Genomic DNA, 48,923 nt, shown 5'->3' with positions numbered 1-48,923 from the left:
TTCTAATGTCATATCACGCTATGGCAAACACTTCTCTAATCATAACGTACTCTGATCCTTTCCTTCAGGGCACTACCCAATTCTTATCATTTAGTCCAAAAGCCGATCGACAAAATCCACAACACACCCAACTTGCAAGTGCTGTGTCAGACAGTGGTTGAAGAGGTGCGGAGGATGATTGGGTTCGATCGCGCGATCGTCTATCAATTTGATGCCACCGGTGCCGGGGAAGTCATCGCCGAAGACAAAGTAGAAAATTTGGCTCCTTTATTGGGAATGCACTATCCGGCTGCCGATATTCCCCCGCAGGCAAGAAAGCAGTTCAGTATGAATTTAATTCGGTTTATTCCCGATATTCACTATCAGCCTGTAGAACTAATTCCTGACTGCAATCCGCTGACTGGTCGCCCCCTGAATCTGGGATTCTCCTTGTTGAGAACAGTTTCGCCTTGCCACGTTCAATATCTCAAAAATATGAACATTGGCGCTAGCATGACCGTGACATTAATCAAAGATCGAAAAGTCTGGGGATTGCTCGCCTGTCACCACCCAACAGCAAAGTATGTCAACTACGAAACCAGAACGGCTTGCGAACTGATAGCAAAGTTTGTGAATCTAGAACTCAGCTACAAACAAGATAGCGAAGACCGGGACTATGCAATTTATCTCAAAGAAATTTGCCATAAATTTATCGCGGAAATTTCTCAAGAAAACTCCTTTGTAGAAGGTTTACTTAAATCCCCAGATGAATTGCTGGCATTAATGGGCGCTACCGGTGCAGTTGTGTGTGCCAATGAAAATATAATCACCATCGGCAAAACCCCGGAATTGGGAGAAATCAAAAAATTACTTACTTGGATCAAAACTCAAATAAATAATGATGTTTTTTATACAGATTGTCTCTCACAACTGTATCCGCCATCCGATAACTTTAAAAAAGTTGCTAGCGGTTTGCTGGTGCTCGCCATATCCGAGATGAAAAATTATTACATTTTGTGGTTCCGTCCCGAAGCAATTCAAACTATCAACTGGGCTGGCAAACCAGATTGGCCAATTGATCTTAAACCAGATGGCACCCCATTGATGTCTCCTCGTACTTCTTTTGAGTTGTGGCAAGAAACTGTGAGGTTAAAATCTTTGCCTTGGCAGCCATGCGAAATTGAAATCGCCGGAGAACTTCGAGTTGCTATTACTAGCATTGAGTTGCGGAAAATGAATCAGCAGCTCAGCTTAGCTTTGTCGGCTACCAAAATTGGATTTTGGGACTGGGACGTGCAGAAAAATCTCATTGTTTGGTCGAGGGAACACGAAGAGTTGTTTGGGTTGGCCCCGGGAACTTTTGCCGGAACTTATCAAAGTTTTGCAGCTCGCGTTCACCCAGAAGATTTAAAAAGTATTGAGAATGCTATAAATCAGACCTTGACCCAGCCAGTAGATTACTTTCAGGAATACCGCGTGATTTGGTCGGACGGCAGCATTCACTGGATTGAGGGGAAAGGTAAGTTTTTTTACAGCGAAGCAGGCGATGCAGTGCGGATGGTGGGGACAGTTACAGAAATTACCGATCGCAAAGCTAAAGAATTACAGTTGCGGCTGTTGGAATCAGCAATCACTACGACTAACGACGCCGTGTTAATTACGGAAGCTGAACCGATTAACGCATCGGGCCCGCGAATTCTGTATGCCAACCCAGCTTTCACACGGATGAGTGGCTATACGCTAGAAGAAGTTTTGGGCAAAACGCTGCGCATCTTGCAAGGAGAAAAAACAGATCGGGCAAGTCTCGATCGCATTCGGAGAGCTTTGAAAAATTGGCAGCCGGTGCGGGCTGACTTGATCAATTACCGCAAAGATGGGACGGAATTTTGGGTAGAATTGAGCATTGTGCCGATCGCAGACGAAAGCGGTTGGTTTACCCATTGGGTGGCGGTGCAGCGCGATATTAGCGATCGCAAAGAAGCTGAAGCAGCCCTCCAACAGCTCAACGAACTGTTAGAAATGCGAGTTTTGCAGCGAACCAGAGAACTAGAAACCTCTCAAGCAGAACTCCGGGAAAGCGAAGCTTTATTTCGCTCTCTGAGCGAGAGTTCCCCCGTCGGCATTTTCCAAATCGATGCTGAGGGGAAATGTATCTATACAAATCCCCGCTGTCAAGTAATTGGCTGCTTCACAGCGACAGAAGCTTTAGGAAACGGCTGGATGCGGTTTGTTCACCCCGAAGACATTAAACTAATTCGGTCTAAGTGGTCGGAATCGCGATCGTTAGATGGGGAATTTCTCTGCGAATTCCGCCACATCCAGCCCTCCGGAACAATCCGGTTTTGTCTGGTTAAAACAGCTCCGATTTTTACCGACGGAGGTCAACTAATCGGTCACGTCGGCACAGTCACAGATATCACAGAAAGTCGGGCAATTGAAAAAATAAAAAATGAGTTTATTTCCATTGTCAGCCACGAACTGCGAACCCCACTTGCCTCAATTCACGGTTCTTTAGGTTTGCTGGCGGCTGGGGTGCTGAACGATCGACCGGAAACTGCCAAAAAGATGTTACAAATTGCGTCTAACCAGACCCAACGCTTAGTGCGTTTGGTCAACGATATGCTTGATTTAGAGCGGCTCGATTCGAGCGAATTTACTATTGTTAAGGAGTTGTGCGATGCGCAGGTTTTGATGCAGAAGTCTGCGGAAGCTGTGATGTCTGTGGCTGCTGAGAATAAGATTAATTTGTCGATTTTGCCCTCGTTGGCAAAAATTTGGGCTGACCCGGACAGGATTGTGCAACTGCTGGTAAATTTGTTGAGCAATGCGATTAAATTTTCGGCTCCGGGGAGTACAGTAACTGTCAGGGTTGATGATTTGGGCGATTCCCTACGGGATGGCTACGCTTCACGGGTTTTATTTGAAGTCAAAGATCGAGGGCGGGGAATTCCTGCTGATAAACTAGAAACTATCTTTGGCAGATTTCAACAGGTAGATGCTTCTGACTCTCGCCAAAAAGGAGGTACGGGTTTGGGTTTGGCTATCTGTCGCAGCATTGTGCAGCAGCACGGTGGCAGAATTTGGGCCGAAAGTGTTGTCTCTGAAGGCACGAGTTTCTATTTCACAGTACCTGCACCGCTGGAAGGGGAAGGTTCATTCAGTTGACAGTTGACAGTTGACAGTTGACAGTTAACAGTTGACAGTTGACAGTTGACAGTTGACAGCTTGAACTGCCGAAAAGATAAAACTCGGCGATTGAAATCGCGTCTACAAAAACGAAGTCTGCGTGCGCCGACTGAAGAAAAAATTCGGCGATTTCAATCGCGTCAATACAAACAAAGTCGGGCTGCGCCGACTGAAGAATTAAGGGGAATTTAAAGTCGGATGACGATCGCCAATCCGGTTTCTAGCTATTTGTCTCTTGCAAAAATCTCGAAATTATGTTACTAAGGCGGGTTTGTGCGTGCCGGAAAGTTCTGGTTTTGGTGGCTGTTTTCAGAATTTCCTCATTTTTTTGATTTAGCTTTGAGATCGATCGGTGATTGGTTACTTCCAACCCTGATTCTCTAGAAATTCCAGAGACAACTTCAGGGAGTCGGGGTTTTTTGTTGATCGTAAAGCCGATCGCCCGCCGCCGTATTTACATAGACACAAGATGTTCTATAAGTTACACACAAGTCCCTGAATAAACCAAGTTGTTTAACCAATACTCCGTAATGCAGCAAAGTTTTTTGGTAAAAAACCCAATTTCTGCCTAAGTGTTACAATCCATGCTTCGCTCAAAGTATATTAATTTAAAACAATCATTTTCTTCATAATTTCCTCATATTTTTTAGATAATGTTTATAGAAGGTTCTTGAGTTGAAAGTACCAATCTCAGCAGCATCCGGCTGCCAAAGAACGAACCTGTTGTCAGAAGAGTTCGGTTCAGTGACGATACTTTCAATTTTAAGGAGTGCGATCGCACAACCAACCTGAATCAGTCAGGAATTAGGCACTGCATACCAAACAAACCGATTTTTTTCACCTGGAAGGGTTTCTGTGCAAGTCTTCTAAGTGTTGGCAGGAAAAATCAATCAAAAATAAATTAATAACGGTTGATGTGATTAACACTGTCGAATAACGCCCCGAAAATAAGTCTGTCATTCTGTCAATAGCAAAACTGGCAATTGCCACCAATAGGCAAAGCGAAGTCTGAGTAAGTTTTTTAGAGAGTGTGGAGATTTCTCAAATGTCATATCAGCTATCTTCTCAAGGTAACAGCAAAATTTTGTGCTATTACGCAAATATTACCAACCAAATTCAGGTGGTGCGGATTGGTAACATTCCTAATTGGTGCTTTGAAAGAGTGATGTTTCCTGGACAGCGACTGATGTTTGAAGCTGCGGTTGAAGCAGTATTAGAAATTCACACTGGCGCGGTAGCAAGTGCTATTTTATCGGACAAGATTCCGTGCTACGTGCTGCGGGTTATAGAAGAGGTAAGTTATGAGTTCGATCGGGTTATTTCCGAAGAAAAATATGCGGTATTAACACGCTAAAATTCAGGAGAAATAAGACGAACTGGATATCGGAAACAAAGATATTAGTTAAGTAGTGTTTGGGGAAAGAAAAAATGCAGAAACATCTTGTCAATATCACCTTGGGCGTAGTCACAAAAGAAGTAGAAACTATCTTGGAGTCTTATCCCCACTATCCGTACCAACAGGCTTTTTCACACTCTGGGTGGCGGCAGGATTTAATTGCTTATGTGCTGAGCCGAGTTCCTAATAAGTATACTGCGATCGACTTCGGCGAGTCTGTGGCGAACCACACAAGTCAGGTTCGCTGTTCTTCAGAACAGTTGCTACAGATAGAAAATTTGATTCATACTGGCATTTGCGACTTGCTGCACACCTATCAGAAGGTCGATTACCGCCTTCCTGAAGAAGTTAAATTCGATGCGAGAGTTGCTAGTTGGTTTAGATAGTCTGTGGTAATTGAGCCCAAATGCCGATCGCCTCGGCACTCTTAGTTGGTCGATCGAGCTAGAATTGTCTGTGCGATCGATCGCGATATAGATTTTAAGGTTTTGCGGACTGTGCTTGGAGTGCGTTTGATCGTTCGGATTTCAGTCCTCTAATTTTGATAATGACTGAAATCAGAACTGCGAACTAAATCTGATCTTATGCAATCAAAATCCCCAAAAATATGTTATTCCTTCGATGATTCCCCCAGCGCAAGCAGAGCCAGCTAAATAATGATTTTCAGTGCCGCATTCGCGATGCCATGCTAAGAGCTCTGACATAGCGTTAGCAACGATTACTCCCCGAACATCTTGTTCAAACATACTGATATCATTGCCAGAATCGCCGCAAACTAATGTTGCCTCAGATGGAATTTGCAGGCGCTTTTGTAAATAAGTTAGGGCATTACCTTTGTTGCTAGTTTGTGGTAAGATATCTACGTCGCGATTGCTGCTAAAAATAATTTGAGCTGCCAGTCCCGATCCGGTTAACTTTTGCTGCAATTCCTGGATAATTGAGCTGTTTTCTGCTGCTGGTTCTAGACAATAACTGATTTTCCAAGGATTTTGTTCTTTGAGGGATTGGGGTTGAAGCTGGGGAAACTGCTGAGCTAACGAGGCGATCGCCATTTTATCCCAGTCTTGAGAAAGATGTTCCGCCCAATCTAAATCCAGGGTTGCGTCTTGGTAAATTTCGCTACCTACACCTGCGATCGTAGAGTCTGGTGCTAGCAGTTGTTTTTGGGCAATTAATTCGCAAGTTGAAGCATGAGAACGCCCGGTAGCGTAAACCAAACAAATTTGCGATCGCATAGATTGCAAGCGCTGGTTGAAAACTTGAGTGGCTTCGTCATCTCCCACTAGCGTATTGTCTAAATCTGTAACTAATAAAAACTTCATTTTTGGCATTAGTCAATAGTCAGCAGTCATCAGTGATTAATGATATCATGTCCGATCGATTGACTGCGATCGATCTGGTTCGTAGTGCGGACGCCAGGACGCTCTCGCTGCGGACGCCAGGACGCTCTCGCTGCGGACGCCAGGACGCACTACAAACCGTTTTTGTTTTGGTAATCAAACGGAGACGATCTGATATCTCGCCTGCGTCCGAATATCAGCGAATTGGAAGTTCGATGATAAATTCAGTGCCTTTACCAGGTTCCGAGAGGCACTGCAATTTGCCGTTGTGTTTTTCCACGACAATTTGATGCGAAATTGACAAACCCAAACCAGTGCCTTTACCTACGGGCTTTGTGGTAAAAAATGGGTCAAATAAACGCACGATATTATCTTGGGGAATTCCCAGACCGTTGTCTTTGATCCGAATGCAAATGCTCTTGTCATCAATCGTTTCAGTTTTAATGGTAATTGTTAGACCACTTGAATTGGGGGTGTTTTTGGCTTGGCTGCTGCTTTCTTCCAAGGCATCGATCGCATTTGCCAATATATTCATAAATACCTGATTTAGCTGTCCGGGATGACATGGTATTTTCGGCAGTTCTCCGTATTCTTTGATTACTTTAATACCCTCCCATTTTGCCTTGGCTTTCAGCCTACTGTTCAACATTAACAAGGTACTTTCTAAACCTTCATGAATGTCGGCAGGCTTAAATTTCGCTTCGTCCGCCCGCGAAAAATTACGCAGAGTTTGAATAATTTCTACGATTCGATCGCATCCTGTGTGCATCGAGTTGAGCAATTTCGGCAGGTCTTCTGCGAGAAATTCTAAGTCTATATCTTCGGCTTTTTTCTGAATTTTGGCTGGGGGATTTGGACATTCTTCTCGATACATCTGCACGATTTCTAACAAATCGAGGACGTAGCCGCGGACGTGGCAGACGTTGCCGGCGACAAAGCCAACTGGGTTGTTAATTTCGTGGGCAATTCCTGCTAGGACTTGTCCGAGGGAAGACATTTTTTCGGTTTGGACTAACTGCATTTGAGTTTGTTGCAATTCGTGCAAAGCTGTTTGCAATTCCTGGGATTTTTGCCGATCGCGCGCAACAGAAGCGGCCCGTTCTTCCTCAACTCCGATCGCCCCAGCAATAATTCCGATCAGCTTGCAGTCGGCTTCTGTGGCCGCGATCGGTTCGGTGTAGATAACGCACACCGAACCGACGTAATCGTCGCCGCGCCGCACTGCTTGTCCCAGATAGCTTTTGAGTTCGTAGCGGATGACAGCGGGATCGCTTTGGCCGTAGATCGTGTTCTGCAAGTCAGGAATTGCCACAGCCCGATCGCTGGCTTGGTGGCAGACATCGGTGCAGATGTGTCCTTCGGCGCGATCGACCTCCGGGTAGTCAGGCGGCGTTTGCCAAGTTGCGATCGCCCGCAGCAGCCCGCCACCGACGTGGCTGTAGACGGCGCAGCTTCCGCCCAAAAGCTCGCCGGCTAAGGTTGTCAGGCGTTGGATATTGTCAGCAGCATCGGTGGTGAATCCCAAAAAACACTCGTTGATTTTGCTGAGGCGGTATTCTGCTTGCCTGCGCGCCGTCATGTCGCGGGAGTTGAGCACAATTCCCCTCACAGCGGGGTCTGCTAGCAGGTTAATGCCGACTCCTTCGAGAAAACACCAAGAACCGTCAACGCGCCGGAACCGACCTTCTACGGCGATGGGATCGCCGGGATTTGCGATCAATTGTTGGAGATAGGAAATCACCGAGGGAAGGTCGTCAGGGTGAATGAAATCGAGAACCATTCGACCAATCAGTTCCTCTGGTTCGTAGTCCAAGACTGTTTCTACAGAAGGGCTTTCGTAAACAATGCCACCGCCCTCGTCGAGAATAGTAATGATGTCGGAACTGTTGAGAATCAGCGATCGCCACTTAGCCTCATTTTGCGATAAAGCTGACTCGGCTTGTTTGCGATCGGTAATATCCTCCACCATTTTCAGAATAAACTGTGGCATTCCCTGGCTGTTGTCGATGACAGAGGCGGTGAGGCGTCCCCACCTGATGCTACCGTCAGGGCGGAGATAGCGCTTCTCGATTTGGTAAGCTTGGCGATCGCCCTGGGCCAACTGCCGGCGCAACTGGCGCGAAGCTTGTGCGTCTTCCGGGTGCACGCAGGAGTCGATATCCACCCCCCGCAGTTCGGCTTCCGATCGCCCCAGCATAGCTTGAAATGCCGGATTAGTGGCGATCGCCATACCTTCGAGAGTAGCGACTGCCATGCCGATCGCACCGCGTTCAAAAATTGCCCGAAACCGCTGTTCGCTTTCGCGCAAAGCTGCTTCAGCTTCCACTTGCTGGGTGATGTCCCGCCCCGCCACTGCCATGCCTTTGCGGGAACCGTCGGGGTTGTACAGCGGCACTTTCCGCACTTCAAACAAATTGCTGCCGCCTGTGGGTAAGGGGACAATTTGGCTGCTGGAGGTAAGAGTGCCTGCTTCCCAGGTAGTTTCGTCGGTTTCCTGCCAACTTAGGAGGATGTCTCTGACTCTGGGATCGGCTGCTGCTGCGAGTTCGGCAGTTGTTTTGCCTTGGTAATCTGCGGTTTCCCAGCCCAAAAGTTTGAGGGCGCAGTCGTTAGCAATCAGCCAGCGCCCCTCGCCGTCTGTGAGGTTGATGGCATCGGGCACGGCATCGATCGCGGTTTTCAGCCAGTATTCTCGATCGCGCAGGGCTGCTTCGGCTGCTTTGCGATCGGCGATTTCGGCAACAGTTCCTTCGTAGTAAAGGAGTTCGCCTGCTTTGTCGCGGACTTCGCGCACGTTTTCCGAGATCCAGGTAGTGCTGCCGTCAGCGCGGCCGACGCAGGACTCAAACTCTTTCAGGGAGGCGACGCGGGTGATTTCGGCGATGAATTCAGCGCGGCGGGTGCGATCGGCGTAAAGGTTTTTTGCCGAACATTTTGCGATCAGTTCTGACGGGGAATCGTAGCCGTACATTCGGGCGAGTGCGGGGTTGGCGCTGAGGTAGCGCCCGTCTGGGGCGGTTTGAAATATGCCTTCGGTGGCGTTTTCAAAGATGCTGCGGTATTTTTCTTCGGCTTGTTGCAGCGCTTCTTCTGCTTGCTTGCGATCGCTGATATCCGATTGGACGCCGATGAAGTGGGTGACAGTCCCGCTGCTGTCGCGCACCGGCGAGATGGTGAGTTCGTTCCAGAAGGGGGTTCCGTCTTTACGGTAGTTTTTGAGAACGACTTTGCAATCGTGTTGTTCTTGAAGGGCTACGCGGATTTGAGCGACTGCTGCGCGATCGGTATCCGGGCCTTGCAGGAAGCGGCAGTTGTGCCCGATGATTTCGCTGCGATCGTAGCCTGTAATCCGCTCGAAAGCCGGGTTGCAGTAGACTATTGGTTTGTCGGGCTGTCGGGCGTCCGCGATCGCGATGCCGTTGCTAGTAGCTGCCAGGGCGCGATCGTACAGCCTCCATACTTCTTCTATTAAATTCGGTGGATTCCCACCAGTGCGAGTCGGCGATAGCGTTTCAGAAGGAATACTTATATTATCGATCTGCATGAGTTTTTTATAGATTGAGTTTCTTGTCGGTTCTGACTGACTGCACCCCAAAGTTCAACAGAATTGCCCTGTTTTCCGCAGCCACAAGTTAGAAGGCGATTATGCATAATTTGGGCCATAAATCATACCTAGAAAAACTCTAGTCTCCCTCGTTTTTCTTTTCTTCTGCTTTGAGCCTTCTGCTTTGTGCCTTCAAACGACTCCTACCTGCTAATTTATAATAGTTGTTGCTAGGATATCTCTATCTCTGGTATGGTTTACTTGGCAGGCTTCGCGCCGCTTACCGGTTCGCGCCGCTAATTGTTTCTAATGAACCCAAAAAACTCCGGCTATCTTTAAATATTTTTTTTATTCAGAACTTGCAATTTTAAACGGTTTTTATCTAAAAAACTAAAACTTTTTAGAGGAAATCTGTTTAAACCAGATTTTTGAGATTACCTGGTAAGTGCTGTAATTATTTTATTTAACAAAATAATTGAACTTCTTCTGAAACAAACCGACTCAAGATTAATTTTGAATTATCGCAGCAAGTTCCGAAATTTTGTCGATCGCAAAAGTCGGTTCTAAAGCGAGACACTCAGCGCGATCGCCATATCCGTAAACCGCCCAACAAACATCTATCCCAGCATTTTTCGCAAACAACAAATCAACCGCCGAATCGCCAACCATTAAAACTTGACTGTTATCCAAATCCGGGAACAGCGGTTTAATAATCGAGTGAAAAACACTCGGATTTGGTTTTTGAATAATTTGTCCGTCATCACCTAAAATTAAATCAAAATAACCGTGAATTCTCAACTTTTCCAAAAATAAGTTAACAAAATTAACGTGCTTGTTGCTAAAAACACCCATACTCAATCCCGACTTGCTCGCCAACTGCAAAACTTGCTTAGTTCCCGGAAATAAATCGAGCTGCTTTTCACCTTCTGTCCGATAAAAAGAGCGGTAAGTTTCCACCCATTGGGGAATTGCGCTTTCCTCGATCGTCGGATGCAGGATTTTGAAACTATTTGATAAATTTATCCCGATCGTCGCTTGAATTGTCTCAGCAGCAGGCGGATCAATATTGAAAATTTCAAAAGTTTTGGTAAAGCAATATACAATAGCTTTGTGAGTAATTGCCAAGGTACCGTCGAAATCGAAAATAATTAACTTATACTGACTCATCTTCCTGAAAATCTCCCATATAGCAACACCCGGTTTTCTCTGATACAATAGCATTATCCATATCTAATCCACCAATTATATAGCAAGCGCGATATCGGTTATGACATAAATAACCTCATAAATAGAGACGATACCCGTCAAAGCATAAATGGTTGAATTCCCGTACTGTGCAACTGTCAACTGTCCAATGTCCACTGCTATAAGTATAATCTTTCAACATTCAAGAGGTCAAGATGAATGTCACCAAAAAACCAGATTTTCTAGCAACAGACTTTCCAGACCACACTCAATTACCAGACTCCGACGGTACTTTTGTGAAAAATTTTCAAGAACACCCTCAAAGCATCCTATTAACAACATCAATTAGACCGATTTTAGACCAAGTTCATCCCGACGGACAATACTGCATCGGTCAAGATTCCGGTATTTACTGGCGAGTAGCCCAACCCCCGGAACCGCCAGAAAAAGGAGCCGAAGCACCCGATTGGTTTTACGTGCCCGACGTGCCGCCAACACTTGACGGAAATCTCCGCCGTTCCTATGTGATGTGGCGGGAATTAATGCCACCTCTGATTGTACTAGAATTTGTGTCCGGCGATGGCAGCGAAGAAAGAGATACGACTCCTCGCAAAGGCAAATTCTGGATTTACGAGCGGATAATTCGCCCTGCTTTTTACGGGATTTATGAAGTTAAAAAAGCCCAAGTTGAAGTCTATCATTTAGTCGAAGACCGCTTCGAGTTAGCCGCACCAAATAATCGCGGACATTACCCGATCGCCCAAATAGGAGTAGAATTAGGTATTTGGCAAGGAGTGTATCAGGGCGTAGAACTGCCTTGGCTGCGCTGGTGGGAGACATCCGGGAATTTGATCCCAGCGGCGGAGGAACGGGCCGATCAAGCCGAATTGGCCGCAGAACGAGAACGACAAAGGCGCATAGAAGCTGAGTTGCGAATTCAAGCTTTAGAAGCGCGTTTGCGAGAGTTAGAAGGCAGCTAATAGGTGGCCAGAAACCGGATTTTTTCGCCAAAATATGCGCCAAAAATCTTCAATCTCCCAAAAACCCGGTTTCTTTGGACTGACGCATCGGTGACGAGAAACCGGGTTTTTGGGCCAAGGTATTCGATTCAAACCCTCAATCTCGCAAAAAACCCGGTTTCTTGATTGGGAGCTACCACCCTCAAAAACAAGATCGACATCGGTTATAATCCAGAATTTGCGTATATTAACTGGTAAGTATTGCATCACTTTTGTATAAATCCTATGGCACTAATTGTTCAGAAATATGGCGGAACCTCGGTTGGTACAGTCGATCGCATTCTAGAAGTAGCCCAACGAGTAGTCAAAACAGTAAAGCTGGGAAACTCCCTCGTCGTGGTACTTTCAGCAATGGGGAAAACCACCGACGGTTTAGTGAAACTCGCCAAAGAAATTTCCCCAAATCCCAACAAACGGGAAATGGATATGTTGCTCTCCACTGGGGAACAAGTGTCGATCGCACTTTTGAGCATGGCATTACAGGAAATGGGACAGCCCGCAATTTCCCTCACCGGAGCCCAAGTCGGCATTGTCACCGAAGCCGCCCACACCCGCGCCCGGATTTTGCGAATCGATCCGGCGCGGCTTGAAAGCCAGTTAAACAGCGGTAAAGTCGTCGTCGTTGCCGGTTTCCAAGGTATCGCCGATGCCGGAGAATTAGAAATTACTACCTTGGGGCGTGGCGGTTCCGACACAACAGCAGTCGCCATCGCCGCAGCCTTGCGCGCCGACAGATGCGAAATTTATACCGACGTTCCCGGAATTCTGACTACAGATCCGCGCTTGGTAGCCGACGCGCAACTGATGGACGAGATCACCTGCGACGAAATGCTGGAATTGGCGAGTTTGGGCGCAAAAGTCCTGCATCCGCGGGCGGTAGAAATTGCCAAGAATTACGGCGTGCCGCTGGTGGTGCTTTCTAGCTGGAGTGACGCCCCAGGCACGCGAGTAGTGTCCCCACCCCCACAGCCTCGGCCTTTGGAGGGCTTGGAGCTCGCAAAAGCGGTCGATGCGGTGGAGTTTGACTTGGATCAGGCGGGGGTGTCGTTGTTGCGTTTGCCCGATCGTCCTGGAGTAGCTGCGCGGTTGTTTGGGGCGATCGCACAGCAAAACCTCGATGTAGACTTAATTATTCAGTCAATTCACGAGGGAAATACTAACGATATCGCCTTTACGGTGAGGCGAAATTCTCTGAATCAAGCTGTCGCGGTTGCAGATGCGATCGTGCCCGCCCTCGGCAAGAATTCTCGCCCAGAATTTGGGGAACCGGAAGTGAGGGCAGAAGAAAGACCCATAGCTAAAGTTAGCATTGCGGGTGCGGGAATGATCGGCCGTCCGAGGGTAGCGGCCCAGATGTTTAATACTTTGGCGGATGCGGGGATTAACATTCAGATGATTTCGACTTCCGAGGTGAAGGTTAGTTGTACGATCGATGCTGCGGAGTGCGATCGGGCAGTTGCCGAACTTTGCAAAGCCTTTGATGTCGCCAATTCGCCGATCGGGCTGCGTTGTGCGTCACAAAAACCGCCAGCAGTGCGCGCCGTGGCGTTGGATATCAATCAAGCGCGTCTGGCAATTCGCCAATTGCCCGATCGACCAGGAGTAGCAGCAAAAATGTTCGGACTTTTAGCCGAAGAAAATATTAGCGTAGACACGATCATTCAATCGCAGCGGTGTCACAATATCGACGGCATATTAACACGCGACATTGCATTTACCGTAGCACAAATTGACGCAGAAGCAGCTAAAGAAGTCCTGGAAAAATCAGCAGTTGAATTTGGCTGGGGCGAAGTAGCAGTCGATACAGAAATCGCCAAAGTTAGCGTTGTCGGTTCCGGGATGGTAGCGCATCCGGGAGTTGCGGCTAAGATGTTTGAAGCGCTTTCGCAGCACAAAATCAACATTCAAATGATTGCGACTTCTGAGATTAAAATTAGCTGCGTTGTGGATGAAGCACAGGGTGTCACAGCTTTGAAGGCAATTCACGCGGCCTTTGAGCTTTCGGGAAGTGAAAAAGTCCAAGTTCCAGCTTAATCAAATATAGAGTACACGGCAGTGCCGTGTCCCTACTGGCGGTTTTCGGTAGGGACACGGCAGTACCGTATCCCTACCGAATATAGAGGAGACGGCAGTGCCGTTTCCCTACAAATATCGCTCGTCGCGCGATCGCCAATGATATCAGTTTTGACGGCAAATATCGCAGTAAAAGCCTGTGTTAAGATGAAATTGGCGATCGGCATTAAGGAATTTATATATTATGACTGTAGCTAACGAACAGATTACTGATAGCAGTAGCACGAAGGGATTATCAAACTTCCGCGTGACAGTTGAACGTCTTCTGGAACTTTTAGATTTAGAAGACGACGACGAATATGGAATTTTAAGACCAACTGAGTATGCTTTTAAGACAGCGATGAAATTGATTGTAGAAGCCTATGATGTTTTGGGCAATGATTTCCCTAAAGCATCAACAAGTACAGACGATGCAGGTAGTATCAGACTTGCTTGGCAAAATAAAAATGCTGATTGTAGAGTCAGGTTATTCTGCCCATCTAATGCCGACGATCGAGCTTACGTTTATCATCAAAAGAGTGAGGAGTATAGCTCGGAAGATATCATTTCCTCATCAACGTTAGTTCATTGGCTAGAATGGTTTAACCCTTTGTTGGCAAGGCCGTCTATAATTGTATGTCAACATTCCCAAACGTAACTGAGAAAATTGTAAGATATGGTATTTTATAGGAGGTGAAGTGGATCGCACCCATCTATTCAACACCCAATTTCTCAATTAATTCGTTCCACTTTAGCTTGTGAATAGGCTGCAACTCTGTATCAAGATTAACCAGATTAGAGTAATCACTCATAAATGTTTCTAATGAAATTAATCTTAAGTAATATTTAATTGTGGGAATTACTCCATTGATTATTATTTGACAGCCGTGTTCTGCTCTGACTTGAGATATGATGTTGTTTATTTCCTGAATTTCCGACGCTTTAATATCTTTACACGAAAGTATATAGTATCTTTTGGGATTAAACCTGATAATTTTTTCATAAGCTACTCGCACAATTGTTAAGTCAATTTCCCGATCAAGCTTTACTTCAATAGCTTCACAGATTTGCCCTTGTTCATCAAATACTTCTATGTCGCCTGAACTTCTTGAAGTCAAGTCAGATGCTGTGTGACTGCCTAAAGGTGCTAAAATACAATTTTCATATCTTTTCACTTCTGCCAGGAGAGACTTGTACGTGGCATAGATAGCTAGAACAGGCAGCTTTGAGCCACCGCGAACTCCATATTTAGTTGAAAAATGCTCTTCCAAGCAATCAACTATACTCAGTATATTTAGAGTCTCAGGATTAACTAATTTAGCTAGATTTACAATATTTTTAGCTTTGACTTCAATCACTTTATTCAAAATTAATCTAAGCACATCATTTGCCTGTTCAGGTCTCCTTTCAACATAATCAATTATGCTCAAAAATGCTTTTTTTACGGCCTTGTTGCTGATTTTTCCCTTATAATCTAAATTGTAGGGATGCGGTTGTTCTAAAGACCTCGTGAGCCAACCGCTTTCAGCCATAGATGGAAGTCCCAATTCTTTTAATGTAGGTGTAATAGATGAATAATCAATAGTTCTTCCAGAAAAACCACCCAGCATACTACTCTGATGTTTTCTGATGTCCTGTTCAGGGAATAAGGACTTGTGAGTTAGAAGAGTAACCAAGACGGTATAGACTCCTTTTTGTTTGTATGCTTGCTCACCAATTAGTAAAATATATTGAAGGTATTGTTGAGGAATATCCTTGATATCAGCAATTGAAGAGGACAAGCTGTATATATTCTTCAGTTTTTCTTTGTGGTTCATTTGGCTCATTTGACAATAAATTTTGATTTAATATTTCTTTAGCGATAGCGTCCACCACCGGTACACAAACAGAATTCCCAATTTGCTTGTAACTTTCCCCCGCACTAGGATAACTTTTGAAATCTTCAGGAAAACCCATAAGACGGTAACATTCCTTCAGCGTCAACTTTCTCACCATATCTTGCTCAGGAATGTAGATAAAAAACCTGCCAGATGTTTCTTGCGAAGGAATTGTCGGATGCACTCCATCTACCGAATAAATGCGATTAGGCTGTCTGTGAACTCTCGATAAATGTTCTGTATTGGGCCTTACGCCAGTTTTCCAAGTACCTTTATTTCTGTAACCTACAAACAAAAGTCCCGAATCTTGCTTTCTCGGAGACTCAATTAAAGTATACTCGGATTTGTCCAATATTTCAAAATCCCCTGTCTCGTCTAGAAATTCCCTGAGTTTTGGAGGAAACTTGGTTTTAAGTCGAGAAAAATTGAATTCTTTACCTTTAGTTGCAATAATAAATATTCTTTCACGATGTTGAGGAATTCCAAAGTCTTTAGCATTTAGCATTTTGTAATTCACGCTGTATCCTAAATCTTCCAGACTCGCAATAATTACTTTTAAGGTATTTCCTTTGTCATGATGGATTAAGTGCTTGACATTTTCCAGAACAACAACTTGAGGTTGTTTGATTTTGATGATTTTACATATCTCGAAAAATAGTGTACCTCTAGTATCTTCAAAGCCTAGCTTTTTGCCGCAGATGCTAAAAGGTTGACAGGGAAACCCGGCGACTAAAACATCAAAGTCTTCTAAATCGGGGGGCTTGATGTTACTGATGTCTGCAAAAGGCACTTCGCCGAAATTTTCTGTGTAAACTTCTCGGCATTTGGCGTTGATTTCGCAGGAAAAAACGCATTGAAAGCCATTTTTTTCAAAACCTTGTCTGAAACCTCCTATTCCTGAAAACAAATCTATAAATTTCATTTATAATTTAATGCAAAATGTTACTCCGCCAATAATAACATATTTTGTTTCTCTCTCTTGTTTCACTCTGCGTTCTCTGCGCTCTCTGCGGTTAATAATACTCATTTAAACAAAAACCCCGCGCCGCACAGGGCATTGCCGTGTCTACAGATATCGCCTAGAATGTCGATCGCCCAAAAACTCCCAAACTTGCGCCGCAGCCCACTAAACTAGAAATAGCAAAACAAACAACAGCGATTATTTACTGCCTTTCCCCAACCATGAGTCAAACATTGGAAAACCTCACCGCCATCGATGACAACCTCTCCAAACGCCACATCGACCTCGATCCGGGCGGCTACTTCATCATTTACATCGATCGCGAAACCAGCCTAATTTGCGCCAAACACTTCACCAACATTATCGACGATCGCGGCCTCGCTGTCGATCCCGAAACCGGCAAACCCATCCCCGCCCGCGGCAAGGTAGAACGCAGCCAGTCCACACTTTTTAGCGGCAGAACCGCCAAAGAACTTTGCGTCAAAATCCTAGAAGAAACCCGCCCCAGCCCGGTGACGATGTTCGATCACGCGGCTTATCTGGGACGGGAATTTGTGCGGGCAGAAATGGCGTTGTTGAGCGATCGAGAATACGTTCAAGATTAGTCCAAGCGTCAACTGTCAACTGTCAACTGTCAACTGTTTAAGAAAAACCTTGATACCAGAAATAAGTCACCATTGGAATCACTGTCGCCAACACCAACAACACAACCACAATAACTGTGGCATTACCTTGGTCTGTTTCTTCAGCTTTCTTAAATGTGCCTTCAACTTGAATGTTATCAACAACTTCAGGCGGGCCCGGATCTGGTTCACCCGACATCACAGTCGCAATCCGTGAACTAGCTTCGGCAAATGCCTCGTTGTATTTATTACCTTCCCGCAGCGGTACTTGCACGGTTTCCCCAGCTACACTCTGGGCAATTTCGTCGCTTAGCAGGGACTTCACCCCTTCCCCGGTGCGAATTGCCGCGCTGTTGGTAACAGTGTCGAGAGCGAGTAAAATTTGATTAGTCTGGTCTTCTTTGGCGGGAAACCACTGTTCAAACAGTTGGTCGGTGAAAGTGGCAGTCGTTTCGCCGTAGTCTAAGCGGTGAATGGTGACAAACCGGACTTGTTTTCCTGTTTTTTGTTCTAGGGTGTCGAGCACACTGCTGATATTGCTTTCGCTGCTGCGGCTGAGTACGTCGCCTTTGTCAAACACCCAAGTTCGATCGCCCGCTGACAACAATGGCATTTCGTACACGCCCGTCGCCAATGCCGGCAATACCGCTATTTGGGATGCGATCAGGACGATCGCGATCGCCACCGCCGCTGGTTGGAGATAATTTCTCCAGTTAAATAATTGCTTCAGGAGTCTAGTCATGAGGTTAACCGTAAAACTGACTTTTTTCCAAAAATACTATATAAACCCCCGTAAAATTCATTTTACACGGGGCAATATTTACAATTAGGTCGCCAGTGGAACTCCTCACCCGATTATTTTACCAAAAAAAAATGGTTGAAAGCCGGAATCCTTGTAGGGAGAAATTAAAAGCGGACTATTCATTAATCCAATCCTCTTACTTCCAGGTAGAGGTCACTATTAACTGTCAACTGTCAACTGAATGAAGATTTTAACTATGGAACCAGCAGACACTTATAAAGGTTGGATTATTCAATCCCAGAAAGTATTCTACGTCGAGGTTTGGGATGGCCGCGGCAACCGCCACGTCGCCGTCCAAAATGCCAAAACTGAGGAGGAAGCTTTGGAATTGGCGAAAAACTGGATTGACAACTATGAGTCAAAACCCGGAAGAATGCCGATCGACGTACCGCATCCTTTCGGAGATATGATCGATATGCCATTTTGAAGTCAGTTGGCAGTTGGCAGTTGGCAGTAGTCAGTAGTCATTAGTCATTAGTCATTAGTCATTGGTCATTAGTCATTAGTCATTAGTCATTAGTCATTAGTCATTGGTTAGTTACTACAAATTCCCAATTCCCAATTCCCAATTCTCAATTCCCAATTCCCAATTCCCAATTCCCAGCCTTCTACTAAGAAACTCCTCGCAATTTCTGCGTATTTTCTACCAAACTTTTCGCAAATTCATCGAACCTTTCAGACAGTTTATCATCCAACAATTTACCATCAGGACTAAAAGCTTTCCAAGCTTGTCCGATCGCAATTTGTTCAGGAATCACCCAAGCGTGAACCCATCTCAAAATCACCCGCAAATCGTTAAGCGCGTTGCTGTTAACTTGTCCTCCCAACACGCTGATAGAACCTGCAACTTTGCCGTCCAAATGCTCGAAACTCATCAAATCCAGGGCATTCTTGAGAACACCGCTGACGCTACCGTGATACTCCGGCGTTGCCAAAATCAAACTGTCGGCTTGTTTAACCGTATGCAGCAGCTTTTCCACATCCGGGTAATCGAGATAATCATTCTCGCCGTCGCAGAATGGCAGATTGAGCGATCGCAAATCCAATATTTCAACTTCCGCGCCCAGTACCTGCGCCCGCTCGGCTGCTACCATCAGCGCTATCTGGCTGTAGGAGCCAGCCCGCAAACTTCCACCAATGCCGACTATCTTTACCATAGGACTTAAAAACATTGACACTCCCCAGCAGTCAAAGGCATGGGGATTCTTTGATCTACGAGCCGACTTGCCCTAATTGGATTTCTCCAACCACAGTAGAGGTCAATTCTCCCAAAGCGTTATTTGCATCTAGTGCAAAGGTTCCGGTATGCCCTACCGTACCCAACCCCCGACCTAGGATATTCATAGCGGCATTGAAATCTCTATCCATTAGACACCCGCATTTACAAGCGTGAGTTCTGGTGGATAGCGTTTTTTTGACAATTTCGCCACAGCTAGAGCATTCTTGGCTAGTATATTGCGGATTCACCGCAACCGTTACGCGCTCAAATACTTTTCCAAAATATTCAAGCCATACACGGAACTGATACCAAGATGCGTCGTTAATGGACTTAGCAAGACAATGATTCTGCACCATATTTTTGATTCTCAAATCTTCGTAAGCTATCAAGTCGTTTGACTGAACTACGCACCTTGCCAATTTTACGGCATGGTCTTTACGTTGCCTGCTTATTTTGAGATGGCGCTTGCCTAAAATCTGTCGAGCTTTGCCTCTATTTTTTGAACTTTTAACCTTTCTAGACACCCGACGTTGACGGAGCTTAAGGATACGTTCACTTTTTCTCAAGAACCTAGGGTTTTCAACCGTGACTCCGTTTGAATCAGTGTAATATTCTTTTAGCCCAACATCTAGTCCGATGGTTTTACCCGTTGGTTTTGTGTTTTCCTTTCGATTAACATCAATACAAAACTGGACGTACATACCGTCGGCGCGTTTTACCAGTCGTACCCGTTTAATTTGGCTGATTTGGTAAAAATGCAAGTCGCGTGTACCTTTGAGCTTGAGCTTGCCGACCCCTTTTTTATCGGTGAAAGTTATCGACTTTCTGTCAGGAGCAAGTTTCCACCCAGTCGATTTGTACTCAACAGAACGGCAGTCTTTCTGAAATTGTGGATATCCTTTTTTGCCGGGAATCTTTTTCTTACAGTTTTCGTAGAATCGAGAGATAGCTGCCCAAGCACGTTCGGCACTTGCTTGTCTGGCCTGGGAGTTGAGTTCGTCAGCAAACGGAAAAGTTGCCGCTAGTACAGCACAGTATTTATTCAAGTCGTACTTGTTCTTTTTAGGATTGTCTATCCAATAGCGCAAACAGCTATTACGAACAAACTGGCTGGTGCGAATAGCTTCGTTTACCGCTTGAAACTGACTTGATTTTCCGTAAGCCTTGAACTCAAAAACTAGCATTGTCTTACCTCCACTTTTATGCTAGTTCACTCAGCACAAAACAGGTGATTGCGTAATAAAAAGTTACAATTAAAGCCGTCTTAGAAGGACGGGGTTTTAAACCCAAATTCTTGATAAACCGATTCAACACCCGGCATCTTGTTAAAATAAATGAACGTAGCAAACCACAAGCGGTCAATCTTGGCAGTCTTCCACCTTGGGCAAAAAAGCAATATGAAAAATTCTTGGAAACACGCATGGCTGGGACATCTAGCTGTAAACAAAGACAAATCGAGCCAGCAGAATCCGAAAAAATCAATTCCAGGACGGAATATTTGGCGCATCCTGGGTAGTTTGGTGATTTCTCAAGGAATATTGCTCTCGACCCCGGTTTTTGCCGACAGCGCGCCAAACAACACCATGAGTTACAGCCAACTCATCGACAACATAGAAAAAGGACAAGTCAGTAAAGTCGAAATAGACGAAATTCAAAGAACTGCCAAAGTTAAGCTAAAAGATCAAAAAACCGATCAAGCCCAAATTGTTACTCTCTTCGACTACAACAACCGAGAACTCTACTCGCAAATCCGTGCCAAAAAGATTGACTTTGAAGTCAAACAAACAGCCGACAACGCCGCAGCAGTCAGTTTAGTAGTAAACTTGCTGGTAATTTTTGCAGTGTTGGCAGTGTTGATGGCTATCCTGCGTCGATCGACCCAATCGCAAGGAAATGCCATGAACTTCGGCAAATCCAGAGCCCGTTTCCAAATGGAAGCCAAAACCGGCGTGATGTTCGACGACGTAGCAGGGATCGAAGAAGCCAAAGAAGAACTGCAAGAAGTTGTAACTTTCCTCAAAAAACCCGAACGTTTCAACGCCATCGGCGCCAAAATTCCTAGAGGAGTTTTGTTAATCGGGCCTCCGGGAACAGGCAAAACAATGTTGGCAAAAGCCATCGCAGGGGAAGCAGCCGTTCCATTCTTCAGCATCTCCGGTTCCGAATTTGTGGAAATGTTCGTCGGAGTCGGCGCTTCCCGCGTCCGCGACTTGTTCAAAAAAGCTAAAGAAAATGCGCCCTGCATCGTCTTCATCGATGAAATAGACGCGGTAGGAAGGCAGCGCGGCGCTGGTATTGGTGGCGGAAATGACGAACGCGAACAAACTCTCAATCAGTTGCTGACAGAAATGGACGGCTTTGAGGGTAATAGCGGCGTGATTGTGATTGCTGCTACGAACCGCCCTGATGTGCTTGATACTGCCTTGTTGCGGCCCGGTAGGTTCGATCGACAAGTAACGGTAGATTTGCCCAGCTACAAAGGGCGTTTAGGGATTTTGGAAGTGCACGCGCGCAACAAAAAACTCGACGACGAAGTTGCCCTAGACATGATTGCCCGTCGCACTCCCGGCTTTTCCGGCGCTGATTTGGCAAACTTGCTCAACGAAGCAGCTATTCTCACCGCGAGGCGACGCAAAGACACGATTAGTAATTTAGAAGTTAATGATGCGATCGACCGAATCACGATCGGGCTGACGCTCAACCCATTGCTCGACAGCAAGAAAAAGTGGCTTGTAGCATACCACGAAATCGGACACGCCCTCGTATCAATCATGCTCAAAAATACCGACACGCTAGAAAAAGTAACGATCATTCCGCGTTCCGGCGGTATCGCAGGCTTTGCCAACTACGTGCTCGATGACGAAATGATCGACAGCGAAGGTTTGAGGAGTCGGGCGTGGTTGTTAAGCCGGATTACAGTAGCTTTGGGGGGACGGGCGGCAGAGGCAGAAATTTACGGCGATGCCGAAGTAACTCTCGGTGCCAGCAGCGATATCACAGAAGTTAGCAAGCTAGCGAGGCAGATGGTAACGCTTTACGGAATGTCGGATTTGGGGCCTGTGGCTTTGGAAAGTCCGAACAATGAGGTGTTTTTGGGCCGAGACTGGAATTCGCGATCGGATTATTCTGAAGCAATGGCAATTAAGATCGATCGGCAAGTCCGAGAAATCGCCATTCACTGCTACGAAGAAGCCCGCCGGATTATCCGCGAAAACCGCCATTTGGTAGACAAGCTGGTTGAAGTGCTGTTGGATGAAGAAACGATCGACGGTGATGAATTCCGCAAAATTGTCGATCGATACGCCGAGTTGACAAAAAAAGATTCATTGGTCATTAGTCAGTAGTCATTAGTCATCAGTAGTCAGTAGTCATTGGTCAGTAGTCATCAGTAGTCATTAGTCATCAGTAGTCAGTAGTCATTGGTCAGTAGTCATTGGTCAGTAGTCATTGGTAAGGGTGGGGATTGCGTAATACTTCTTCCCTCTGATTACTAACTAATGACTAATGCCCAATTACTAATGCCCAATGCCCAATGCCCAATGCCCAATGACTAATTAAGACTGATTGGAATACATTTCGCGAAGTACCAAAGCCGGGTCTACCCAACGTCCGCCGTACTTCAATCCCCAATGCAGGTGAGGGCCGGTCGTGCGGCCGGTCATTCCCACTCTGGCAATTCTCGCACCAGCCGGCACAGTTTGACCCTGCCAAATTTGCATACCACCTTCGCGATCGGTATAATAACGCCCGCCGTTAGCTGTTTGCACCCTACCTTTGAGGTGACAGTAGATGTGCTCCCAATCTCCCGATCGCACTACCATACCAGTACCGCAGCGGCCATCTTCCCAAACTTCCACAATTTGCCCGCCCCACCAATTGCGGATGTAGCTACCTTCCGGGGCTGCCATGTCCAAACCGTAATGAAAATCCCCGCCGCGGGAGCCGAAGGGGGAAGTGTAGGCTTCAAAACTTTCGACGGGAAAAGAAGCTTCTTGCCACAAATTACCCGTAGCGACTCTGCTTGGTAAAGCTGACTGAGCCATGACTAACTGCTGCTGCAAATAAGGGCTGATCACCACGATACCGATCGAAAGAACTAACAGTAGTATGTGTCTAGCGCGAAAAAAGCGTTTTACGGATCTAGGGCTCGTAGAGTCTTGCACGATTTATTTAACTCCTGAAAGTTTAATGTATTTGCGAATCTGCGTTGTCTGTTGTGCCAATTCGCTGCAAGATTGCCTCGCGTGCTCTACCCACTAGCGAATCAGTTAACCAACGTGTATTTTACTCTATGCACAACTCGTGTCAAGGCTTCGGGTTAAATGCTGCGGGTAACGGAAAATTATTTGCCAGCGGAATGCCTGCTGCGGTTGAATTCGATCGAGCTTTTGTTTGACACTATACTTTAGTACGGGATTTTGGATGCAATCTGAAATCTCAAATTTATAAAACACATAAGCAATGCTTACTGAAATTTTCCCTTTTAGTTTTGCCATAGACGCAACTGCGATCGCCGGTGCGTCATTGTGGTCTTTAGCCCTGTACTGGGGCCTGTCGCCCATCACAGAATGGGTAATCCTGCAACTCAACCGCTGGATGAATTTTGCCGAAAGATCCCTCTACACATCCGAAGCCGAGTTTGAGAGAACCCGCCAAGCCAGAGAAGCTCAAAATGCCTTTTATGCTTCGCTGTTGAGCATTGTGCCCTTTTTGATTGCGGGCGGATTGTGCAATTGGGGCGTAGAATTTTCTCTCGGTACTGGTTGGGCGGTATCTATGGGGACGATCGCCTGTATTGGCGGCGGCGTCTACGAGCTCGGCCGCCGAGACGCTCAGTCTTAGGCGATTTGAGATTTTGGATTTTGGATTTTGGATCGAGATATTCGGGGATTCGCAGAGTTCTAGAATGGACGATCGTCTCACATCCAAAAGTCAAAATCTCAAATAGACTTGCATTCCCTCAATCTTTGATTGATAGGTCAACCACAGATCCTAGGCAGATTAACGATTCAGAACGTAGGTAGTTTCAAGAATAGCGAGGGCATGAATAATACACTTGGGGTCTAAAATTCATAAGATATTTCAACCGTAATTTGACTCAGGATGCTTGCCTAAAAGCCGCAGTTGCCGTTCTGTAGCGGTAGCGAGAATTTCGGGGTTGAATTGCCACGGCCAAGGCGAAAATTTCTGCGCGATATTGCGGTGGGAATAATGCACTTGCAGCATATAGCGACTACCATCGACGGTGGTATTTCTGCCGCCAGAGTGCCAAATTTCACTGCGGAAAAACAGCACATCTCCTGCTTTGCAGACAACTGGTTCTAACGAGTGTCCATTCCAAGTTTCTTCGCCGCGATCGGGTTTTCTACCCGATTTGTGACTACCAGGAATAATATAGGTAGGACAGAGGTCTTCTGTGATGTCGCTGAGATAGAAATGGGCTGTACAAATCCATACTGGCAGTTGAAAAGTGTGATCTGCAAACACGCTTTCGGGCAAGGGTACAAACACCTGATCGACGTGGACGCGCCAACCATCGTAACCGGGCCCACTTTTCCATGCAGTCATGCCGATAATGTGGCAATCGCTGCCCATCAAGGCTTCTGCCAATTCAATGGTACCAGGTCGATCGATATATGAAAGCCACAGGCGATCGCGATTAAACACGCATTTAAAATGTTTGTTCAATTCACTCCAACTGCTACCATCGAGTCCGAAGGGTTGCAGGCGATCGAGTGCTTCCCGCGCCGCCACCATTTCCGACTCGCCGAGCACACCGGGAATCAGCGCAAAACCATCTTCATGTAACGCTGCTACCGCGCCCGCTGTATCGGAAAGATCGCAAGTTTTTTGCTGATAGCTGAAAACTTCGCTTAACGTGCTTGCGTTCATAATTCAAATTCGAGTAAAATTATTAACTGTTATTAAATTAACACTAATTCTGCTCGATATTTGCATACTCTGAAGTTATTGTAGGGTGCGTCAGTTATAAAATCTTTGCTAAACACAGATCAGTACATCAGTTGGTAGGGTGCGCATTGCGCACCGGCTGATCTTGTAGGATGCGCCGAAAAGCACGGGCTAGTCAACCAATGTTGGCGCGTTGGGTGTCTAAGTCAACTGGTGCGCAGTGCACACCCTACAAACTACAAAAGTTCGAGTCTAATTTGGGAATAAACCAAATGAAATATCAACCAGAACCAACATCATTAAGTCAAGCCCGCGCCACCTTTAAACAAATCTGGGGATACGACGACTTCCGAACCCCCCAAGGAGAAATCGTTAGCAGTTTGTTGGCCGGAAAAGATACAATCATAATTATGCCAACTGGTGGCGGCAAATCAATCTGCTTTCAACTGCCAGCATTGTTACAAACAGGCTTAACTTTGGTGGTTTCGCCGTTAGTCGCACTAATGGAAAATCAAGTGCAAGAATTGCGCGATCGCAATTTGCCCGCTTCCCTCCTCCACAGTCAAATGCCCGCACAGCAGCGCCGCCAAACTTTGCAATTGCTGCAACAAAATAAGTTGAGATTGCTGTACCTTTCTCCCGAAACATTACTCAGCAAACCTGTTTGGGAAATTATCAGTCAGCCACACATCCAAATCAATGGTTTAATATTAGATGAAGCTCATTGTTTAGTCCAGTGGGGCGATACCTTTCGACCAGCTTACCGCCGTTTGGGTGCAGTGCGATCGGCTTTGTTGAAATCTAAGCCGGAAGGAACTAAAATTGCGATCGCAGCTTTTACCGCTACCGCCAACCCGGAAGCACAGCAGACAATCAAAAATGTCTTGCAACTGCACAAGCCCGAAGCATTTCTGCTAAGTCCCTACCGTTCTAACCTGCACCTACAAGTGCAGACAGTCTGGACACCGAGGGGACGCAAGCAGCAGTTATTAAATTTTATCAAAGCTCGACCAAAAGAAGCAGGTTTAGTCTATGTCCGCACGAGAAAAGATAGCGAAAATTTAGCAGATTTGCTGGAAGATGCAGGTTATAAAACCGCAGCCTATCATGCAGGTTTGAGTCCAGAATCGCGCCGAAAAATAGAAACAGCTTGGCTGAATAATGAGCTTAAATTTGTGATTTGTACCTGTGCTTTCGGGATGGGAATTAATAAGCCGGATGTGCGGTGGGTTGTTCACTTTCAATCACCTTTGCTATTATCGGAATACATTCAGGAAATTGGGAGAGGCGGACGCGACGGCAAATCGGCGATCGCCCTGACGTTGATTAGTGAACCGACGGGTTTGCTTTATCCCGATGACAAACAAAGAGCACAATTTTTTGAAGATAAATTACGATCGCAATACCGAGAAGCGCAGCAGTTGGCCAAACAACTGCCAGTTAAAGGCGATGTAGATGCTGTGTCGCGGGAATTTCCCGAAAGCGCGATCGCCCTTTCCATCTTACACAGCAGCGGACAGTTGACATGGCAAGATCCTTTCAATTATGCGATCGACAAATCCGCACAGCAAAAAGTTGGCAAACAAAACTTTACCGCCGCCGCAGAAATGGCACAATATCTCAAACATCGCCAGTGTAGGTGGCAATTTTTGCTACAAGCTTTTGGTTTTACCAAGGAATCTAAATCTATGCGGTGCGGCCACTGCGATAATTGTAAGTAGATGAGTATAAAAATACATAAGTATGTCATTCTTAGTCCGCGTCGGCGGACTAAGAATGACAAGAAGCGATTTCAATCGCCGAATCATCCACGAGATAATCGCGCCTAAATTCTAACTCACCGGCTCAGTGTACTCGCAAAAAATATTCAGACCAATTTTGAGAAGATACAGAACCACAATAGTAGCAATACTAGGATCGATCGGGATTCCAGAAGAAGCCCCCAAGCCGACAACAGCAACAATTAATCCCGTAAGTAAAGGCGTACTCCCAGGGTTTTTCGTGTAGTCTTTGAATTGGGCCCGCAAACCATCATTGCCGCAGAGTTCGGCGCGGAGAGTTTTTAGGGTGACTTGCCATAGAGATTTGCCATTTTTTGGCTGTGTAAAGGATTCATCATTGTTGTTTTCAGCCCACAATTCATCAAAACTCATGTCAAGTCTGCCATTATGTTTTTCTAGTATCGCCAAAGCTGCTTGGGCGGGAGCGTAATCTTGCAACATCATGCGCTTTTCATTCATTTCGGCGTGAGTTAGTATTGGTTCCATATGATTGCGCGGGTAAGTTAGTTAAACAATTTTGATGGTAATGATATTATACCAGTCAGGAATTACGCACTCCGACGAAAGAAACCGGGTTTTTCAGCGAATCTGCGTGTCGCAACTAAGTATTTTCGTAAAAACCCGGTTTCTGGGCCCCGTGCGTAAGTTATGTCGCAATTAATCTGTTCCCACCTCCTCTGTTTCACTGGCTTTGTGAATAGCTGAAAACCGCTCTTCGGGACACTCATCACCCGTAAACTCTCGCCAAATTATCTTAAACTGACTGTCTCCCAACTGCTTGAGCATTCGCCCTAAATCTGCGATATCGGACTCAACCCACTCTTGATTATGCTCCTTGTCAATGGCTAAGGCGCGGAGGTAAATTTTCGCGGCTTCAGTCGAATTTGATTGGGCTTCCAGAGTTCTGCCCCAGAAAGTTAGGGTTGAGGATGCTTTGCGCCAAGCATTTGTGGCACTGAATCCTTCAAATGCTTTTTGGAAATAGGTAACAGCAGTCTCAAACTCTCCTTGCTCTTGGGCTACTGTTCCTAATTGGTAATAGTCGTCAGCAGCCCTGTAAAAATCCCCCGCATCTTGATAAATTTGGAGAGCTTTACGGTAATAAGAGATCGCATCGTCAAATTGCCGTTGCTTTTGGGCTACTATTCCCAGATGGTGATAGTCGCTGCCAGCCATGTGAAAATCCCCTGCGCTTTCTTTAATTTGGAGAGCTTTGTGGTAAAAATTAATGGCCTCATCAAACCGCCGTTGCTCTTCGGCTACCATTCCTAGTTGGTGATAGTCACTAGCAGCGGAGTAAAAATCCCCCTCATCTTCATAAATTTGGAGAGCTTTGTTGTAAAATGCGATCGCATCGTCAAACCGCTGTTGCAGTTGGGCTACGATTCCTAGTTGGTGATAGTCGCTAGCAGCGGAGTAAAAATCCCCCACATCTTCATAAATTTGGAGAGATTTGTTGTAAAATGCGATCGCATCGTCAAACCACCGTTGCTCTTGCGCTACCATTCCTAGTTGGTGATACTCCCTAGCAGAACTATAGAAATCCCCCGCATTTTCATGAATTTGGAGAGCTTTTTGGTAAAAAGCGATCGCATCGTCAAACTGCCGTTGCTCTTGGGCTACTCTTCCTAGATGGTGATACTCCTTAGCTGCTTTGTAGAAATTCCCCACATCTTTATAAATTTGGAGAGCTTGCTGGTAAAAAGAGATCGCATCTTCAAAGCGTCGTTGCTTTTCGGCTATCCTTCCTAGATGGTGATAGTCCGTAGCCGCCATGTGAAAATCTTCCACATCTTCTCGAAATTCGAGAGCTTTGTTATAAAAAGCGATTGCCTCCTCAAAACGCCGTTGCTCTTCGGCTACCATTCCCAGTTGGTGATAGTCCTCAGCAGCTTTGTAGAAATCCCCCGCGTCTTCTCTAATTTGGAGAGCTTGGTGGTAAAAAGAGATCGCATCTTCAAAGCGCCGTTGCTTTTGGGCTATAATTCCTAGATTATGATAGTCGCCAGCAGCGGAGTAAAAATCCCCCGCCTCTTCTCTAATTTGGAGAGCTTTGCGGTAAAAAAAGATCGCATCTTCAAAGCGCCGTTGCAAATCAGCTATATTACCCAGTTGGTGATATTGATTAGCAGCATTATAACAATCCCCATCATCTTCAAAAATTTGGAGAGCTTTATTGTAAAATGCGATCGCATCGTCAAACCGACGTTGCTCTTCGGCTACCCTTCCTAGATTGTGATAGCCTCTAGCAGCGTTGTAAAAATCCTCCGCGTCTTCAAAAATTTGGAGAGCTTTGTTGAAAAAAGCGATCGCCTTCTCAAACCGTCGTTGCTCTTGGGCTACGATTCCTAGTTGGTGATAAGCAACACCAATACTGCCATTCACGGAGGGGTCATTTAAGGCTGTCAATTCATCCATAATTTCTTGATTAATGGCTCTTGCTGCTTCCAAGTCAGCACTTTGCAGAGCTTCATTTGCATCTTCTCCCCGCAGATACATCCAGAAATTAAAGACATCTTGCCCCTTTGCCTTGGCTTGTGCCAAGTGGAAGCCAATTTGGTTCAGCGCCCGTTCTCGCAGCGACTTAAATTCCGATTTGCGCCCCCACCGCTTATATACCTCGCCCAATGCTTGCAGAATTGCTTGAGCGTGAGCCCATTCTTCCTGCTTTTCTGCCAGTCGTAAATGCTGCAATAGGTTCGGTTCTTCAACTCGCAGTACAAAGGTTGCCAATTCCGCATTGCTGATTAGTTCCTTACGGTATTTATGCGCCAACATTGCGTAGAAAACCCGCAGCTTTTTTTCCAGGTTACTGATTACCTCTGAGGAACCCATTTTGTCTAATTTTTGTCGCAAATACCAAGGCAGTGCCGGATGAATTTTGTAGATACTTGACCCCAAATCTTCCAGAATTCCTGCGGCGGCGGCTTCGTTGAGCAATACCATCCAATCAGGTTTCTGCAAGTTTTCTCCAAACACCGTCCGATATGCTTGTCCCCAATCACTATCAGGGTTTCGAGAAAAAGCATGGAGCAAATCTGCACCCACTCGATCGGAAAATAGCCCTAAAAACGGCAAATGCTGCCGCGCCCGTTCCGACAAATTGGCAAACGAATAATCCAGCGACACCGTTAGAGATTTCTCTCTCCCTTCCTCCTCAGCACCCTTGAAAGTATCCAATCCCTGCCGCAGCGCCTCAATCAACTGCACCGGAGTTTGCGTCTTCAAATGCCGCAACACCACCCTCAGCGACAGCGGATGTCCGCCCAACAGTTTCAGCAACTCCAGATATTCAGCAGGCAATTTCGCCCTGTCAACCCCCGCTTCCCGCAGAATCTCCGCCGCCAACTCTTCCGCATCCGGCTTTACCAATCCCTTTAACTCCCGTAGCGCGTAACCGCAATCCAACCAATTTTCTTCGCGCCGACTGGTAATCAACACCCAAGAATTCCCCCCGCGCAAATCCTTGAGAAATTGCTGCAAGCTTGCTCTTTCCCCAGCCGATAAAAGTGGCTGATTTCCCTGGGGAAACCCATTCACCGGTTCAAAATTATCCCAAATCAACAAACAACAATTAGTTTGCAAATGTTGTCGCACCACCGCTTGCTGTCTTTCTGGCGACAGTGACGCGAACTTTTCACCGCCCAGTTTCCTGCCAATTTGATTGACTACCTGACTCAACCCCGCACCGCGTTCAAAGGAAGTGAAGAAAACCCCTCCAGTGCGCCCCTGAGTATCAGCCAACCACCGCGCAAACCCTCCTACCAACTCAGTTTTACCTACGCCGCCCATTCCCTGCAACAGCACGACATGATTTTGGCGAAAAGCTCTTTCCAAGCACAAAATATCGTAATCTCGCCCAATAAAACCATAGGCACTAACATCTGGCAAATCAACCAGTAACGCCGAATCAATCACAGATGAATTATCTGTTTCCCCCATCAAATCGTCAAAACTGGGAGTTACAACTTTGGGCTGAAAAGGCGTGTAGGGTTCCTGCTGATACAGCACCGGCACCAGCCAATCTTGCAGCGGTAACATCCCTTTGGGACTGGGGCGCTGTTTATCTATCGACATAGATTTGCGCCCCGCAGCCACAGCAGAGGCAATGTCTTCTCCCCGCGCCAATTGCCCATAAAGCCGTCCCATGAAATGTTTCGCGCCTGCCGCGTAGACGGAATAAGCCATAGCGACAACGCCTTTTGCACCCAATTTCACCAACTGTCCCGCGACGGAAGAAAAGGCTTCTTCCCCAGCTTGTCCCGACTTGCAAGCATTAAGAATAAAAATCGGCACGCGGCAATCTGTCAAATATTGGGCAATTTCCCTAGCAGTAACTATTTCCGGATTGCCATCAATATCTTCAAAGACTAAAACGCCTTCTCCCAAATTTCCATATTGAGTTTGAACGGTTTTGCTATCAGCTTGAAAGTCCCCGTGTCCGTCAAAATGAACGATATGATAAAAACCTTTGCGGGCGTTAAGTTCTGCTTCAAACTGCTTTAAACTGGGCGGACGCAATACGGTAAGATTCACCTGTCTTTGAATAGGTTTAAGCGCCTCTAACATCGGGCGGGCGATGGTTTGAAAATTAATATCGCGCTCTCCGTAGGGTCGAGCAATTACCAGTAAAATATTTAATTGTTCGTCAGACATTGTACCCAATTCTGCCCGAACAGCATAGTTGCTAAGACTGCGATACATCCCCGCCAGCAAGGGCGCGAGAAATTGATAATCTGGGGAAAACAGCAATTCCCAGGGCAAATTGAGTACGGCGGGTTCGTCAGCAACAATGCTAATTTCGCACCTATCCAATCCGTCTCGCGTCGCTTCCTGAAAAAACTCCCGCGCTTTGTCGCTGCTGCGAAATACTAAGTCAAATAGCTGCTGCCCCCAAGTTTGCAACTGCTGTTCAATTTTTTTAGCATTTTCCGGCTCTAGTCCGTAGGGAAAGCGCAGATATTCTTCGAGATACCAGCGAAAATCGGCTAATACTTTGCTGTCAAAGGGATGTGCAAAGGTGACGGGAGGCGCGTTTCGGGGTGCTGCGCGGCCGCGCTGCCAGGATAGTTGGATGAAATCGCCTGTATGATTAATGCGTAGGAAGTTTTCTGTCATGTTTTGTGCGACTGGATTTAAGTTATAATTATATTCAAAGAAACCGGGTTTTTCGGGGTTTCTGCGCTGTCACGAAGTGTTTTGGCAAAAACCCGGTTTCTTGGCACTCGTCGCAGCTAAAGTCGCCATCAAAAAATCGAAAAAAAAAATGATTTAAACGTACTATAGCGGTTATCAAAAAAGTGAGGTATGCCCTATGCCCTGTTTGGCCCATGCCCTATGCCGGATAGTACCTCATCTTTCTGAGAAAGGCTATAATATATTAAGTTATTATTATATAATAATTTACCATCATAACTAAAAAAATGCTAGAAATAGATACCAAACAAATGTACATAGTAGAAAATACAGAGGAATTTAACCAGAGTAATGTCACTCAACGATTAGATATTTGGCTGTCAAACCAGATACCAGACTTATCCCGATCGCGCGTGCAAACCCTCATATCACAAGGCCACGTTAAAGTCAACGACCAAACCTGCACCTCGAAAAAAATCTCAGTCAAAACGGGCGATCGCATCCACCTCACTTTACCCGAAGCCCAGCCCACAAAATTAGAACCCCAAGCAATTCCCCTCGACATTCTCTACGAAGACGACAGCCTAATTATCATCAACAAACCAGCCGGATTAGTCGTCCACCCAGCCGCCGGACATCAAGACGGCACATTAGTCAACGCCCTGTTAGCCCACTGTCCCCTAGCAGAAATCGGCGGAGTTCAACGGCCCGGAATCGTCCACAGATTAGACAAAGATACAACAGGTGCGATCGCGATCGCCAAAACCGACATTGCCCACCAAAACCTGCAAGCCCAACTCAAAACCAAAACCGCCCGCCGCGAATATTTAGGCGTAGTTTACGGAGTTCCTAACGCCGAAAAAGGCACCATAGACCTACCCATCGGCCGACATCCCACAGACCGCAAAAAAATGGCAGTAGTATCAGAAGAGAAAGGTGGCCGCCCCTCAGTTACTCACTGGACAATCAAAGAAAGAATCGGCAACTATTGCCTAATCCACTATCAATTAGAAACAGGCCGCACCCATCAAATTCGCGTCCACACAGCCGAAATCAAACATCCCATTATCGGCGACCCGATGTACAGTTGCAACCGTTCCATCGGCGTAAATTTAACCGGACAAGCCCTCCACGCATGGCGGCTACAATTGCAGCATCCCTTAACCGGAGAGTTGATTGAGGCGATCGCACCTTTGCCCGATCAATTCAACACTCTGTTAAAAATATTGCGCCTGCGAGCTCACATTTGACTGTTGACAGTTGACTGTTGACAGCGACCTCTACCTGGAAGTAAGAGGATTGGATTAATGAATCGTCTGCTTTTAATTTCTCCCGATCAGGGAGAGGCTTTAAACCAATTCTTTCTGGTAACTGGGTATGAAGAATTAAAATTGGGAATTGATAACTACTGACTACTGACTACTAACTACTAACTACTGACTACTGACTACTAACTACTGACTACTGACTACTGACTACTAACTACTAACTACTGACTACTGACAAAAAATCAAGAGTCCTGAGTTTTGGATTCCAAGTTTAGTAAAAAAACTCAAACCTCAAAACTCAAGACTCAAAACTCTCTCAGCCTAAAAGCCGATCGATTAAATCCATAGCGCGACACAAATAATCGCACCAAGCAGTATCAATTAACGGCGAGGAACCATCGTGGCAATATTGATATTAGCCAGAGGCACGCGCTGCGGGGGAGTAGCAGGCAGAGGCATATTGCGCGCCATACCCAAATAGTTCGACGGATCGCCAGCCTTCGCTTGCTGCTCTTGAGGAACAAAACGGCGAACGCTTGTCTGCCAGATGATTTGCGGGAAGCCAAGCTGCGAGCGGTGGTACTCACCGTAGCGAGGCGTTTTCAAGTTGAAAGGAGTTTCTCCTCCAACTCGCTGAGGCAACACCCGGCGCTGTTGGTAAGGTACTGTATCGTATCCGAACTTGCCCAGGTACTCATCGCTATTGACCAACTCGTCAATAAAGCCTTGAGGCCCCTTATTTGCTACCACGATCGACCAAGCAATCTTTTCGCGATCGCTATACACATCCCGACCCAAAACGCGCTGCACGCACATTTCCACAAATCGGTAGTTGCTGTTAGTTTGGTAATTCCGCTCTAGGAAAGGAGCCGAAGTCGCCAAACCGCGAATAAAATCCCGCACCGTAATTTGGCCGAACTTGAGTTGCGACTCCAAAGACTTTTGGCGGTTGCTCTTGAGGATTTGGTGTTCGCTGTAAATCTGGCGATATGCAGCCCAAATCAAATTTTCCATGTCTCCAGACGAGAGCACATTTTCGGTTGTGAAAACTCTGGGCTGCTCATCGCCCCCTACTTCATAACCAGCGACGCGCTGGTTTTGGCTCTTAGGAGCGTAGTTTAACAAAGGAAGCGCCACGTTATAATCTCCGTTATCTCAAATTTCAGAAATAGCTGACACCGCTATCGGCCAGCGTAATGCTACAACTAGCCAACATACAGATTAGGGGATTCTCGCAGTCTAAATCTGATTTTCCTGAATTTTTGCAACAATCTGTAATATTTGTTGACTTTGAAGGAAGAGGGAAGAAGGAAGAAGTCATTAGTCATTAGTCATTAGTCATCAGTCATTAGTGCTGTCCCCCCGATCGAACGTCCAACGTCATCAGGAAGAGGGAAGAGGCAAGAAGTCATTAGTCATTAGTCATTAGTCATCAGTCATCAGTCATTAGTGCTGTCCCCCCGATCGAACATCCAACGTCATCAGGAAGAGGGAAGAACGAAGAAGGAAGAAGCCACTGATGCAGCAATAACGCTAGTTCCCAGGCAGAGCCTGGGAACGGGCCGATAACCGATGCTATGCCTCGTAAAACGGGAGGCAGAGCCTCCACAAGAGCATTCCCAGGCTCTGCCTGGGAACGAGCTTGCTAGCCTGAAAGCTGAAAAATTACCAGCCTAGGGCCGAGTAAAACTCGCTAGCAACCGGCTCCTTCTCCGCAGCCGGGGCCGCTGCATCCGAGTCTGGTTCCACGCGAACTTCGGTGCAAAAAGTCGAAGTGCTGAAACCGCCAAAGCGCTTTACCGCACTCGTCCGCATTCGCACGTTCGGATTGGCAAACCAAAAACGCTCGATCGAACTCATCGTCTCGTATTCCGTAATCAGCAGCAGCGCATCCTCATCATCCATCTCAAAACGGCCAGCCACCGGCACAATTTCCGCATAGCCCCGTTCCCGCAACATCAAACCCTGCCGCGGATTCTCACGATCTGGGACGATCGCGAACACAGTAGAGCCCTTATGATTCTCATCATCCTTATCCCACGCCATAGTGCCGTGCCAAGTCACAAAAGCCCCCCCAGCAGCCCGACTTGGATCGACTTCGTGCATCTGGCAAATCTCGGCCACTCTCGCGTCATCCGCACCTAGCGCCGTTACCTGAATATTTGAATCCCCAATCTCCGCTTGGCGGAAAGCGAGGTGGTGAGTGCTGCGCTGCGATCGCCATTCTCCAGCACTACTCTGAAAAAACTCCATTGCATCCATACAAAATAACTCCTTTGGCTTAGGCTTCCCGGTTTTTACCCTGTTTTATGATAAAGCTCCCCCCACTTAGATGTACTTTTGCGACACAAATTAGTCTCAAAATGTCTACTTTGGACATATTGTCAAGACAATGTTATGATAGTTTACAATGTAGGAGACACAACAAATCCTGCGAAACGTCATTTCGATCTATCTCGCATCGATCTCAGCAAACTGGAGGAGCGAATTATGGATATGCCTACAACCAGCCTCAGCATGGAACAGCAGTTTAAATTACAAGTGCTGCGCGAACAAGTTAAGAGCTTAAGCCAAGACCAAGCTCAGGAATACTTGCTCGAAGTGATGCGGCAAAATATGGTCAAAGAAAACTTGTTAAAGTATTGGATGAAGAAAATGTGAACTCTTCGAGAACTTCTTCCACAAAATCAGCGGCTTGTATGTGCAAAAAGTGCGAGCGAGCTATTAAACATAAAACCTAGAATCCCGGTTTCTTTGAGAAATCGGGATTCTTGAGTTATATTAAGTCCAGTCAATTACTCGCGATAAAGATAATTGATAGTGAGGACTTTAGTCCTCTGATTTATGCGGACTAAAGTCCTCACTACGAACCAATTTGATTGTCGTCGTTTGTGTAGCGCGATTGTTTCAACATTCCGCAAATCAACCAAAACGGCCGCTGACATAATCCATAGTAGACTCTTCCTTCGGATTTTGGAAAATCACCTCAGTCCTGTCACACTCCACAAGATAGCCAAACCGCTTCCCATCATCAGAAAGTTTCGCATTGAAAAAAGCAGTCAAGTCAGAAACCCGAGAAGCCTGCTGCATATTGTGAGTCACAATCACGATGGTATACTTCTCCTTGAGTTCCCGCATCAACTCCTCAATCTTAATCGTCGAAATCGGGTCAAGGGAAGCGCAAGGTTCATCCATTAATACTACATCAGGATTAATGGCGATCGCCCTAGCAATACACAAACGCTGCTGCTGGCCGCCCGAAAGCGAAAAACCGCTTTGCTTCAACTTATCCTTCACCTCATCCCACAAATAAGCTTGGCGGAGGGATGTTTCCACCAACTCATCCATATCCCCCTTGTAATTATTCACCCTCGCACCGTAAGCAATATTGTCATAAATCGACTTCGGGAAAGGATTCGGCTTTTGAAACACCATCCCAATCTTGCGGCGCACCTCCACAGCATCAATATCAGGATCATAAAGATTTTGACCATGATAATCAATCCGGCCCTCTAAACGAAACCCATTAACCAAATCATTGAGGCGGTTAAAACATCGCAAAATTGTACTTTTGCCGCAGCCAGAAGGCCCAATCAAAGCAGTAATGCGATTTTTAGGAATCTCGATACAAACATTTTTAACAGCGTGAAAACCGCCGTAAAAGATATTGATATTTTCAGTCCGTAAAACAGTTTCCGTTTGCTTATCCAAATCCATCATACAGTTAATACTCCAATCGAGTTTTACAAATGACCAATTACAAATGACCAATGACAACTGACCAATAACAACTGACCAATAACAACTGTCAACTCTCAACTGTCAATTGTCAACTGATTAATAAACTTTTTGGCGAGTAGCCCAGCGAGAAAGAATACTCGTCAGCAAAACCATCAACACCAAAATCAAAGATGCCGCCCAAGCCAACTCTTTCTGTGCCTTAAAAGGAACAGTTGCAAAGTTGTACACCAAAACCGAAAGACTCGGAGTTGGCTTATCAAATCCCGCCGGCCAAAAAGGCGAATTCAGCGCCGTGAAAATCAAAGGAGCAGTTTCTCCAGCAGCGCGAGCAATTGCCAGCGTCACACCAGTTAAAATAGCCGGAATTGCCGCAGGCAAAACCACCTGTAACACCGTTTGATAATTAGAAGCACCCACGCCCACCGACGCCCATCTGATATCTTGCGGGACGATTTGTAGAGCTTCGTCAGTAGTCCGCACAATCGTCGGTAACATCAGCACAGCAAGCGCCGCGCCCCCGGCAATTGCCGAAAAACCTCCCATATTTACCACGAACAAACCGTAGGCAAATACCCCGGCAATAATCGAAGGCACGCCGCTGAGGACGTTAGTCGCAAAGCGCACCCAGCGAGCAATGTTGCCGCTGCTGAACTCCGACAAATAAACGGCGGCTAATACACCAAAAGGCACAGCAATTAGAGAAGCTATTCCTACGGTCATTAACGTACCAACAATTGCATTGGCGATACCACCTCCCGACAGTCCGGGTGCGGGTGGTAGTTTGGTAAATAAATCTAAATTCAGGCGATTAAAACCTTGTACTGTCACATAGGAAAGCACTGCGAACAAAGGCAGCAGAGTGACAGCCAGACAAGCTCCAGCTAGTACCGTCATCGCTAGATTGAACAGCGATTGCGGACTATTTTTAACCTTCTTCAAACTACCTATTTTTTGTTCTAAAGAATTCTCGTCGGGGACGGGATTTGACATAAACTAAAACTATGTAGGAAATTGTGGCAAACTTCTAGTTGTACTTAGCTCTGACTCGAGAAACAATCCACTCTGCCAAAACATTGACAATCAGAGTCATAATAAACAGAATTAGTCCGGTGTACATGAGAGCAGCCACTTGCAATCCAGAAGCTTCGGCAAATTGATTTGCCATCAGAGAAGCAATGGTATTTGCAGGAGCTAGCACAGAAGCACTTAACTGATTGGAATTACCAATTAACAGCGTTGCAGCCATTGTTTCTCCCATCGCGCGGCCCAAGCCGAGCATAATTCCGCCGACAATGCCGGAAAAAGCCGCTGGTACGAGGACTCTAAAGATTGTTGTCCAGCGAGTTGCTCCCAAACCCAGAGATGCTTGTCGCAAGTCGGGCGGGAGACTGGCTAAAGAGTCGCGGGAAATAGCAGTAATAATGGGCAAAGTCATAATCCCCAAAATTACTCCGGCGGGTAACATTCCCGGGCCAACTGGCGCTGTGCTAAAAATCGGCAGCCATCCGAAGTTACCGTTGAGAAACTTTCCGATGTTGGTAATAATGGGGATCAATACAGCAATTCCCCACAAACCATACACTACGCTGGGAATGGCGGCTAAAAGTTCTACTAAAAAAACTAAAGCTGTACGCACTGGCAGCGGCAAAAAGTCTTCGCTCAAAAAGATGGCAGTCCCTACTCCTAATGGTACTGCAATTAGGAGCGCGATCGCAGAACTGACGATCGTCCCATAAATCATCGGCAGCGCACCGTACTCTTCTTTAACGGGATTCCAATCACTGCTAAACAGAAAGCCCAAACCGTACTGTTGAATCGCTGGTAAAGCTCTGAAAGCAACGGTGAGCGCAATTACCAGCAAAATTACGCCAACTCCGATTCCCAAAACCCGAGTCAGCCAGATAAAGCCTTGGTCTAAGGATTTTTCTATCCGAGAGCGGGAACGCTTCTCTGGTTGAGCGGTGTTACTATCTGAAATCATAGACAAAAATTCTCAAAAATATTAAGGAAAAATCGCATTTTTGGGAAAAACTTAGAAGGAAGTAGAGAACTACACAGGCGCTAGAAGGAATCAAAATACACAGGCGTCCCGCCTGTTCCACAAGGAGGAAGAGAAGAGAAGAAAAGACAAGGTGTTGACAACGGATGCACTGATTCTTATCTAAAAGAAGGGCGGGTTGATTAATCCCCTGACTTTTTAACAAATATTTCTGGCAAAACCCGCCCTTACAGAAATATCTCTTTTCCTTCTTCCTTCTTCCTTCTTCCTTCTTCCGTCTTCCTTCTTCCTTCTTCCTTCAATTACTATTTGCCAATCTCAATCTTGTAGTCGGGGCTGATGCCGTCGGCTGCCAAAGCAACTTTTTCTCTGACATTTTGGGGCAGAGGAACGTAGCCCAATTCGGCACTAACTTTTTGACCTTCGGTTAAGCCGTATTCCACCATTGCCTCGATGGCTTTGGCTTTGTTGGGGTCTGCAACTTTTTTGGGGACGAGCATCCAAGTGTAGGTGACAATTGGATAGGATTCAGCGCCTTCGGGGTCTTCGATAAATGCTCGCAGATTTTCGGGCAGGGGCACTGTTGCTAGAGCTTTAGAAGCTGAGTCGTCGGTAGGTGTGACAAAGCTGCCTGCTTTGTTTTGCAAAGATGCAAATTTGACGTTGTTGTTTTTGGCGTAGCCGTATTCGATGTAGCCGATGCTGCCTGCTGTTTGCAGGAGTTGGCTGGTGACGCCTTCGTTGCCTTTTGCGCCTACGCCTACGGGCCACTGTACTGTTTTGCCTTCGCCTACTGCTGTTTTCCAGTCGGGGCTGATGGCACTCAGGTGTTTGGTGAACACGGCTGTGGTACCGCTACCGTCGGAACGGTGGACAACGGTGATGGCTTGGTCTGGCAATTTAGCGCCTGGATTGGCTGCGGCAATTTTGGGGTCGTTCCACTTGGTAATTTTACCTTGGAAGATTTCTGTGTAAACGTCTCTGGGCAGTTTGAGTTCGGGTACCTCTGGCAGGTTGTAGCCGATGACGATGCTGCCGGCTGTCATGGGTAGCAAAATCACGCCTTTGTCTGCTGGAACTTTGGCGATTTCGTCGTCTTTCATGCCGGTGTCGCTGGCCCCAAAGTCTACTGTGCCTTTGGTAAATTGTTCGACTCCGGCCCCACTACCTACTGATTGATAGTTAATTTGTACTTTGGGGTTGATTTTGTTGAAGTCTTGAAACCAACGCTGATATAGAGGGGCGGGAAATGAGGCGCCTGCTGCGGTTATGGCTACGTCTGAGGCTAGGACGAGTTTGCTGTTTGCGGCTGTGCCTGTGGCTGCAACGGGGGATGCTGCTGTGTCGCCGGGGCTGGGGCTGCTGCTGGTTGTGCTGCTGCCGCCACAAGCTGCTAAGCTGAGGGCGATCGCCATAGCGGAAATTGCGGTAGTCACGCGATTCGGATTAATCAAGTTGAGACGAAAAAGCATAGGTATACAAAATTTGCGATCGTTATACGGATGTCCCGCCATAGCATATCGCGCGAAAGTAAAGCTTAGGTTAAAAATATTTACATTTTATCTTAATCTAATGTTAACCAAGATTAAATTAACTTCATTGATGAGCTTGACAAGTGTGATTTTATCAGATGGGTGAAAGATCAATTTGTGGGGAAACAAGGGTGCGATCGCCCGGCTGCGAAAAATTCCCACGATCAAAGTATCACAACATCCTGGTTTGAGAACCAGAAAACCCTACAATGATGGTTGTTTTGACAGTAGTGCTAGTATTGAGAACTTAAAAGTTGCGGGCATTCCAGGCTGCATCTGACAAATGCTGATGATATAGCAACCGCCCTGACGGTTAGGACGTTCTGGCATTGCACAAACATAAACTGTCGGTTACAACTTCCTCTTGAGTTCTTCCTCTTTGCCTTCTGCCTCCTGCCTTCTTCCTGATGACCAATGACCAATGACCAATGACCAATGACCAATGACCAATGACTAATGACTAATGACTAATGACTAATGACTAATGACTAATGACCAATGACTTCAACATCTGCTATAATGCCTGCTCCTATTGAATTAATCTGGGCTTTTATTGGTTTACTCCTGACGATAGGAGGCACTTTTTTACCTGCATCTGTCACAATGCCGATCGGGTTTTGGGACGATCGCGGACTTCAGGCATACTCTTTAGGTGTTACTTATCAAATTGGAGCAGTATTGCTAGTAGGCTGCATGGGTGGCAAAAATGCTGCGGCGCTCTCACAAATTGCCTATTTGGTATTAGGATTAACTTTGTGGCCAGTTTTTGCTCAAGGCGGCGGCATCGGCTATCTCAAAGAAGCGAGTTTTGGGTATTTGCTGGGTTTTGTGCCTGGTGCTTGGGTGTGTGGCTGGGTGGCTTTTAAGGTGGCTTCGCGGCTGGAATCGATGGCTTTTAGTTGTTTGTGCGGTTTATTTACCGTTCACGCGATCGGCTTAATTTATCTAATTTTTAGTTACTTGCTGATTCCGGGTAAAAAAACACCTTTATTCGATGAGATTCTGAAATATTCGGTTTATCCCCTGCCGGGGCAATTGGCGGTGGTTTGTGCGATCGCACTTCTGTCATTTACTTTGCGACGCTTGATGTTTTATTAATTTGTCAGTTGTCATTTGTCAGTTGTCATTAGTCATTAGTCATTAGTCATCAGTTATGATATTAGGTTATACTGTGTTTGCGGATTGGTGAGCAATCTCACTGCGACTCAGAAATTTGCGTAACTTGTTTCCTGCCCGATGTCCTATATTTTACTACCTAATCCATGCGTTTTAAAAGAAATCCCTTATTCTGGGTTGCTGCTATTATCAGTTTAGTTTTAGACCACTTGACTAAGTTTTGGGTGGTGCAAAATTTTGACTTGACAGTTCCCCCGCAGACTCAGCCACTGTTACCTGGGATATTTCACTTCACCTATGTTGTTAATACCGGTGCAGCTTTTAGTTTGTTTAGCAATGGGGCGATTTGGTTGCGGTGGCTGTCTTTGGGTGTGAGTGTGGGATTGATGATTCTAGCTTGGTTCGGCCCGCGAATTAATCGCTGGGAACAAGCTGGCTACGGTTTGATTTTGGGTGGCGCACTGGGGAACGGGATCGATCGATTTGTGTTGGGTCATGTTGTGGATTTTATCGATTTTAGGATAATTCGGTTCCCGGTATTTAATCTGGCAGATGTGTTTATTAATGCTGGGATTATCTGTTTGCTGATTGCAACTTTTCACGGTGCACCGCCACCATCGAAAAACCGAGATGATCGCGATTCTATTTCAGAGTAACTTGGAAGCAGGAAGTTCCGCAACGGATTGTGTAGCGGATGTAACCGATTTAATAAGTGTTAGCTAACTAGCCGTAGGGTTCATCAGAGGGAGATTTTTAGTTTGCGATTCAAACATTCTGCTCGAAGCAGCACGCTACAATAACTTCGGTAATGGCTTAAAATGATACATGAACAGACTTATTGTTAACACTAAACTTGCTTGCCTGTGACTCCTAATCCATTTGCCCAAGAACGCCTGCTATTTGCCCCAGCAACCCCCGATGCTGATGCTATCCCGACTATTTTTGCATTTCCCAACGAGTACACGGTTGGTATCACCAGTCTCGGCTATCAGATTGTGTGGGCTACTTTGGCTGTGCGATCGGATATTGAAGTCAGCCGTTTATTTACTGATATCCGCGAACAACTTCCCCGACATCCAGAATTATTGGGATTTTCGCTTTCTTGGGAACTAGACTATGTAAATATTCTCAATTTATTGGAATCTTTAGACATTCCGATTTGGTCATCAAAAAGAACTGATAATCATCCAATTGTATTCGGTGGTGGTCCGGTATTTACTGCTAATCCTGAACCTTTTGCAGATTTCTTTGATGTGATTTTGCTGGGAGATGGCGAAAATCTGATTGACAATTTTATTGATGCTTGTAAAGAAGTTCGTAGCGCCGACAGACAAACTAAATTGCGTCATTTAGCCCAAGTTCCGGGAGTGTACGTTCCCAGTTTGTACGAAGTAACTTATCTGGATGCGACTCAGGGGATTAAATCGATTCAGCCTGTGGATTCGGAAATTCCCAGTATGGTTGAAAAACAGACTTATCGCGGCAATACTTTATCTGCTTCGACTGTGGTGACAGAAAAGGCGGCTTGGGAAAATATTTACATGGTGGAAGTGGTTCGCAGTTGTCCAGAAATGTGCCGTTTCTGTTTAGCAAGTTATCTAACTTTACCATTTAGAACTGCGAGTTTGGAGGATTCGCTAATTCCGGCGATCGATCGCGGTTTAGCTGTGACTAATCGTTTGGGTTTGTTGGGTGCTTCTGTGACTCAACACCCGGAATTTGAACAGTTGTTGGAGCATTTGAATCATCCGAAATACGACGGTGTGCGGCTTAGTCTTTCTTCGGTGCGGACGAATACGGTGACAGTTAAATTGGCGCAAATTTTGACAAACAGAGATAGTAAATCTGTGACTATTGCGGTGGAAAGCGGTAGCGAGCGCCTCCGTAAGATTGTCAATAAAAAACTCACTAATGATGAAATTATCCAAGCTGCTATCAATGCTAAGGCGGGGGGATTAAAGGGGATTAAACTTTACGGGATGGCGGGAATTCCTGGTGAAGAGATGGAGGATTTGGAGGAGACGGTGGCGATGATGAAGGCGATTAGAAAAGCTGTTCCTGGTTTGCGATTGACTCTGGGATGCAGCACTTTTGTGCCGAAATCTCACACTCCTTTTCAGTGGTTTGGTGTGGATAAAGATGCGGAGAAGAGGCTGAAGTTTTTAGATAAAGAAATGCGGAAGCTAGGGTTAGAATTTAGACCTGAAAGCTATAACTGGTCTGTGATTCAGGGTCTGTTGTCAAAGGGCGATCGCAGGTTGTCTCGGCTGTTGGAATTAGTGCGCCATTACGGCGATACTTTGGGCAGTTATCGGCGAGCTTTTAAGGAGTTGCGGGGACAGTTACCGGAGATGGATTTTTATGTTTTTCAAGAGTGGGAATTAAATCAGGTTTTGCCTTGGAGTCATTTGAAAGGGCCGCTACCGGAGGCGACTTTGAAGAAGCATTTGGCTGAGGCGATGACTCATTTTAAGACGGAGGATTTGCAGTTGACGAGTTAGGAAAGAGGATGCGAAAGTCTACACAAACGAAGAACAGACGGCGGTTGAAACCGCGTCTACACAAACGATGTCCGGATGGTGCGCGGACTGAATAAAATAACGTAATTTTAATTAACCGCGCGGTATTCAACCCGCGCACCATCCGGGTTTTGTTTGTAGAGACGCGGTTTTTAACCGCCCGGTCTTCTGGACTTACAATAGGATTTAAAAAATGCCTAAAAGTTTACCGTATCATGACTTTTTGATGGCGCGACTAAAAGACCACAGTTTTGCGGCAGTATATCTCGAAACTCATTTTGAATTAGATGAAGGCGAAGAACCTGATCAAGCATTAATCAGACTTGCTCTTGGTGATGTAGCCGAAGCTTTGGGTTTACCCAAAATGACTCCTGAAGAATATGAATTGCACTTGAAAAAGCTGGAAGAATTGCTATCGCAGCAAGGAAGTGATACAATCTATAATCTGGGAAATTGGCTGAATGCTTTGGGGTTGAAATTAACTGTTGCTGTTTGTACTTAGACAGAGGATAATACTATAAATGTTGAAGCGCGATCGCAATTAACTGTCTAACCCAACTATAATATAATTATGCCCGAAGTTCACCCCAGGGAAATTCAGCGTTATGTCACATCAGAGGGCAGAGTACCTTTCGCTGAGTGGTTTGATTCGTTCAAAGATACGAATACTAAAGCCAAGATTAGATCTAGGCTAAACCGAGTTATTTCTGGCAATTTCGGAGACTATCGTTCAGTTGGAGAAGGAGTTTGTGAACTCAGAATAGACTATGGCCCTGGTTTCAGAATCTATTTTGGGCAAGTAGGAACAACAATTGTACTTCTTCTGTGCGGAGGAGATAAAAGCACTCAAGACCGAGATATCCGCCAAGCAATAGAATACTGGACTAATTACAATAGGAGTTAAAACAATGGTTAAAAGTATCCCGGATCATCCGTTTTTAATTGAATCTCTGAGAAAAAATCTGGCATTGTCAGCAGCCTATATAACCGCGACTATAGAGGAAATAGATCCGGAACCTGAACTGCTGAAGCGGGCACTTACCGATGTAGCAGAAGCTATAAGCCAACCAAAAATGACTCCAGAAGAATATGAATTGCACTTAAAAAAACTGGATGAATTGCTTTCGCAGCAAGGAAGCGATACGATTTATAATCTGGGAACTTGGCTGAATGCTTTGGGATTGAAACTAACTGTTGCTGTTTGTACTGATACAGAGGATAATACTGCAAATGCTCAAATTTCAGCAGAATTAACTGTTTAGCAAAGCGATAAAATGAGGAGCGACATACTATAATAAAATCATGCCAGAAGTCGAACCGAGAGAAATTCAGCGTTATACTACGCCAGATAACAAAGTCCCTTTTGAGGAATGGTTTAATTTTCTCCGAGATGGCAAAGCTAAAGCTAGAATTAAGCTGAGACTAGACAGAGTTCTACTCGGCAATCTTGGAGATTATCGATTTGTTGGAGAGGGAGTCTATGAATTAAAAATAGATTATGGCCCTGGATACCGAATCTATTTCGGACAAGTAAGCACAACAATTATCCTGCTTTTAATAGGCGGGGATAAAAGCACTCAAGACCGAGACATACGCCAAGCTAAAGAATACTGGACAGATTATAGGAGTGAAGATAATGCCTAAAAATTTACCTTACCATCCGTTTCTAATACAGTCTCTCAAAAACCCAACAGACTCTGCTATGTATCTAGAGGCTTTTTTTGAAGAAGAAAACCCCGAAGCAGAACTGCTCAAAATGGTACTCAGCAATGTAGCAGAAGCTTTGGGTCAACCAAAAATGACTCCTGAACAATATGAATTGCACTTAAAAAAACTGGATGAATTGCTGTCGCAGCGAGGAAGTGATGCGATTTATAATCTGGGAACTTGGCTGAATACTTTGGGATTGAAACTAACAGTTGCTGTTTGTATGGATACGGAGGATAATACTGTAAATGATGAAATTCCAGCGGAATTAACTGTTTAGCAATATTCAAAAAATGCCCAATTTTAAATATTCGTCGCTGATTGATGCTACCGTTGAAGCAGTCTGGAACTTTCACGAAAGGCCGAACATTCTCCAACTTTTGACACCGCCTTGGCAACCGGTGAAAATCATTCGCCGTGAAGGGGGACTTGATGTGGGTGCTGTATCAGAATTTCGCCTGTTATTGGGGCCGATTCCTGTAAAATGGGTGGCGACTCACACTGAGTGCGAACAATATCGCTTGTTTGTTGATGAACAAACTGAGGGGCCGATGGCACGTTGGACTCACCGACACGAGTTTACTACAGAAAATGGCCATACCCGATTGACAGATGCGATCGCATTTTCGATACCGGGCGGCCCAATTGTCGATTTGTTGTTAGGTTGGTGGGTGGAAATGCGGTTAACAGATATGTTTCGCTACCGCCATGAAGTTACAAAAAGAGAGTGCGAAAAATATCCCAACAATGGCTGACAATTTTCAGGCTGATTTAGTATAATTTATAAACTTTGAAGTGGCTGCTTCGACGAAAGCCCGAAAGATTCCGCAGTGTGCGAGACTTTTTGTCGATCGTTCTGGATGCCACTGAACTGCTACCATCCAAGGATGATATTTGTACTCCATTGCTTCCACTAAACCGTCGGGTGCTCGCGCTACAATTTGCCAATCAGGTGTCACATCCTGTACAGCTTGATGATGCCAAGAAACAACTGTTGTTGCTGTTGTTCCCATGATTTTTGCTAACCGACTGTCTGGATCGATTTTAATGATATGCTCGATCGCACAAGGGGGAATTCCGGTGCCGTGAGTCACCTGATCTCCGTAAGCATCGGGTACGTGAATCACCAAATTACCACCGCTGGCTACATTCAGCAGTTGCATTCCCCGGCAAATCCCCAACACAGGTATGTCCGCCTTCAAAGCTAGCCTAGCTAAGTTTAACTCAAAATTGTCGCGTTCTGCATTAACTGAATAAACTGTGCGATCGAGCAAACCGCCATAATGTTCTGGGTTGATATCTCCACCACCTGAAAAAATCAAACCATCTACGGCATCAAAAATACTAGCTGGATTTAATTGATTGGGCGGCAGTAAAATCGGAATGCCACCTGCCGTCTGCACTGCATCAATATAAGCTCCATTTAAGCAATATTCGCCTGCTGGACTGCGGTTGTAAGTTGTAATGCCAACGATGGGATGTTTTTTCATTTGTTCGAGAGTGGGAGATAATTATTTACATTGGTTCTCGGATATTCTAGTATTATCAATAAGTTTTTATTGCACGGGCTAGAAGCCCATGCTACCAGAAAATTTACTGATTGTGGAACAGGCATCTTGCCTGTTTATTGCACGGGCTAGAAGCCCATGCTACCAGAAAATTTACTGATTGTGGAACCGCCATTTTGCCTGTTTTTTATATAATTACTTGTGATTGATTCCTAGATTAAACTAAGCATTGCCTGAACTGCTGTCTAATTTGTAACAGTTTTAGGATTAGTTTCCAGCAGCGGTTGGCGCGTGCACAGATAAGCCAATGGCCCGAAGAGTGGTACTAATGTTACTGCCCAAAATGCTGTAGAGTTCTGCATTCCTCGGCGCGCCATATCGTCTGCTAACAAAGCAGGAAATACCAGGGAAAGCATACAAAAATCTAAACTCATGACATGGATAAAGCGGCTAGTTTGCCACTGCTGAAAAAAATCAGACCAATCGCCTTTTGTCAAGCCAAAGGCAACTAACGCAGCAGCGCCTAATGTGAGGAGAATCCCAGTAAAACGGGAATCTAATATTTTTAAGAAGACATTTTTAGTGCCGGAAAATTCTGGATTAGGTTCGCGCAGGGCTAGATAAGGCAGTAAGGCAAAGGCGCCCACGCCAAAGGATAAAGTGGCAAAAATCCATGCAGGTATTTTCTGCCCTCTGCCGTCGGCAAATAAGACGCAACTGTAGATGAGTGGCCAGACTCCCATAATGTTGAATAAGGCTACAATTAAAGGGTTGATGTCTGCTATTTTTCCTGTGGAAAGATTGGTAATTAGTGTGATGGTTTCTGGGCTGTCGGGTGGTGCGAATACAAAGGCGTAGGTGCTGAATGCAATCCAAAGCAGCCAAAATCCAATTTTTCTGAGCATAGTTACTTTTGTTTAATTCTGATATTAGTATAGCAATTTTAAATGTTTTTTGATGGCGGATTTTTTTGTTAACCGCAGAGGGCGCAGAGGACACTGAGGAAGAGAAGAAAAGAAAAGAAAAGAGCAGATTATATCTGAATGTATTGCTATTGGCTATCGCTGCTTTTTGGCAGATTGCTAAATTTTTGCATGAATTGGCGATCGATCCAATCTTTCCAGTACCATAGTAGCGGTGATTCCCACATGAAAGAGCCGCGAGATGCGATCGCCCTTTTATTCCCAGTACCAATTAAAGCTAAATATTTTTCCTGCGGTACAAACGGTTTCAGCGGTTTTTGCAATAAAAAATTCTGCAAATTTTCAAACAGCGGTTTGCCCTGACGCACCGCAAACACGCCTGCCTTGGGACGGGGATAATTAACCATCGTAGCGATGTCTCCTGCCCCAAATACGTTGGGGTGAGAGACGGATTGCAGGTAATCGTTGACTTGCATAAACCCCTTGGAGTCGATCGCTAAACCGGATTCCCCGATCCAATGGGCGGCGGATGCTTGTGTCACCCAAAAAATGCGATCGCACTTTAATTCTAAACCAGATTCACAACAGATTTGGACATTG

At 45.8% G+C, this 48,923-nt stretch carries 45 protein-coding genes (1 of these 45 only partly in view); 24 read left to right on the top strand and 21 right to left on the bottom strand.

The annotated features are described in order from the left end of the window. Positions 1 to 138 precede the first annotated feature (138 nt). The 3 genes from QUB66_RS11205 to QUB66_RS11195 all read left to right on the top strand — a co-directional run bounded on the left by QUB66_RS11205 (position 139) and on the right by QUB66_RS11195 (position 4,947). Complete coding sequence (locus tag QUB66_RS11205; RefSeq protein ID WP_332967606.1) at positions 139 to 3,144, top strand: PAS domain S-box protein; 3,006 nt, start codon at positions 139 to 141, stop codon at positions 3,142 to 3,144. Positions 3,145 to 4,210: 1,066 nt separating this feature from the next. After that, positions 4,211 to 4,519, top strand: coding sequence for a DUF1830 domain-containing protein (locus QUB66_RS11200; protein WP_265233816.1), 309 nt, complete (start codon positions 4,211 to 4,213; stop codon positions 4,517 to 4,519). Positions 4,520 to 4,593: 74 nt separating this feature from the next. Continuing rightward, on the top strand, positions 4,594 to 4,947 hold the full coding sequence (locus QUB66_RS11195) for a hypothetical protein (protein ID WP_265233815.1): 354 nt from the start codon (positions 4,594 to 4,596) through the stop codon (positions 4,945 to 4,947). A 204-nt stretch (positions 4,948 to 5,151) separates the two neighbouring features. On the opposite strand, the gene QUB66_RS11190 is transcribed toward QUB66_RS11195, so the two are convergent. From QUB66_RS11190 to QUB66_RS11180, 3 genes are all read right to left on the bottom strand, one after another. Beyond that, complete coding sequence (locus tag QUB66_RS11190; RefSeq protein ID WP_332967608.1) at positions 5,152 to 5,883, bottom strand: sucrose-phosphate phosphatase; 732 nt, start codon at positions 5,881 to 5,883, stop codon at positions 5,152 to 5,154. Positions 5,884 to 6,097: 214 nt separating this feature from the next. Next, positions 6,098 to 9,445 carry a PAS domain S-box protein gene (locus tag QUB66_RS11185; RefSeq protein ID WP_332967609.1) on the bottom strand — a complete coding sequence of 1,116 codons (3,348 nt, stop codon included), beginning with the start codon at positions 9,443 to 9,445 and terminating at the stop codon, positions 6,098 to 6,100. 507 nt (positions 9,446 to 9,952) lie between these two features. Beyond that, complete coding sequence (locus tag QUB66_RS11180) at positions 9,953 to 10,612, bottom strand: HAD family hydrolase (protein WP_332967610.1); 660 nt, start codon at positions 10,610 to 10,612, stop codon at positions 9,953 to 9,955. A gap of 233 nt (positions 10,613 to 10,845) precedes the next feature. On the opposite strand from QUB66_RS11180, the gene QUB66_RS11175 reads away from it, so the two are divergent. The 4 genes from QUB66_RS11175 to QUB66_RS11160 all read left to right on the top strand — a co-directional run bounded on the left by QUB66_RS11175 (position 10,846) and on the right by QUB66_RS11160 (position 14,359). Then, positions 10,846 to 11,610 carry a Uma2 family endonuclease gene (locus QUB66_RS11175; RefSeq protein WP_332967612.1) on the top strand — a complete coding sequence of 255 codons (765 nt, stop codon included), beginning with the start codon at positions 10,846 to 10,848 and terminating at the stop codon, positions 11,608 to 11,610. Positions 11,611 to 11,874: 264 nt separating this feature from the next. After that, on the top strand, positions 11,875 to 13,683 hold the full coding sequence (locus tag QUB66_RS11170) for an aspartate kinase (protein ID WP_332967613.1): 1,809 nt from the start codon (positions 11,875 to 11,877) through the stop codon (positions 13,681 to 13,683). 21 nt (positions 13,684 to 13,704) lie between these two features. Further along, on the top strand, positions 13,705 to 13,920 hold the full coding sequence (locus tag QUB66_RS11165; RefSeq protein ID WP_332967614.1) for a hypothetical protein: 216 nt from the start codon (positions 13,705 to 13,707) through the stop codon (positions 13,918 to 13,920). Beyond that, the gene (locus QUB66_RS11160; RefSeq protein WP_332967615.1) at positions 13,907 to 14,359 is read left to right on the top strand and encodes a hypothetical protein; all 453 of its coding nucleotides are present in this window, start codon (positions 13,907 to 13,909) and stop codon (positions 14,357 to 14,359) included. The genes QUB66_RS11165 and QUB66_RS11160 overlap by 14 nt, the downstream gene beginning before the upstream one ends. 55 nt (positions 14,360 to 14,414) lie before the next feature. Here QUB66_RS11160 and QUB66_RS11155 read toward each other — a convergent pair whose 3' ends face one another. Both QUB66_RS11155 and QUB66_RS11150 read right to left on the bottom strand, forming a co-directional pair. Further along, entirely contained in the window at positions 14,415 to 15,518 is a 1,104-nt protein-coding gene (locus QUB66_RS11155; RefSeq protein ID WP_332967616.1) for a hypothetical protein, read from the bottom strand. Continuing rightward, entirely contained in the window at positions 15,463 to 16,500 is a 1,038-nt protein-coding gene (locus tag QUB66_RS11150; RefSeq protein WP_332967618.1) for a DNA cytosine methyltransferase, read from the bottom strand. The genes QUB66_RS11155 and QUB66_RS11150 overlap by 56 nt, the downstream gene beginning before the upstream one ends. 260 nt (positions 16,501 to 16,760) lie before the next feature. On the opposite strand from QUB66_RS11150, the gene QUB66_RS11145 reads away from it, so the two are divergent. Continuing rightward, positions 16,761 to 17,144, top strand: a complete 384-nt coding sequence (locus tag QUB66_RS11145; RefSeq protein ID WP_332967620.1) for a DUF4346 domain-containing protein — start codon at positions 16,761 to 16,763, stop codon at positions 17,142 to 17,144. A 37-nt stretch (positions 17,145 to 17,181) separates the two neighbouring features. On the opposite strand, the gene psb32 is transcribed toward QUB66_RS11145, so the two are convergent. After that, a complete protein-coding gene (gene psb32, locus QUB66_RS11140) occupies positions 17,182 to 17,904 on the bottom strand; it encodes a photosystem II repair protein Psb32 (protein WP_332967621.1) in 723 nt (240 codons plus the stop codon). A 256-nt stretch (positions 17,905 to 18,160) separates the two neighbouring features. Here psb32 and QUB66_RS11135 point away from each other — a divergent pair, with 256 nt between their 5' ends. Then, complete coding sequence (locus tag QUB66_RS11135; RefSeq protein WP_332967622.1) at positions 18,161 to 18,391, top strand: hypothetical protein; 231 nt, start codon at positions 18,161 to 18,163, stop codon at positions 18,389 to 18,391. Positions 18,392 to 18,575: 184 nt separating this feature from the next. Here QUB66_RS11135 and QUB66_RS11130 read toward each other — a convergent pair whose 3' ends face one another. Together QUB66_RS11130 and QUB66_RS11125 are read right to left on the bottom strand one after the other, a co-directional pair. After that, positions 18,576 to 19,121: an NADPH-dependent FMN reductase gene (locus tag QUB66_RS11130; RefSeq protein ID WP_332967696.1), complete on the bottom strand. Its 546-nt coding sequence runs from the start codon at positions 19,119 to 19,121 to the stop codon at positions 18,576 to 18,578. A gap of 55 nt (positions 19,122 to 19,176) precedes the next feature. Further along, positions 19,177 to 20,367 carry an RNA-guided endonuclease InsQ/TnpB family protein gene (locus QUB66_RS11125; RefSeq protein WP_332967623.1) on the bottom strand — a complete coding sequence of 397 codons (1,191 nt, stop codon included), beginning with the start codon at positions 20,365 to 20,367 and terminating at the stop codon, positions 19,177 to 19,179. Between the two features lie 213 nt (positions 20,368 to 20,580). Between QUB66_RS11125 and ftsH the strand changes: the two genes are divergently transcribed. Further along, positions 20,581 to 22,527: an ATP-dependent zinc metalloprotease FtsH gene (ftsH, locus tag QUB66_RS11120; RefSeq protein WP_332967624.1), complete on the top strand. Its 1,947-nt coding sequence runs from the start codon at positions 20,581 to 20,583 to the stop codon at positions 22,525 to 22,527. Positions 22,528 to 22,737: 210 nt separating this feature from the next. Here the strand turns inward: ftsH and QUB66_RS11115 are convergent, their stop codons facing one another. Further along, on the bottom strand, positions 22,738 to 23,346 hold the full coding sequence (locus QUB66_RS11115; RefSeq protein WP_265233802.1) for a M23 family metallopeptidase: 609 nt from the start codon (positions 23,344 to 23,346) through the stop codon (positions 22,738 to 22,740). Between the two features lie 298 nt (positions 23,347 to 23,644). Between QUB66_RS11115 and QUB66_RS11110 the strand changes: the two genes are divergently transcribed. Continuing rightward, positions 23,645 to 24,025, top strand: a complete 381-nt coding sequence (locus QUB66_RS11110) for a hypothetical protein (protein ID WP_265233801.1) — start codon at positions 23,645 to 23,647, stop codon at positions 24,023 to 24,025. Between the two features lie 240 nt (positions 24,026 to 24,265). Here the strand turns inward: QUB66_RS11110 and QUB66_RS11105 are convergent, their stop codons facing one another. Beyond that, on the bottom strand, positions 24,266 to 25,075 hold the full coding sequence (locus tag QUB66_RS11105; RefSeq protein WP_332967628.1) for a phytanoyl-CoA dioxygenase family protein: 810 nt from the start codon (positions 25,073 to 25,075) through the stop codon (positions 24,266 to 24,268). Positions 25,076 to 25,365: 290 nt separating this feature from the next. Between QUB66_RS11105 and QUB66_RS11100 the strand changes: the two genes are divergently transcribed. Next, the gene (locus tag QUB66_RS11100) at positions 25,366 to 26,814 is read left to right on the top strand and encodes a RecQ family ATP-dependent DNA helicase (protein ID WP_332967629.1); all 1,449 of its coding nucleotides are present in this window, start codon (positions 25,366 to 25,368) and stop codon (positions 26,812 to 26,814) included. A 111-nt stretch (positions 26,815 to 26,925) separates the two neighbouring features. On the opposite strand, the gene QUB66_RS11095 is transcribed toward QUB66_RS11100, so the two are convergent. Both QUB66_RS11095 and QUB66_RS11090 read right to left on the bottom strand, forming a co-directional pair. After that, positions 26,926 to 27,360 carry a hypothetical protein gene (locus tag QUB66_RS11095; RefSeq protein WP_265233798.1) on the bottom strand — a complete coding sequence of 145 codons (435 nt, stop codon included), beginning with the start codon at positions 27,358 to 27,360 and terminating at the stop codon, positions 26,926 to 26,928. Positions 27,361 to 27,531: 171 nt separating this feature from the next. After that, positions 27,532 to 31,992: a tetratricopeptide repeat protein gene (locus QUB66_RS11090; RefSeq protein WP_332967631.1), complete on the bottom strand. Its 4,461-nt coding sequence runs from the start codon at positions 31,990 to 31,992 to the stop codon at positions 27,532 to 27,534. 329 nt (positions 31,993 to 32,321) lie between these two features. Here QUB66_RS11090 and QUB66_RS11085 point away from each other — a divergent pair, with 329 nt between their 5' ends. Continuing rightward, a complete protein-coding gene (locus QUB66_RS11085) occupies positions 32,322 to 33,260 on the top strand; it encodes an RluA family pseudouridine synthase (RefSeq protein WP_332967697.1) in 939 nt (312 codons plus the stop codon). A gap of 399 nt (positions 33,261 to 33,659) precedes the next feature. Here QUB66_RS11085 and QUB66_RS11080 read toward each other — a convergent pair whose 3' ends face one another. After that, on the bottom strand, positions 33,660 to 34,415 hold the full coding sequence (locus QUB66_RS11080) for a phycobilisome rod-core linker polypeptide (protein WP_265233795.1): 756 nt from the start codon (positions 34,413 to 34,415) through the stop codon (positions 33,660 to 33,662). A gap of 528 nt (positions 34,416 to 34,943) precedes the next feature. Continuing rightward, positions 34,944 to 35,540, bottom strand: coding sequence for a phycobiliprotein lyase (locus QUB66_RS11075; RefSeq protein ID WP_332967634.1), 597 nt, complete (start codon positions 35,538 to 35,540; stop codon positions 34,944 to 34,946). Between the two features lie 135 nt (positions 35,541 to 35,675). Here QUB66_RS11075 and QUB66_RS29730 point away from each other — a divergent pair, with 135 nt between their 5' ends. Beyond that, positions 35,676 to 35,939 (top strand): NblA/ycf18 family protein, encoded by a 264-nt coding sequence (locus tag QUB66_RS29730; protein ID WP_442923161.1) that lies wholly within the window; start codon positions 35,676 to 35,678, stop codon positions 35,937 to 35,939. 261 nt (positions 35,940 to 36,200) lie between these two features. On the opposite strand, the gene pstB is transcribed toward QUB66_RS29730, so the two are convergent. From pstB to pstS, 4 genes are all read right to left on the bottom strand, one after another. Then, positions 36,201 to 36,995 (bottom strand): phosphate ABC transporter ATP-binding protein PstB, encoded by a 795-nt coding sequence (gene pstB, locus QUB66_RS11065; protein ID WP_265233890.1) that lies wholly within the window; start codon positions 36,993 to 36,995, stop codon positions 36,201 to 36,203. Positions 36,996 to 37,115: 120 nt separating this feature from the next. After that, the gene (gene pstA / locus QUB66_RS11060; RefSeq protein WP_332967636.1) at positions 37,116 to 38,009 is read right to left on the bottom strand and encodes a phosphate ABC transporter permease PstA; all 894 of its coding nucleotides are present in this window, start codon (positions 38,007 to 38,009) and stop codon (positions 37,116 to 37,118) included. Between the two features lie 34 nt (positions 38,010 to 38,043). Further along, positions 38,044 to 39,000, bottom strand: a complete 957-nt coding sequence (gene pstC, locus QUB66_RS11055; protein WP_332967637.1) for a phosphate ABC transporter permease subunit PstC — start codon at positions 38,998 to 39,000, stop codon at positions 38,044 to 38,046. A 323-nt stretch (positions 39,001 to 39,323) separates the two neighbouring features. Beyond that, a complete protein-coding gene (gene pstS, locus QUB66_RS11050; RefSeq protein WP_332967639.1) occupies positions 39,324 to 40,490 on the bottom strand; it encodes a phosphate ABC transporter substrate-binding protein PstS in 1,167 nt (388 codons plus the stop codon). A gap of 175 nt (positions 40,491 to 40,665) precedes the next feature. On the opposite strand from pstS, the gene QUB66_RS11045 reads away from it, so the two are divergent. The 10 genes from QUB66_RS11045 to QUB66_RS11000 all read left to right on the top strand — a co-directional run bounded on the left by QUB66_RS11045 (position 40,666) and on the right by QUB66_RS11000 (position 46,647). Then, on the top strand, positions 40,666 to 40,830 hold the full coding sequence (locus QUB66_RS11045; RefSeq protein ID WP_265233790.1) for a hypothetical protein: 165 nt from the start codon (positions 40,666 to 40,668) through the stop codon (positions 40,828 to 40,830). A gap of 239 nt (positions 40,831 to 41,069) precedes the next feature. Continuing rightward, positions 41,070 to 41,648, top strand: a complete 579-nt coding sequence (locus QUB66_RS11040) for a biotin transporter BioY (RefSeq protein WP_265233889.1) — start codon at positions 41,070 to 41,072, stop codon at positions 41,646 to 41,648. Positions 41,649 to 41,812: 164 nt separating this feature from the next. After that, positions 41,813 to 42,322, top strand: a complete 510-nt coding sequence (gene lspA, locus QUB66_RS11035; protein WP_265233789.1) for a signal peptidase II — start codon at positions 41,813 to 41,815, stop codon at positions 42,320 to 42,322. Between the two features lie 207 nt (positions 42,323 to 42,529). After that, on the top strand, positions 42,530 to 44,167 hold the full coding sequence (locus tag QUB66_RS11030) for a B12-binding domain-containing radical SAM protein (protein WP_265233788.1): 1,638 nt from the start codon (positions 42,530 to 42,532) through the stop codon (positions 44,165 to 44,167). Between the two features lie 211 nt (positions 44,168 to 44,378). Next, positions 44,379 to 44,687, top strand: coding sequence for a helix-turn-helix domain-containing transcriptional regulator (locus tag QUB66_RS11025; protein ID WP_332967640.1), 309 nt, complete (start codon positions 44,379 to 44,381; stop codon positions 44,685 to 44,687). Between the two features lie 69 nt (positions 44,688 to 44,756). After that, positions 44,757 to 45,089, top strand: a complete 333-nt coding sequence (locus tag QUB66_RS11020; protein WP_265233786.1) for a type II toxin-antitoxin system RelE/ParE family toxin — start codon at positions 44,757 to 44,759, stop codon at positions 45,087 to 45,089. Positions 45,090 to 45,093: 4 nt separating this feature from the next. After that, positions 45,094 to 45,447, top strand: coding sequence for a helix-turn-helix domain-containing transcriptional regulator (locus QUB66_RS11015; RefSeq protein WP_332967642.1), 354 nt, complete (start codon positions 45,094 to 45,096; stop codon positions 45,445 to 45,447). 40 nt (positions 45,448 to 45,487) lie between these two features. Further along, the gene (locus QUB66_RS11010; RefSeq protein WP_332967644.1) at positions 45,488 to 45,829 is read left to right on the top strand and encodes a type II toxin-antitoxin system RelE/ParE family toxin; all 342 of its coding nucleotides are present in this window, start codon (positions 45,488 to 45,490) and stop codon (positions 45,827 to 45,829) included. Next, positions 45,822 to 46,172: a helix-turn-helix domain-containing transcriptional regulator gene (locus QUB66_RS11005; protein ID WP_332967645.1), complete on the top strand. Its 351-nt coding sequence runs from the start codon at positions 45,822 to 45,824 to the stop codon at positions 46,170 to 46,172. Before QUB66_RS11010 ends, QUB66_RS11005 begins: the two co-directional genes overlap by 8 nt. A gap of 13 nt (positions 46,173 to 46,185) precedes the next feature. Beyond that, positions 46,186 to 46,647: an SRPBCC family protein gene (locus QUB66_RS11000; RefSeq protein ID WP_332967647.1), complete on the top strand. Its 462-nt coding sequence runs from the start codon at positions 46,186 to 46,188 to the stop codon at positions 46,645 to 46,647. 6 nt (positions 46,648 to 46,653) lie between these two features. Here the strand turns inward: QUB66_RS11000 and QUB66_RS10995 are convergent, their stop codons facing one another. From QUB66_RS10995 to QUB66_RS10985, 3 genes are all read right to left on the bottom strand, one after another. Further along, positions 46,654 to 47,382, bottom strand: coding sequence for a gamma-glutamyl-gamma-aminobutyrate hydrolase family protein (locus tag QUB66_RS10995; protein ID WP_332967649.1), 729 nt, complete (start codon positions 47,380 to 47,382; stop codon positions 46,654 to 46,656). Positions 47,383 to 47,645: 263 nt separating this feature from the next. Beyond that, entirely contained in the window at positions 47,646 to 48,305 is a 660-nt protein-coding gene (locus QUB66_RS10990; RefSeq protein WP_332967651.1) for a DUF2834 domain-containing protein, read from the bottom strand. Positions 48,306 to 48,451: 146 nt separating this feature from the next. After that, positions 48,452 to 48,923 carry the 3' portion of an FAD-dependent oxidoreductase gene (locus tag QUB66_RS10985; RefSeq protein WP_442923290.1) on the bottom strand. 740 nt of this gene lie beyond the right edge of the window, so the window shows 472 of its 1,212 coding nt (coding positions 741–1,212); the start codon falls outside the window, past its right edge; its stop codon occupies positions 48,452 to 48,454.

Source organism: Microcoleus sp. A2-C3 (assembly GCF_036706065.1).
In the GTDB taxonomy this organism is placed as follows: Bacteria; Cyanobacteriota; Cyanobacteriia; order Cyanobacteriales; family Microcoleaceae; genus Microcoleus.
Note: the sequence above shows the minus strand (reverse complement) of the source record. Positions and strands in the feature narration are given on the sequence as shown.

What these genes read in the sequence shown, in the direction of transcription:
- QUB66_RS11200 (WP_265233816.1), top strand. Translation starts at nt 4,211, where the DNA reads ATGTCATATCAGCTATCTTCTCAAGGTAACAGCAAAATTTTGTGCTAT.
- QUB66_RS11195 (WP_265233815.1), top strand. Translation starts at nt 4,594, where the DNA reads ATGCAGAAACATCTTGTCAATATCACCTTGGGCGTAGTCACAAAAGAA.
- QUB66_RS11190 (WP_332967608.1), bottom strand. Translation starts at nt 5,883, where the DNA reads ATGAAGTTTTTATTAGTTACAGATTTAGACAATACGCTAGTGGGAGAT.
- QUB66_RS11185 (WP_332967609.1), bottom strand. Translation starts at nt 9,445, where the DNA reads ATGCAGATCGATAATATAAGTATTCCTTCTGAAACGCTATCGCCGACT.
- QUB66_RS11180 (WP_332967610.1), bottom strand. Translation starts at nt 10,612, where the DNA reads ATGAGTCAGTATAAGTTAATTATTTTCGATTTCGACGGTACCTTGGCA.
- QUB66_RS11175 (WP_332967612.1), top strand. Translation starts at nt 10,846, where the DNA reads ATGAATGTCACCAAAAAACCAGATTTTCTAGCAACAGACTTTCCAGAC.
- QUB66_RS11170 (WP_332967613.1), top strand. Translation starts at nt 11,875, where the DNA reads ATGGCACTAATTGTTCAGAAATATGGCGGAACCTCGGTTGGTACAGTC.
- QUB66_RS11160 (WP_332967615.1), top strand. Translation starts at nt 13,907, where the DNA reads ATGACTGTAGCTAACGAACAGATTACTGATAGCAGTAGCACGAAGGGA.
- QUB66_RS11155 (WP_332967616.1), bottom strand. Translation starts at nt 15,518, where the DNA reads ATGAACCACAAAGAAAAACTGAAGAATATATACAGCTTGTCCTCTTCA.
- QUB66_RS11150 (WP_332967618.1), bottom strand. Translation starts at nt 16,500, where the DNA reads ATGAAATTTATAGATTTGTTTTCAGGAATAGGAGGTTTCAGACAAGGT.
- QUB66_RS11145 (WP_332967620.1), top strand. Translation starts at nt 16,761, where the DNA reads ATGAGTCAAACATTGGAAAACCTCACCGCCATCGATGACAACCTCTCC.
- psb32 (WP_332967621.1), bottom strand. Translation starts at nt 17,904, where the DNA reads ATGACTAGACTCCTGAAGCAATTATTTAACTGGAGAAATTATCTCCAA.
- QUB66_RS11135 (WP_332967622.1), top strand. Translation starts at nt 18,161, where the DNA reads ATGGAACCAGCAGACACTTATAAAGGTTGGATTATTCAATCCCAGAAA.
- QUB66_RS11130 (WP_332967696.1), bottom strand. Translation starts at nt 19,121, where the DNA reads ATGGTAAAGATAGTCGGCATTGGTGGAAGTTTGCGGGCTGGCTCCTAC.
- QUB66_RS11125 (WP_332967623.1), bottom strand. Translation starts at nt 20,367, where the DNA reads ATGCTAGTTTTTGAGTTCAAGGCTTACGGAAAATCAAGTCAGTTTCAA.
- ftsH (WP_332967624.1), top strand. Translation starts at nt 20,581, where the DNA reads ATGAAAAATTCTTGGAAACACGCATGGCTGGGACATCTAGCTGTAAAC.
- QUB66_RS11110 (WP_265233801.1), top strand. Translation starts at nt 23,645, where the DNA reads ATGCTTACTGAAATTTTCCCTTTTAGTTTTGCCATAGACGCAACTGCG.
- QUB66_RS11105 (WP_332967628.1), bottom strand. Translation starts at nt 25,075, where the DNA reads ATGAACGCAAGCACGTTAAGCGAAGTTTTCAGCTATCAGCAAAAAACT.
- QUB66_RS11100 (WP_332967629.1), top strand. Translation starts at nt 25,366, where the DNA reads ATGAAATATCAACCAGAACCAACATCATTAAGTCAAGCCCGCGCCACC.
- QUB66_RS11095 (WP_265233798.1), bottom strand. Translation starts at nt 27,360, where the DNA reads ATGGAACCAATACTAACTCACGCCGAAATGAATGAAAAGCGCATGATG.
- QUB66_RS11090 (WP_332967631.1), bottom strand. Translation starts at nt 31,992, where the DNA reads ATGACAGAAAACTTCCTACGCATTAATCATACAGGCGATTTCATCCAA.
- QUB66_RS11085 (WP_332967697.1), top strand. Translation starts at nt 32,322, where the DNA reads ATGTACATAGTAGAAAATACAGAGGAATTTAACCAGAGTAATGTCACT.
- QUB66_RS11075 (WP_332967634.1), bottom strand. Translation starts at nt 35,540, where the DNA reads ATGGATGCAATGGAGTTTTTTCAGAGTAGTGCTGGAGAATGGCGATCG.
- QUB66_RS29730 (WP_442923161.1), top strand. Translation starts at nt 35,676, where the DNA reads ATGATAGTTTACAATGTAGGAGACACAACAAATCCTGCGAAACGTCAT.
- pstB (WP_265233890.1), bottom strand. Translation starts at nt 36,995, where the DNA reads ATGGATTTGGATAAGCAAACGGAAACTGTTTTACGGACTGAAAATATC.
- pstA (WP_332967636.1), bottom strand. Translation starts at nt 38,009, where the DNA reads ATGTCAAATCCCGTCCCCGACGAGAATTCTTTAGAACAAAAAATAGGT.
- pstC (WP_332967637.1), bottom strand. Translation starts at nt 39,000, where the DNA reads ATGATTTCAGATAGTAACACCGCTCAACCAGAGAAGCGTTCCCGCTCT.
- pstS (WP_332967639.1), bottom strand. Translation starts at nt 40,490, where the DNA reads ATGCTTTTTCGTCTCAACTTGATTAATCCGAATCGCGTGACTACCGCA.
- QUB66_RS11040 (WP_265233889.1), top strand. Translation starts at nt 41,070, where the DNA reads ATGCCTGCTCCTATTGAATTAATCTGGGCTTTTATTGGTTTACTCCTG.
- lspA (WP_265233789.1), top strand. Translation starts at nt 41,813, where the DNA reads ATGCGTTTTAAAAGAAATCCCTTATTCTGGGTTGCTGCTATTATCAGT.
- QUB66_RS11025 (WP_332967640.1), top strand. Translation starts at nt 44,379, where the DNA reads ATGCCTAAAAGTTTACCGTATCATGACTTTTTGATGGCGCGACTAAAA.
- QUB66_RS11020 (WP_265233786.1), top strand. Translation starts at nt 44,757, where the DNA reads ATGCCCGAAGTTCACCCCAGGGAAATTCAGCGTTATGTCACATCAGAG.
- QUB66_RS11015 (WP_332967642.1), top strand. Translation starts at nt 45,094, where the DNA reads ATGGTTAAAAGTATCCCGGATCATCCGTTTTTAATTGAATCTCTGAGA.
- QUB66_RS11010 (WP_332967644.1), top strand. Translation starts at nt 45,488, where the DNA reads ATGCCAGAAGTCGAACCGAGAGAAATTCAGCGTTATACTACGCCAGAT.
- QUB66_RS11005 (WP_332967645.1), top strand. Translation starts at nt 45,822, where the DNA reads ATGCCTAAAAATTTACCTTACCATCCGTTTCTAATACAGTCTCTCAAA.
- QUB66_RS11000 (WP_332967647.1), top strand. Translation starts at nt 46,186, where the DNA reads ATGCCCAATTTTAAATATTCGTCGCTGATTGATGCTACCGTTGAAGCA.
- QUB66_RS10995 (WP_332967649.1), bottom strand. Translation starts at nt 47,382, where the DNA reads ATGAAAAAACATCCCATCGTTGGCATTACAACTTACAACCGCAGTCCA.
- QUB66_RS10990 (WP_332967651.1), bottom strand. Translation starts at nt 48,305, where the DNA reads ATGCTCAGAAAAATTGGATTTTGGCTGCTTTGGATTGCATTCAGCACC.